The following is a 56,591-nucleotide window of genomic DNA, read 5'->3' as shown; positions in this document are numbered from 1 at the left end:
TTACCTCGGCAGCGGGCAGACCGCCAGCCACCAGAGCCTTGGCCAGAGGCACGGCCTTGTCCGCATCCTCAATGGCAATCACCGGCACAATGCCGATGTCATAAATCTTTTGCAGTACTTCGTTCATGGGGATTACATCCTTTCTTGCTTGATTCTCTTGAAAAAGGCAGCCGCCAGAGCCGCCTGGGGCAACAGTCATCAACGGTCCATCTCGCTTACCGGGCCACTGGCCTGGTGCTCGTAAATTACCCGCTCAATTTCCGCAAAGTCCGAGGAAGGCAGGTCTCCAGGTACAGTGCTCTTTACGCTGGAGTTTGCATTGCCCACCCGCATGGCTACGCCGGGGTCGTTGTATTTCAGCAGACCAAACAGCACACCGGCCACATAGGCATCGCCGGAACCAATCCGGTCGATTACATCGATGTTCTGATAGGGCGGTTCGGTGTAGAACTGGTCGGTCTCGGCACTGTACAGCAGGCTGGTAAAGTTGTGCTGCCGGGGGCTTAGCACGGTGCGCTGGGTGGCAGCTACAATTTTGACTCCATATTCCTGGGTGTAGCTTTTGAGGATGTCCCTCAGTTCCCCAGTTTTTTGGAACATACGGCGGCTGGTTTCCTCCGAGACAAAGAGCACATCCACCATGGGCAGAATCTGTTCAATGGTGGCACGGGCCTCTTCCTCGGTCCACAGGTTGGCCCGGTAGTTTACATCAAAGGAAATCATGACCCCTGCCTCTTTAAAACGGCGAATCAGCTCAATGGCCACATTGCGCATATTTTCGCACAAAGCCAGGCTGATGCCGCTCACATGGAACATCCGGGCCGCAGTATACACGCTGCCGGGAATCTCATCCATCTTGATGCGGGTAATGCTGGCCTTTTTACGGTCGTACACAATGGTGGGCTTGCGGGGTGCAGCGCCCATCTCATAGTAGTACAAACCCAGGCGGGCATCCGGGCTGTCGTCGTAAATTAAAAAGTCGTCGGATACGCCGGTGTAACGGATACGGTTTTTAATGTAGGTGCCCAACTTGTTGCGGGGCAACCGGGAGATGATGCCGGTGCGAAGGCCTAACAGGGCCACACCGCCAGCCACATTCAGCTCTGCACCGCCGGCCTGTTTTTGGAATACATCACTGTCGGTGATGCGCTCGTGACGGGGCGGTGAAAGCCGAAGCATAATTTCGCCAAAGGTAATCAGGTCAAAGGGTTTGTTTTGTTGTTCCATCTGCATACCAATTCCCTCCCTTGTGAGTGTGTGGGCTTGCTAGGGGACCATTGCGCCCATTGCCGCTTACATATTGTCCCTTATCTTATTATACCGTACCCTGCACAGCTTTTCAGCCTTTTTTGCCACTTTTCAGGGTTTGTTCACATTGTATCTGCTCCCCTTGATGCTCCATAATCTCATCCCGCACCATGCAGGCCTCGGCTGGGCCGTATCCATACAGCAACAGGGCATCCAGGGCGTAGGGGCAGAAGTTCAGCCCTGTCAGCTCCTTGGCAAAGGCCATGGCTGCTATTTCAGGCAGGCAGCGGATGGGGAAATCGTTGTGCAAGGGGCTCAGCTGCCACAGAATGCCTTAGGCAAACGGACGGCGCTGTTTTGCATGGGTTTTGTCTCCTTTGTTGGCAAACCTGACTGGCAGCAAAAGGCACCGGCGGAAACAGAAGCTTCCCGCCGGTGCCTTTGCTGCGCAAGCTGCGCAGGATTTACTTTGCTTAGTTGGTGCCAAACTCGCTGAGCTGCAAGCCCTCGTTGTGCTGCAAGGCCCAGTTGATGGACCAGGGGTTAGTGAACAGCAGCAGCTTGTTGCCCTTCAAATCCTCAATACGCTTGGTATCGCTGGTGAGGTCCAGAGTTTTGGGGTCCAGACCTTCGTTTTCAATCCAGCGGATGTGCTCAAAGGGCAGCTTCTGCATCCGGATGTCCACATTGTACTCGTTCTTGAGACGATACTCCAGAACCTCGAACTGAAGCACACCCACAACGCCTACAATCACTTCCTCCATGCCGCCGTTCAGCTCGCGGAAAATCTGGATGGCACCCTCCTGGGCCACCTGCTCCATGCCCTTTACAAACTGTTTGCGCTTCATGGTGTCCACCTGGGTGATGCGGGCAAAATGCTCTGGTGCAAAGGTGGGGATGCCTGCGTACTGTATTTTATTCTTGCCGGTGCACAGGGTATCGCCAATGGAAAAAATGCCAGGATCAAACAGACCAATGATGTCGCCTGCATAGGCTTCGTCCACCGTGGCACGGTCCTGGGCCATCAGCTGGGTGGACTGGGCCAGCTTGATTTTTTTGCCGCCCTGTACATGGGTTACTTCCATGCCACGCTCAAACTTGCCCGAGCAGATGCGCATAAAGGCAATACGGTCCCGGTGGGCCTTGTTCATGTTGGCCTGAATTTTAAAGATAAAGCCGGAGAAGTTCTCCTGTGCAGGCTCCACCAGTTCCTCGCCGCTGCGGCGGGGCAGCGGACTGGGAGACAGGCGCAAAAACTCCCGCAGGAAGGGCTCCACGCCAAAGTTGGTGAGGGCGGAGCCAAAAAATACAGGGCTGAGCCGGCCGGTCTGCACCGCTTCCATATCGAAGTCATAGCTGGCGCCGTCCAGCAGTTCAATGTCCTCGGTGAGTTTTTCGTGCAGGGGGGCGGTAATCAGCTCGTCCAGCTGGGGATCACCCAGTTCTGCCTCGATTTTATCCAGAATTTTCACGCCGTTGGCCTTGCCGTCACTCTGGAAGGCCAGAATGTGGCGGCTGTCCCGGTCGAACACACCCTTGAACTCCTTGCCGCAGCCAATGGGCCAGTTCATGGGATAGGTCTGGATGCCCAGAATCTCCTCGATTTCCTCCATCAGGTCAAAGGGGTCCCGTGCTTCACGGTCCATCTTGTTCACAAAGGTAAAGATGGGGATATGCCGCAGGGTACATACCTTAAACAGTTTAATGGTCTGGGCCTCGACGCCCTTGGCGGCGTCGATGACCATGACGGCGGCGTCGGCAGCCATCAGGGTACGGTAGGTATCCTCAGAAAAGTCCTGGTGGCCGGGGGTGTCCAGAATGTTCACACACTTGCCATCGTATTCAAATTGCAGCACCGAGCTAGTTACCGAAATACCACGCTGCTTTTCGATTTCCATCCAGTCACTCACTGCATGGCGGGCACTCTGCTTGCCCTTTACGCTGCCTGCCTGCTGAATGGCGCCGCCGTACAGCAGCAGCTTTTCGGTGAGGGTGGTTTTACCAGCGTCCGGGTGGCTGATGATGGCAAAGGTGCGCCGGCGCTGAATCTCTTGCCGTAAATCGGCCATAGATGCTTTTCCTCCTTAAATCGTATCAAAAGGCCCCACCTTGCGGGGCAGCCCTGCCCAAAAAGCCGGGCATAAAAGGCCTTAACTTTAATATATTATCGGTTATAAAGGCATTTTGCAAGGGGCATTGGCCACAAAGCCCCGTTTCAGCTGCCCTTTTTCAGCACAAAGCAGGGCAGCGGAGCGGTTTGGGCCCAGTTTGCAAAGCCGCATTCCAGCACCGTGTACTGCTGGATGGGCAGGCTGCGCAGCCACTGGAGCACCGCCTGTTTTTCTTCAAAGCCATTGGGCCCGCCGCTGTACAGGCAGGCGGCCAGCACTCCGCCGGGGCGCAGCACCTGCAAGGCCCCCTCCAGAGCGGGCAGGCTGGTATCCGGAGTGGTAAACAGGCTGTGATCCGCCCCCGGCAGGTAGCCAAAGTTAAACACCACGCAGTCTGCACTGGCGGGCTCTACCATCTGGGCCAGCTGGCTGTGGTCCGCTTTTACCGCCTGGCCAATCGCCCCAAGGCCTTTGCGGGCCAGCCGGGCATTGGTGTTGTCCACCGCCTGCTGCTGCACATCCAGTGCCAGCACCCGGCCCTTGGGCCCTGCCAGGCGGCAGAGCAGCTCGGTATCGCCCCCGTTGCCGCAGGTGGCATCAATAAAAAAGCCCCCCTCTGCCAGCCGGGCCTTTAAAAAAGTGTGAGTTAATTCCACCGGGGTGAACTCCGGGCAGCGGCGGCGCTGCCACTCATTGGCACCAGCCGCAAAGCCGAACTTTTTCAGCAGGGCACGGCCTGCGTCGGTCTGGGGCGGCGTGGCTGTGTGCAGGCTGGCAGCTTCAAAGCCGCCGGTGGCTGCCAGTATTTTGCGCAGAAAAAAACTGCCGTACCCCTTGCCTTGCCAGGCCGGTTCCAGCTCCAGCTGTTCCAGATGCCAGCCCTGGGGCTGGCGGCGGCACACACAGCGGCCAATGACGGTATTCTCCTTGCGCAGAAAAAAGCCCTGTTCGGTTTGCAGCAGTTCCATCTGCCCTTGTCCTCCCTATGAAACTATGGTACACTTAAACTTGTTATCCCACTGGGATATCCCGGGTTATTATACCTGGTTTTCACACTTTTTTCACCCCTGCATAAAATCTTTTTCACCCTGGGGGGGTACACTGATAGCAGAACAGATGATACAGCAGCTTTTTAAGAGCGGCCCAACCCCCGGCCCCGGCTGCTTACCCGATTGTTGAAAGGATGAATTTTTATGGAAAACAAGTGGGAATACGATTACACCGGCATGAATGGCGGTGAGCCCAATCCGGCTCCCGCTGCCTATACCCCCATCCCTGCCCAGAACGCCCAAAACGCCCAGCAGGGCCAGGGTGAACCCAATATGGGGGCAAACGCCACCTCTGGCTGGAACGCCGCTTCCGGCTATCATGCCCCCGCAGGCGGCGCACAGCCCCCTGTAAACAAACCCCGCCACAGCACCGGCAAGCGGATTGCAGCCGGCGCTCTTGCCCTGGTACTGGTGGCCGGCGCTGGCTTTGGCGGCGGCTATGCAGGCTTTTACATGGCCGATAAAACCAGCAGCGCCCGTGTGATTTACCAGGCAGCCGGCAACAGCGTTGCCTCCGGCAGCGGCGAAGCCACCACCGTTTCCAATCTGTCCGGCGTAATTGGCGCCATTACCCCCAGCGTGGTGTCCATTACCACCGAGCAGATGGTAACCACCAGCTTCTGGGGCGGCCAGCAGATTGTGAGCGGCGCTGGCAGCGGCGTGATTATGACCGCTGACGGCTATATCATTACCAACAACCATGTGGTGGAAGGTGCCCAGCAGATTACCGTGGAGGTAAACGACGGCACCACCTACACCGCCCAGCTCATTGGCACCGACAGCCAGAGCGACATTGCCGTGCTGAAGATTGACGCCACCGGCCTGACCCCTGCGGTAATGGCCGACTCGGATCAGGTGCAGGTGGGCGAAACCGCCATTGCGGTTGGCAACCCCAGCAGCCTGGGCATCACCTCCACTGACGGCATTGTAAGCGCCCTGAACCGCACCATTACGGTGGAGGGCAACACCATGAGCCTGATGCAGACCAGCGCTGCCATTAGCCCGGGCAACTCCGGCGGCGGCCTGTTTAATGCAAACGGCGAGCTGATTGGTATTGTAAACGCCAAGAACACCTCGGAATACGCCGAGGGTCTGGGTTTTGCTATTCCCATTAACACCGCCTTGGAGGTGGCCAAGGACCTGATGGAAAACGGTTATGTAACCGGTCGGCCGGCCCTGGGCATCTCGGTGGTAACGGTATCGGACGCACAAACCGCCCTGCAGTACGGCGTCTCTGCTTTGGGTGCCTATGTGGCGGATGTAACCGCTGGCGGTGGTGCTGCCAATGCAGGCATCCAGCGGGGTGACCGCATTGTGAGCGTGGGCACCAAGACCATCCAGACTTCGGATGATGTGCTGAATGCACTGAAGGACTACGCCGCTGGCGACACCGTGCAGGTACAGGTGGACCGCAAAGGCGAGCTGATTACCCTAAATGTAACCCTCACCGAGCGGGGCCAGGGTTAAGGGTTTGGTTTTAACAACCGTTCTTCGTTTCCTTTCTCCCTCAAAGCAGGCAGGGCAGCCATGGCTGCCCTGCCTGCTTTTTTGCATTTGGGTTGACGGCGGCAGGTTCTGGTACTATGATGGAAGCAATGCAACTTGTTTTTAATCGAATCTCAGAAAGGGACTCTTGTTTATGAATCAATGCAAGCAACAGGCCCTGCTGCACACCGTGCAGGGCCTGACCGAAAACTATCACAGCCATGAGCTGCTTACCCTCAAGCAGGGCATGGCTCTGCCCAGCCGAACCGCTGTTGTGGACTTTTTGCGGGACCTGAAGGAGGTACTGTTCCCCGGCTATTACGGCCCTTCCAGCCGGGTAGGCGATTTTTCCGAACATTATGCAGGCTACCGGCTGGACCGGCTGTACGATGCCCTGCGGGAGCAGATTGCCATTGCCCTGCTGTACCAGTGCGGCTGTGAAGGCTGCCAAAAACGCACCGAGCCCCAGGCAGACCAGATTTGTGCCCGGTTTTTTGAATTTCTGCCCACCATGCAGCAGCTGCTGCTGAAGGATGTACAGGCAGGCTTTGACGGCGACCCTGCCGCCAAAAGCAAGGAGGAAATCATTTTTTGCTACCCGGGATTTTATGCCATTTACATCTACCGGGTGGCCCACCAGCTGTACCAGCTGGAGGTTCCCTTTATTCCCCGCATTATGTCCGAGTATGCCCATGGCAGCACCGGCATTGACATCAACCCCGGCGCGACCATTGGGGAGTATTTCTTTATTGACCACGGCACCGGCGTAGTAATTGGCGAGACTGCCCACATTGGCAACCATGTAAAGCTGTACCAGGGCGTCACCCTGGGAGCACTGTCCACCCGCGGCGGCCAGCAGCTCACCGGTGTAAAGCGGCATCCCACCATCTGCGACCATGTAACCATCTACTCCGGTGCATCGGTGCTGGGCGGCGATACGGTCATTGGCGAAAACTGCACCATCGGCGGCGGTACCTTTATTACCGAGTCGGTACCGGCCAACAGCCGGGTGCTGGCCAAGCGCCCGGAACAGATGATTAAGTCCCCCACCGACCGGCAGGACTAACCGCTATCCCTCACAGACAAAACACACCCCTTCCGGCAAGCGGAAGGGGTGTGTTTTATTGTATGACAATCCTGTTTCATAGGACCTTTGGGCAGTGGCTTGCGGGGCAATTTTCGGCACACCTGGCACCGTGTTTTAGCACTCCCCAGCCCTCCGCAACCCTTCTGAGCAGGGTTGCACCAGAGGGCTAGCTGCCGGGCAGATTTTAGAACACCTGGAACCGTGTTGATGTGCTCCCCAGCCCTTTGTAAACCGTCTATGCAGTCTTGCGTCAGGGAGCCAGGGCCGCCTGTACCTGGGCCAGCTGTCGTGCAGTTTTTTAGAATGCCTGGCGCCGTGTTAATATCTCCTAAGTCTCTGTAAACCGTCCATGCCGGCTTGCTTCAGGGGGTAAGGCCCGCCTGTACCTGGGCCAGCTGCTGGGCAAATTCATTGCGCACACTGGCGGGCGAGTGAATCTGCACCTGCCCGGCAAATCCAAACACCCAGCCATAAAAAGCACGGCTGGGGGTAACCTCTACCTGTACGGTAAACCAGCCATCCGGCTGGGGCATCACCAGCACCTGGGTGCCAAACCGGTCCAGAATGGGGTCAATCATGGCGTTTTGGCACCGCAGTGTCACCTTTTGGGCCGGGCCGCCAAACATATGAAACAGAGGCCGGGCATAACTGCGCAGGGTTTCCTCGTTGATGATTTCCTCCCCTTGACGCTCCTGTTCCAGCAGATGGATGGAGGCCATCTTATCCACCCGGTAGTGGCGCAGCCCCTTTTCCGGCTGGTAAGCCACCAGGTAGTAGTTTTCGTCCTCCCACAGCAGGGCCCAGGGGCTTACCCGATACTCGCTGCCATTGCCTCGGCTGGTTTTCTTTTTATCCAGCGTCCAGTGCTGGTACTTGAAGCCCACCTGCCGGTTTTGGGCAATGGCCCGGTGGAGGGCATCTACGGTATAGTAGATGCTTTCGTTCATGCTTTTAACCTGGCCGGAGCTGTACACCTGCCGCTTCAGGTCCTGGGCCTGCCACTGGCTGGCAAACAGCCCGGTGAGGGTGGCAATGAGCTGGTCGCTCTTTTTGCGGGTGATGAACCGGGACGCCTGCACCGAATCCACCAGCAGCTTGAGTTCGGATAACTGAAGTGCACGCTCCCCCAAAAAGTAGCCGCCGCACCGCCCCCTGCTCTGGTGGATGTCATATCCCATTTTTTTCAGGCTTTCAATGTCATCGTAGACGCTTTTTCGTTCTGCTTTGATGCCCTGCTGGGCTAATTTTTCCAGAATTTGCGGTACATTCATCCGGTGCTCTTCGTCGGTGTACTGCTCCAGAATGCGCAGCAGGTGCAGCACTTTTGCCTTTTGGCCTTCCAGCCGGGACATGGCTCATCGCTCCTTTTCTTTTTGGTCAAAGGCTCTGCGTGCCTGGGTGGACTGGCGGAACATGGCTTCCAGTGCCGGGCGGTCCTGCTGTTCCAGGTACTGGCGCATCTGGTCCATCCGGGCGCAAAAAGCCTGCATCTCCTCCATCAGGTTTTCCCGGTTCCACAAAAACAGCTCCGCCCACATGGTTTCGTTGATGGCGGCAATCCGGGTAAGATCCCGGAAGGAATCGCCGGTATAGCTGGCGAATTCCTCCGCTCCCGGCGCACACATCAAACTCACCGCAATGGCATGGGTCAGCTGGCTTACATAGCCAATCATCTTATCGTGCTCCTGGCAGCTCAGCTGCCGAATGTGGGCAAACCCCAGCACCTGAGCCAGCTGCCGGGCAAAGTCAATCCCCTGCTGGGTGTTGCGGTTGGTGGGTGTAATCAGAAAGTTTGCGGGAGAAAAATCCACCAGATGGGCATTCTGAATGCCCCGTACCTCCCGGCCGGCCATGGGGTGGCTGGCAATAAACTCCACCCGCTGGCCCAACAGCTCCTGCACCCGGTCCACCAGCCCGGTTTTAACGCCGGACACATCGGTGCAGATGCAGCCTTCGGGCAAGCAGCCGCCATATTGGGAGACCCACTGCTCCAGTGCGGTGGGGTACAGGGCAAAAATCACCCGCTGGGCACGGCCCGCAAAGGCTTCCACCTGATGGGTGGTGCCTGCGGTGATGTAGCCCTGTTCCAGGGCAAACTCTACCGCCTGTGGGTCGGTATCAATGGCTTCCACCTGGGTAAAGCCTGCCTTGCGCAGCCCTCTTGCGTAGCTGCCCCCCAAAAGACCCAGCCCCACAATCAAAATCGGCGTGGTGTGATTCACGGCTTCACCTCCAGCTGGGCGCCGGTGGCTCCCAGCACATCAAAGAAGGTGGGCCAGCTTTTTTCCACCGCCTGGGCACCCTCAATTTCCACAGGGATTCCTGCGCAGAGTGCCGCCACCGAAAGGGCCATCACCACCCGGTGGTCATTGTGGCTTTGCAGGGGCTGGCTGGGTGCATGGAGCAAGCCGCCCTGGATGGTAACAGTATCATGAGTGCTGTGAATGACTGCCCCCAGCTTGCTCAGCTCCTGCTCCATGGCAGCAATGCGGTCGCTCTCCTTCATGCGCAGCCGCTGGGCATTGATGATGCGGGTGGTACCCTGGCAAAACACCGCCAGCACCATCAGGATGGGGCCAAGGTCCGGGCAGTCTGCCAAATCAATGGTGGTGGCGGTGAGCGGCGCAGGCTGGAACACCAGTTCCCCCTCCTGCCATTGCCAGCAGGCACCGCAATTCCGCAGAATGGGCAGAATGGCCTTGTCGCCCTGAAGGGAGTCCGGCGCAAGGCCGGCAAGGGAGATGCCTCCCTTCACCGCTGCCAGCACCGCAAAAAAGGCCGCCTGGCTGTAATCGCCCTCCACCTGGTAATCCTGGGGCACAAACGGCTGGCCGCCGGGAATCCGCAGCTGGGTGCGCTGGTCATCCAGCCAGCTGGTTTGCACCCCAAACCGTGCCATTGCGCTGCGGGTAAGCTCCACATAGCTGCGGCTTTCAAAGGGCGGCTGGATGGTAATGGTGCTGTCCTCTTTCAGCAGGGCCAGCGTATACATCAGGCCGGTGATAAACTGGCTGGACACATCCCCCCGCAGGGTGTAGTCCCCCGGTTTAAGGGCGCCCTCCACGGTCAGGCTATGGTCCGTCTGCTCAAAGCGCAGGCCCTGGCTTTCAAAGATGGTGCGGTACACCTCCATGGGGCGCTGAAACAGCCGTCCCCGGCCGGTAAATTCCACCGAGCCGCCGCCCAGGCTGAGCAGCGGCACCAAAAAACGCAGGGTGCTGCCGCTTTCGCAGCAATCCACCGGACCGCAAACCCGGCCAACGGTACCCTGGCCGGTAATGACAGCACCCTGGGGCTGGGGCTCCACCTTGGCCCCCATCTGGGCTGCCGCACCCAGGGTTGCCTGGATGTCCTGGCTGAATTCCAGATGATGCAGCCGGGAGGTTCCTTTGGCCAGGGCGGCGCACAGCACCGCCCGGTGGGCCATGCTTTTGGAAGGCGGGGCCTGTACCCGGCCTGTAAGCTGCTGGGTGGGTTTGATATGGGCAATCATGAGGGGGCTCCTTTCCTGTTGTGAGTGGTGAGTAAAAATGCCGCCTGGGTTTCAAGCACGAAGGCGGCATTGTTTTGGGTGCGGCTCCTGGGTTTTTTGGCCCCGGAGCCGCCTTCAATCTGTAAACTGTGCGGCAAAATGCCTTTCAGCAGGGGCTGTCCCCCTTGGCCGCTATTCTGCTTACTGGGCTGCCTTGCAGTAATCCAGCAAAAACTCCAGAGCATCCACATAGCCCTGAAGGCCCCGGCCAATGAAATGGCCGGCACAGGCCATGCCAGCATAGCTGATGCGGCGGAATTCCTCCCGCTGGGTTACATCGGTGATATGCACCTCTGCCGCAGGCAGGCCCACCGCTTTGAGGGCATCCAGAATGGCAATGCTGGTATGGGTATAGGCCGCCGGGTTGATGATAATGCCGTCGCAGCTGATGCGGGCCTGCTGGATGGCGTCCACCAAATCCCCCTCGTGGTTGGACTGGTAAAATTCCACCTCCACCCCCTGCCGGGCAGCTGCCTGGCTTACCAAATCCACCAGCGCCTGGTAGTCCATACGCCCATAGAGAGCCGGTTCCCGCAGGCCCAAAAGATTCAGGTTAGGCCCGTTTATAACCAAAAACTTCATAAATGGCCTCCTTGGCTGCCTGGGTAGCGTTGTCAAATACATCCGTATCGTTGTGAATGTGCAGGTCAGCAGCGGCCTCGTACAGGGGGCGGCGTTCCTGCTCCATGACCTTCAGCTGCTCCATGCTGCCGGACAGGGGCCGGTGGCCGCCGGTGTGCAGCAGCTCCACCGGGCGGTCAATGAATACCACCAGGCCGTTTTGGCGCAGACTGCGGATGTTTTGGGCACGCTTGACGATGCCCCCACCACAGCTGATAACCTGGGTATTTTCCTTGCCAAAGCGGGCGCAAATCTTCTGCTCCAGCTCCCGGAATGCTTCCTCGCCTTGGGTGGCGAAAATCTCCGGAATGGTACAGCCTGCCTCCTTTTCGATTTCTGCATCCAGATCCACAAAGGTGCGGTTCAGCATCTTGGCCAGTTGGCGGCCAATAGTGGTTTTTCCGCTGCTGGGCATACCAATCAGGCAGATGTTAGCCCGCATGGCAAAAATCTGGTGGCAGATGGGGTCGATATGGATTTCGGAAAAGTTGTACCGGGTAAAGTGCCGGGCAGTGTACACCGCCTGGGACACCAGCATTTGAAGGCCACCCCGGGAAATAACGCCTGCTTCCTCGCCACGGAGCACCAGTTCGGTTTTAAAGGGGTTGTACACTACATCCAGCACCGCTTCCAGATTGGGGAAGTTTTTTGGCTGTACCAGGCATTCCCCCACATTTGGGTACATACCTGCCGGGCTGGTGTTCACAATGATGTTCACCCGGCTGTCACCGTCCACCTGGTCGTAGGTCATGGCGCCGTTGCGGCCGGTGCGGCTGGCAAACAGCACCTGGGCTGCGCCCTCGTCCATGGCCACTGCGTGCACGGTGCGGCTGGTGCCGCCGGTGCCCAGAATCAGAACCGTGCGGCCCTTAAAGTCCACCCCGCTTTTTTTTGCCAGATACAAAAAGCCGTCGTAATCGGTGTTGTAGCCATGGAGCACACCATTGCGGTTCACAATGGTGTTTACTGTGTGGATGGCTGCCGCCTTTGGCTCCAGAATTTCACAGTAAGGAATCACCAGTTCCTTATAGGGGATGGTCACATTAATGGCCTTAAAGTTTTTTTCTTCCATAAAAGCCCGTGCCTCTGCCTCGGTGGGCAGGGGCTTGAGCTGGTAGTCGTAGTCGCTGAGGGCCTCGTGCACTTCTTTAGAGTAGCTATGGCCCAGCCGCTCGCCAATCAATCCGTATTCCATGGTTGTTCCTTCTCCTTTGCGCAATGCCACAGCGTACCGTAACGCTGGGTCAGTAAATCCAGCAGACCAAAGGCGGTAACCGCCGTCTGCACCACTGCGGCCCGGTGGGCAATGCAGGGGTCGTGGCGGCCCTGGATGGCCAGCGTAGCCGGCTCCAGTGTGCCAAGCTGGATGGTTTGTTGTGGTTTGTAAATGCTGGGCGTGGGCTTGATTGCGGTGCGCAGCACCAGGGGCATACCGTTGGTAATGCCTCCATTGATGCCCCCGTTGTTGTTGCTGGTGGTGTATACCTGGCCCTGATCCGCTGCAAAGGGGTCGTTGGCCTGGCTGCCCCGCATCTGGGCCATGGCAAACCCTGCCCCAAACTCCACCCCTTTAATGCCGGGAATGCTGAACAGCAGGTGGGCCAGCTGACTTTCCACGCTATCAAAAAATGGCTCGCCCACACCGGCTGGCATACCTAGTACAGCGGTTTCCAGAATGCCGCCCACGCTGTCCCCCTCTTGGGCCGCTTGCCGGATGGCCGTTTCCATCAGGGGTGCCGCCTGTGGGTTGAGCACCGGCAGGCCCTGGCACCGGCTCAGCCGCTCCAGCTGGTCTGCCAGCTGGTCCGGCTGCTGGGCAAAGGCCTCATCCGGCACACCGGCCAGCTGGGCTGCATGGGTGGCCAGACGGATGCCCTTCTGCTCCAGAATGCTTTGGCACAGGGCACCGGCAGCACAGACCGCTGCGGTAATCCGACCGGAAAAATGCCCGCCGCCCCGGTAGTCCTCAAAGCCCTGGTACTTTACATGGGCGGTGTAATCCGCATGGCCGGGACGGCAGCGGCCCTGCTGTGCCCCGTAGTCCTGGGAGCGGGTGTTGTTGTTGCGGATGAGCAAGGTGATGGGAGTGCCGGTGGTGCGGCCCTGCCACACCCCGCTTAAAAACTCCACCTGGTCTGCCTCCACCCGGCTGGTGGAAAGGCCGTCTCCCCGTGCTCTGCGTTTTTCCATCTGGGCCTGTATAAAGCCCTCGTCCGCCGGCACACCGGCAGCAATGCCATCCAGCACTGCCCCAATGGCGGGGCCGTGGCTCTCGCCAAAAATCGTCAGGCTTACAGCGGTTCCAAAGGTATTTTTCATGGCTGCTCCTTTCCAAACAAAAGGGCTTGCAGCTGGCAAAGCTCCAGTCGGTCCAGCCGCCAGCAGCCCAGGGCAGGTACCTTAACCACGGTAATGTGGTTTTGGCCCATCTTTTTATCGTGCAGGATGTAGCCCCAGACTTTTTCTTTGTTGCAGGCACTGCGGGCAGGCAGGCCCAGCTTGCGGTAAACTGCCCGCACCCGCTTGGCCAGCTTGGCGTCCTCAATCATGGGCAGCATACCCAGGGCCACGCATTCGCCGTGGTAGAGGCCCTGCTTGCGGCGGCCATGGATGCCCTTTACCGCCTCGATGCCGTGGCCCAGGGTGTGGCCCAGGTTCAGAATGGCCCGCAGGCCCTGTTCGGTTTCGTCCTTTTCCACCACCTGCTTTTTAATCAGCAGGCTGCGGTGAATGATGGTTTCGATGATTTCTTCCGGATTTTGCTGTTCAAACAGCTCAAACAGGCCTGCGTCGCTGGTAAGGCTCATCTTGATGCTTTCGGCCAGGCCGTTTACAAAGTGCCGCCGGGGCAGTGTTTGCAGGGTATCCGGGTCAATGAGCACCAACCGGGGCTGCCAGAAGGCCCCCACAATGTTTTTGGCTGCGCCCAAATCCACCGCTACCTTGCCGCCAATGGAGGAATCAATCTGGGACAGGGTGGTGGTGGGGCAGTTGATAAAATCCACCCCTCGCATATAAGTAGCGGCCACAAAGCCAGCCAAATCTCCCACAACGCCGCCGCCTACGGCAATGACCAAATCGCTGCGGGTAAAGCCATTTTGCAGCATTACTTCCAGCAGTTGCTGGTATACCGCCAAGCATTTGCTGGCCTCGCCCTGGGGCACGGTGTGCACAATGCCCTGACCGCACTGGGCCTGTACGGTTTGCGCGTACTGGGCCGGTACGCCGCTATCGGTTACAATCAGCACCTTCCGGTCCAGATTGGCCAGCTGGTTCAGGTGGCCCAACGCCCCACGCTTGAGAATGATATCATAGCTGCGCGGCCCAAGCCGCATGGTGAGTTTCATATCTTTGTTGCTCCTTACCTGCAAATCCTTCATATTGTGTATACCCCCAACAACCGTATGGTGCTGCAAATCTCCCGCAGCCGGGCCAGCAGTTCCCCGGTTTGGGGCTGCTGGGCCTGACCCTCCAGCTCCACATAAAAATAATAGGCAAAGGGCTGCCCCGGGCGGGGCCGACTTTTGATGCACTCCATATTAAAGCCAGCCTCGCCAATGGTCTGCAACGCCTGGGCCAGGCTGCCCGCCTGGTGCCGGGCCGTGAACAGCAGGCTGAACCGGTTGCCCTGGCTGGGCCGCTGCTTGCTGATGACAATAAACCGGGTGGTGTTGGTGGAGTCGGTGTTAATGCCCCGGGCCAGCACCGAAAGCCCGTAGAGTGCCGCTGTTTCGGCACTGGCAATGGCGGCCAGGGTAACATCACCGCTCTGGCCCACCTGCCGGGCAGCAAGGGCGGTGTTGGCACACTCCACCGTTTCCAGCCCCAAGCTGTTCAGGAAGGGGCGGCTTTGGGCAAGGGCCTGAGGATGGCTCATAACCCGCCGAATGTCCGAAAGGCGGGCACCGGGCAGGGCCAGAAGATTTTGCTGTACCTGCAAATCATACCGGCGGCAAACCGATACCTCCGGGTGTGCAAAGCACAAATCCAGCACCGCATCCACATCCCCGGCAAAGCTGTTTTCAAAGGGCAGTACCCCATAGGCCGCCCTGCCCTGCTCCACCGCCTGGAATACCTCCTCAAAGGTTGGGCAGCTTAGGGGCTGAGCGTCCGGAAACAGGCGTGTGAGGGCAATGTGAGAAAAGGCGCCCTCCACCCCCTGGTAAGCCACTGTACTGCGGCCCCGCACCCGTTCTTCGTACTGGCAATCCAGCTGCCGCTGAAGGGCCAGCCAGCGTGCAAAATAGGGGCGCAGCTCCTGCTGGGGCAGTAAGGCCGTGCTCTGGGCAAGGGCCTGGTTGGGGGAAAGTTCTTCCCACACTTCCAGCCCATGGGCCTGTTTGTACAAAGCCATCTGTTCCACCAGCTGCATTCGCTGGGCAAACAGCTGGGCGGACTGCTGGTTCAGCTGGCTGATTTGGGCCAATATATTGTGCAGTTCCTTCATGGCAACGCCGCTCCTTTCGTGCCGCTTTCTTTCGTTTTGCTCTAATGTATTAAAGTAAAGTATACCACACCTTGCAAAAGGGGACAACCCGCTCCCCCTAATTTTGCGCTGTCGGCGTGCAAAAAAACACACCGCCCCACCGGGCCCTTCGGCCCTTGCCGGGGCGGTGTGCCGCCAATGGTTTTAAGGGCAGCCAGGCCATTATCCGGCCTGGCCGGTAAGCTGGTCAAACAGGGCAATGCCTGCCTGATGCTGGGGTGTGAGCTGCTTGAAATCCTCCCGGCAGGCCAGGGTATACCGGCTCATGACCTGCTGGCCGGACAGGCTCTGCCCCGCCTGGGCATCGTACTGGGAAAAATCCATCGCTGCCAGAGCCGGGCAGTCGCTCCAGGCCTGTTGGCGGGTTTGTCCTTCCCCTGCCAGGGAGCCGCAGGTTTCGGCAAAGGACTGGGGGTCCTCCAGCAAAAACAGGGTGCTGATGCCCTCCTGCATATCCGCTGTCAGGCCCACGGTGGCTGCCATCTGGGAGGCCATCTCCAGCTGGCTTTGCATTGGATCAAATTCTGCATTCTGAGAATTGGAGGAAGGCGCAGCCGTGGGCTGCTGGTCTTGGCCCTGTTCCATCTGCTGGGCCAGGTCAATTTGATAAAACGCCACATCCACCAAAACCTTTCCATCCCCATTTACATCGGTGCCCATCGCCTCCAGCTGCTGGGTCAGCTGGGTTCGCAGTTCCTCCTGCAGGTAGCTTTTGCCCACCACGGCAAGGGTATAGTCCGGCACGGGGCGGCTCACTACATCCTTAATCATAAAGCCTGCCACCGTCACCACTGCTGCCCCTGCCAGCAGATACTGCCAGTGATAGTGCCACCAGTTGGCGGCTTTTTGGGCAAGGGTACGGTCCTGGGGCTGCTCTGCGGGGGGCTTGCGGCGCTGAAACATGGCAAAAACCTCCTTTTGGCTCAGTGGCCCAGCTTGCTGCCAATGAGCTGGGCCGTCTGCTCCGGCAGCTCTTTAAGCTGCTGGCGGTCCAGCTCTGCGGTTTCGATGGGGGGCAAAATCCGGATGGTCACATGGGCAGGCTTCATCCAGCCGCCGTTGTTCTCCATAATATCCCGGCTGCCGGTAATGGCCACCGGCACCAAAGGTGCCTTGGTTTTGGTTGCAATGCGGAAGGCACCTCCCTTAAACTCCAGCAAACTACCTTCCGGCCCCTTGTTGCGGGTGCCCTCCGGGAAAATCACCACCGAGTAGCCCTTGTTCACATGGCCGATGGCCTCGTTCAGGGCCTCCATGGCCTTGCGGGAGTCCTCCCGGTCCAGAAATACACAGTGCAGCAGCCGCATCCAGCCCCGCACCAGAGGGATTTTGCCCACCTCTTTTTTTGCCACCAGGGCATGGGGGGCATCCAGCTGGGTGAGCATGAGGGGAATGTCGTAGTAGCTGCGGTGGTTTGCCACAAAGACGCAGGGCCGCCCCTGGGGAATGTTCTCCTGGCCTTCCACCGTAACGGTAACCCCTGCAAGGCGCAAAAGCTTGCCTGCCCAGTCCGGCACCCAGCGAGCTGCCAGGGCATCCCCCGTGGCCCAGTCGCCCTGTTCCAGGGCTTTCAGGCCCTTGTGCAGCAAAGGCCACTTAAACAGCAGATAGCTCCAAAAATAGATAAACCAAACAATGGTGCGCATGGTCATTCTCCTTTGTTATGCCAGGCAGCAGGGCTGCCCTGTAATAGCGGCAAGCCCGCCGCAGGGTCCTGTGCTTTTTATTGTACCATATCCTGTGCAAAAGAAAAACCGTACAGCCCTTGCAATGCAAAAAAGCTTCCTGTTGCTTTGGCCCCAAGGCCCCTGGCATCTTCGCCGGGCGTTTGGGGCGAGAGCGCACAAAAGGCGCAGCCAAAAACGGCTGCGCCTGCATTGCGGGTATTTGTGAGCCAGCGCAGGGATTACCCTTGCCCTGATTTTGTGGTGGGCTGCGTTAATGCCCTGCCGGGCTGCGGCCATACAGCCGGGTCAGCTGCCCAATGCGCTGGGCCAGGGCTTCATCCGCCTTGCCGGGCAGCATACGCCACTGCCAGTTGCCCTGGGCACGGCTGGGCACATTCATACGGGCCTGGCTGCCCAGGCCCAGCCAGTCCTGCATGGGCACAATGGCTGTGTTGCTTACGCTGGCAAAGGCGGTGCGGATGAAGGCATCCACCAAAGGCTCCTGGGGCCAGCAGTGGGTGTACTCCCGTGCTTGCCGAACATCCTCCGGGCTTGCCTCCTGCTCCCAGGCGGCGGTGGTGGTGTTGTCGTGGGTGCCGGTATACACCACCGAATGGGCCTGGTAGTTGTGGGGCAGGTAGTCCCCTGCTTCCCGCTGGTCAAAGGCAAATTGCAGCACCTTCATGCCTGGATAGCCGCTGTCTTGCAGCAGCTGGATTACCTGGGGTGTGAGGTAGCCCAAATCCTCCGCAATAATGCGCGCTTGCGGCAGTTCCTTGTGCAGCACCCCCATCAAATCCATACCGGGGCCGGGCTGCCAGCTGCCGTTCTGGGCCGTGGTTTGGCCGGCGGGGATGGAATAGTAGCTTTCAAATCCCCTAAAGTGGTCGATGCGCACCACATCGTACACCGCCAGGGCACTGCGCAGCCGCTGTACCCACCAGGCATAGCCGGTGGCTTTGTGGTATTCCCACTTATAAAGGGGATTGCCCCACAGCTGCCCGTCTGCCGCAAAGGCATCTGGCGGGCAGCCTGCCACATGGGTCAGATTGCCTTCGCCGTCGGTCTGGAACAGTTCGGGATGGGCCCACAGGTCGGAGGAATCCGGCGATACATAAATGGGAATATCTCCAATGATGGAAATTCCCTGTGTGGCGGCATAAGCATGGAGCTTTTGCCACTGGCAGGCAAACAGATACTGCACACATTGCCAGTAGTGCACCCGGTGAGCCAGCCGCTGGCGGGCCTGCTCCAGTGCTTGGGGCTGGCGCATCCGCACAGGCTGGGGCCAGGTTTGCCAGCTTTGCTGGCCGTTTTCCTCTTTAAGAGCCATAAAAAGGGCGTAGTCCTCCAGCCAGTGGGCGTTTGCCTGCACATAGGCGGCCAGCTCCTGATTTTGGGGAGAAATGCGCTGGACAGCCTGTTCCAGCATTGCATGGCGGTGCTGATAAAGCGCCCCATAATCTACCCGCTGAGGGTCATCGCCCCAGGGACGCTGAGTCTCCTGCACCGTGAGCAGACCCTGCTCCACCAGCTGGGCTGGGTCGATGAAATAGGGGTTTGCCGCAAAGGCAGAAAAACTTTGGTAGGGGCTATCCCCATAGCCGGTGGGGCCAATGGGCAGAATCTGCCAGTAGGTCTGGCCGGCCCGGCTTAAAAAATCCACAAATTCGTAGGCCTGCTGGCCCAGCGTACCAATGCCCCAGGGGCCGGGCAGGCTGGAAATAGGCATCAGGATACCGCTTGCACGCTTCAAAGCGCTCGCTCCTTTCTGAGGGCCGACAGCATCAGCCCTTTACAGCACCAGCTGCCACACCCTTGATGATGTGCTTTTGGCAGCTCAGATAAAACAGAATAATGGGCACAATGGCCAGCACCAGCATTGCCATCATGGCGCCCCAGTCCACCGAGCCATAACCGCCCTTCAGGTACTGTACCGCAATGGGAATGGTTTTGTACTTGCGCAGATCCAGCACCAGGCTGGGCAGCAGGTAGTCGTTCCAAACCCACATGGTTTCCAGAATGCCAACGCTCACCAGAGTGGGCTTGAGCATATGCAGCACCACCCGGAAGAAGGTCTGCACCGGGGTGCAGCCGTCAATCATAGCAGCTTCTTCCACCTCAATGGGCACACCTCGCATAAAGCCGGTAAACATGAACACGGCCAGCCCGGCACCAAAGCCCAGGTAAACCAGCACAATGCCCACCGGGTTGCTCAGGTGCATTACATCGGTAATTTTGGACAGGGGGAACATGACCATTTGGAAGGGAACCACCATGGATACCAGACACAGGGTGTAAATGGCCTTGGTGTACCAGGCGTGTACCCGGCTGATGTACCAGGCACACATGGAGGTGCACAGCAGAATAACCGCCACGCTTGCGATGGTAATAAACAGGCTGTACCCAAAAGCGCTGATAAAGTCGGTTTTGCGCAGGCCCTCCACATAGTTTTCCAGGCCCACAAAGGACTGCTGGGTGGGCAGCTCAAAGGGAGAGCGGTTTATGTAGGCTTTTTTCTTAAAGCTGTTCATTACCACAATCAGGATGGGTGCAATATAAACCAGGCTCAACAGGCTGAACAGCAGGGTGTAGAGCCAGCCGTGCTTTACTTTTGTGTTCATTACTGCTGCACCTCCTTGGATTGGGTCAGACGGTTTTGGGCAATGGCAAGCAGAGCCACCAGAATGGTAAAGATGACGGCCTTTGCCTGGCCCACACCTTCCCAGCCCACACGGCCGTAGAAGGTGTTGGAGATGTTGAGCGCCAGCATTTCGGTCATATCGGAGGGCTGGCCGTTGGTAAGTGCCAGGTTTTGGTCGTAAAGTTTAAAGCCGTTGGTAAGGGTAAGGAAGGTGCAGATGGTGATGGAGGGCATACACATGGGGATGGTAATGCGCCACAGGCACTGCCAGCGTGTGGTGCCGTCGATGCTGGCGGCCTCGTACAAATCGCCGGGAATGCTTTGCAGGCCCGCAATGTAGATAATCATCATGTAGCCTACCTGCTGCCAGCACATCAGGATTACCAGGCCCCAAAAGCCATAGGTGGCACTGAAGGTAAGGCTGCGGTCAATCAGAGCCAGGGCACCGTTGAAAATCAGCTGCCAGGTGTAGCCCAGCACAATGCCGCCAATGAGGTTGGGCATAAAAAACACACCCCGGAACAGGTTTGTGCCCTTGATGTTTTTTGTGAGCATGAGCGCCACGGCAAAGGCCAGCACATTGATGAGAATTACCGTTACCACGGTAAAGGCAGCGGTAAACCACAGGGAGTGCAGGAAGGTGGCATCCGTAAAAACACGGGCGTAGTTTTTTAAACCGACAAATTTCGCATCGGAAATGGTAGTAAACTCACACAGCGAAAGATACAAGCCCTGCAAAAAGGGGGCAACAAACCCAATGCAGAATGCCAGCAGGGTGGGCAGCGCAAAAATCGGGAAATATTTTTTGAGCGTGCGTTCCATGAAGAATGATCCCTCCTTAAAAATCCGTACCGCAAAACACGGGGGACATTAAAACCGGGCGGGCAGCCTTGTGCCCGCCCGGTTTTGTACCTCTTGCAATGATATTGCACCCAATGGGTGCCGATTCATCAGCCGTTTGCAGCCTGGTACTCGGTAGCCCAGCCATCCACAAAGGCGGTCTGCACAGCGCTCCAGTCCTGGGTGCCCTGGGCATACTCCAGCAGGGCAGCGCCCACGCCATTTTTCCATTCCTCAGAGGGCATGGTGGTGAAGCACCAGTCTACGGTGTCGTGGCCGGCAGCCACATCTTCGTTGGCGGCCAGAACCAGGGGGTTCTCAGGCAGGTACTCCTGGGTATAGGTATCGAAGGGGCAAACAAAGCCCATCTCCTTCAGGGCCTCTCGGCCGGTATCGCTGGTAACGCACCAGTTTACAAAGTCCAGAGTGGCCTGAATGTCCTCGGCGCTTGCCTTGGAGTTTACACACCAGTAGTTTTCGGAACCGGTGCACAGGCCCTGGTTTTCCTCGCCTTCTGCACCAATATAGATGGGCATCATGCCCATATCCTCGTCGGCCACTTCGTAGTCCTTAATGTCGTTGTAAGCCCAGGTGCCGTTCTGGTAGAACACAGCCTCACCCATTGCAAACTCAGAGGCTGCCTCGTCGCCGGTTTTGGAGCCCAGCATGGTGGGCTGGCAGGTGGCGTTGTTGATGTACAAATCCCAGATGTTCTTGTAGTTCTCCAGGTAGGTGCCCTTAATGGCAGCGGTGGAGGTAATGCCGTCGGCCTTGTACTCATAGTACACAGGCAGGTTGGCCAGATGGGTCTTGAAACGCCAGTCGGAGGAGGAGTCCATGCCTGCGCTGGTGAAAGCAGCAAAGCCCAGGTCATCCTTATGGGCGGTAATGTCCTCTGCCACAGCCTTCAGGGTTTCGAAGTTGTTCAGCTCATCCACGCTCTTGATGACGGCGTAGTCCTTAGCCATGTACTCGTTCAGCAGGGCTTTGTTGTAAATCAGGCCGTAGGTTTCGATTACATAGGCAATGCCATATACATTATCCCCTTCCTTCAGTGCAAAGGAATCGCTGCTCAGGTGGCTGTACAGCTCGCTGTCCGCCAGGTTGTAGCAGTAGTCCTTCCAGGAGGCCAGGCCCACCGGGCCGTTTACCTGGAACAGGGTGGGAGCATTGCTCTTGGCCATCTCTGCCTTCAGGGTGGATTCGTAGGTATTGGAAGCAGCAGTTACCACATCCACCGGCACGCCGGTCTGCTTGGTGTACTCGGCAGCCAGCTCTACCCAATCGTCGGCCTGTTCGGGCTTGAAGTTCAGGTAGTAAACCTTGCCTTCCCCAGCGGTGGAGGTACCGGCAGTGCTGGTGCTGGTACCGGTGCTGGTGTTGGTACTGGTGGTGTTTCCGCCGCAAGCTGCCATTCCAAAGGCCATGGCTGCTGCAAGCACGATTGCAAGTGCTTTTTTCATAATAACGACATCTCCTTTTGTTTCATGTGGTTTGTATCCTATTCAAATGTGAAGGACCTCCTTCACGGGCAACAAGGGGCAATTTGCCTGCTTCAGCAGGGGGCACGCATGGCCACCGACTCGCCTTCCAGCAGGGTTGCTTCCAGCACCACCGACTGGGCTGGTGCCTGGTTCTGGATGCAGTCCAGCACCAGGCGGATGCTTTCCTGGGCAATGCGCTGGGCGGGCTGGCACATGGTGCACAGCCGTGGGGTGCAGAACTGGGAAAGCTCCAGTCCGTCAAACCCTACCACCGAAACATCCTGCGGCACCCGCAGGCCGTGGTCTGCCAGCGCACGCATTGCCCCAATGGCAGTGGTATCGCTCATGGCAAAAATAGCGTCCGGACGGTGGCCTTGCTGCAACCACTGGTGCAGGGTATTGTAGGCTCCGGCAAAACTAAAACTCGTTGTAAGGCAGGCTTCATCCTTCCATTGGATGCCCCGGTTGGCAAAGGCCATTTTGCAGCCCCTCAGCCGCTGGCTGCTGGGGTAGCTGACCTTTGGGTCGCCGCCTAAAATCACCAGGTTGCGGTGCCCTGCATCCAGCAGATGTTCCACTGCTTTGCAGGCCGCCTTGCAGTCGTTGACCCCCACCATGGAAAGCTGCTCAAACCGCAGGGATGCATCCACCATAGTGGCCAGTACACATGGTACCGTAACCCGGCCAAAATTTTGGGCGAAATGTTCCGAATTGCCGCCCAAAAACACAATTCCCTTGGGGCGCAGCGCCTTGCACAGCTGCACAGCCAGCAGCACCTCGTCGTCATCTTCTTCCAGGTACTGGGTCACGCCTTCGTAACCTGCTGCGCTGGCAAGGCTTTGCAGCTCCACCAGCATGGCATCAAAAAACATATTGCCGGTGCTCTTGACCAAAAACAGGATGCTTTTTGTTTCGGTCTGTTTGAGCTTGCGGGCGTTGGCATTGGGCACAAAACCGGTTTGCTCTACCACCCGCCAGATTTCCTCTTTGGCTTGCTTGCTTACATCCGGGTGGTGGTTCAGCGCACGGGATACCGTGCTCACTGCATAGCCGCTTTTTTCTGCAATATCTTTGATGGTCATGGCCCTGTGCCTTCCTTCTGCCAAGTCTCGGTAACGCTCCCGGAAACGATTCCAGCGTGTACCTGTATTATAGCTTTTTGCATAAAAGTTTGCAATATTAAAAATATTTTTCATCCATTTATCCCTAATCACTGCCCTGCTTTTGTGGAAGATTACCCGTTTCCTGTGTTTTTGCAGGATGTTTGTGCCTTCTGCTGCAAAACAACTGTCCGCAACCTGACCAGTTCTGCCTGTGCCGAGGGTGCCCATGCTGCTGTTAGATTTTGCACCAAAAATTTTGATGATTTTGTTCATTGAAATCCCGTTCGCAAAAAACTACAATACCATTAGTGTATGCTGCACACAGCCCCGGCTGAACCGGCTATCTGCTTGCAGAAAGCCGGGCAGGCGGCCTTTGCCCCACCCTAGCCTTGTGGTTGTTTGTGCACCTGTGCATACAAAAACACCCCCATCCGGCTGGGTTCGGAAGGGGCGGACAGAAAGGATTCAGCTCATGGGACTTTTTCATCCAGATTACAACAAGCCCGGCCCTGGGGTACGCAAGGACGAAGCGCGAAAAACCGGCATTGCACGGGTATGGGAACTTTGGAGCCGGGACGGCTGGGATTTTATCCGCGCCAATGCTCTGTGCGTTTTGGGGGGCATTCCGCTGGCAGCTGGCTTGCTGCTTGGCCTGTTGGGCCATTCTCTGCTGGTGATGATTGCAGCGGGTGCTTTGGGCGGCGCTCTGTTTGGTCTCGGCTACGCCGCCCTGCACGACACCATTCTGAGAGCCCTGCGGGATGAGCCGGGCTACTGGTGGTTTACTTACAAAAAAGCCTTTGCACGCAACTGGAAATCCAGCCTGCTGCCCGGTGCAGTTTGGGGCCTGGTTGTAGCCAGCCAGCTGTACACCGCCTGGATGCTGCTGGCCAGCCCGGTAGAAAACGCTCTGGTGCTGGTGATGATGCTGTGCATAAGCATGATTCTTAGCTGCACGATGTTTCCCTTTGTGTTCAGCCAGCTGGTTTTAATGGAACTGCCTGTGATGGAACTGCTGCGCAACAGCATTATTCTGGGGCTTTCCACCGGCCCCAAAATGCTGCTGGCTTCCATTGCTCAGGCAGCTTACTGGGGCGTTACCTTTATGCTCCTGCCCCTTTCTCTTTTGTGGATGCCGGTGGTGGGATTTGCCATCCTTCTGGTACCGGTGGAGATGGTGGTGTTTGGTATGCTGGACAAAACCTTTGATCTGGAACGGCGCATTCTGGAGGCACAGGCAGAGCAGCGCCAGGAACAGGCCGATTGACCTGTTGTTCCGCAGCTTTGGGCTGCTTGCAGTGCAAGTGCCGCCAAAGGCTCCGGCCCTGATGCAAACAAAAAGAACCGGGGAGCCAGTTGGCTCCCCGGTTCTTTTTGTGTTGATTGGGTTGTATGGTCTGCCGGGCTGCCGAATCAGAAGCCGCCGGCGGTGCGGGGGAAGGGCAGGACATCCCGGATGTTGGGAATTCCGGTCAAGTACATGATCAGCCGCTCAAAGCCCAGGCCGTAACCGGCGTGCTTGGCACTGCCAAAACGGCGCAGGTCCAGGTACCACTGGTAGTCGGCGGTTTCCATACCCAGCTCCTCCATGCGTGCCACGATTACATCGTACCGCTCCTCACGCTGGCTGCCGCCAATCAGCTCGCCCACGCCGGGCACCAGCATATCGGCAGCGGCAACGGTTTTGCCGTCCTCGTTCTGGCGCATATAAAAGCTCTTGATTTCCTTGGGGTAATCGGTAACGAACACCGGCTTTTTGAAAATCTGCTCGGTGAGGAACCGCTCGTGCTCGGTTTGCAGGTCGGTGCCCCATTCCACTTTATATTGGAAGCTGTCGTTGTGGGGCTTGAGCATCTCCACAGCGTCGGTGTAGCTTACCCGTGCAAAGTCGGCATCCACCAGAGCGTGCAGCCGCTCCAGCAGGCCCTTGTCGAAGAACTGGTTAAAGAAGGCCATCTCGTCCGGGCACTGCTCCAGCACATAGCGGATGACATACTTCACCATCTCCTCCGCGTTGTCCATGTAGTCGTTCAGGTCTGCAAAAGCCAGTTCCGGCTCAATCATCCAGAACTCTGCGGCATGGCGGGGAGTGTTGGAGTTTTCGGCACGGAAGGTGGGGCCGAAGGTGTAGATTTTGCCAAAGGCCAGGGCCATTGCCTCGCCCTCCAGCTGGCCGGATACGGTCAGGTTGGTGCTGCGGCCAAAGAAATCCTGGCTGAAGTCCACCTTGCCGTCCTCGGTGCGGGGCAGCTGGTCCAAATCCAGGGTGGTGACCCGGAACATCTCACCGGCACCCTCACAGTCGGAGCCGGTAATCAGGGGGCTGTGTACATAGACAAAGCCGTTTTCCTGGAAGAACTTATGAATGGCATAGGCAGCAACACTGCGTACCCGGAAGGCAGCGGCAAAGGTGTTGGTACGGGGGCGCAGATGGGGCATGGTGCGCAAAAACTCCACCGTGTGGCGCTTTTTTTGCAGGGGGTAGTCGCTGGGGCAGATGTTCAGCAGCTCCACGCTGTCGGCGTTGATTTCCAAGGGCTGCTTGGCACCGGGGGTGAGTACCACCCGGCCGGTGATTTCCATGCTGGTGCCCACGCCGGCTTTGGCTACCTCTTTGTAGTTTTCCAGCTTGGCGGCCTCGAACACCACCTGCAGGTTTTTAAAGCAGGTGCCGTCGCTCAGCTCAATAAAGCCAATGTTTTTGGAGTCGCGCACGGTTTTGGCCCAGCCGCACACGGTTACCTGGGTACCTTCTGCCACCGAAGTGGTGAGCAGCTCCCGGATGGGGGTCTGTTTCATGATTGGTTCTCTCCTTTATAGCAAAAAATCCGGCAGCAATCCCGTCCTGTTTAGGACGAGCCGCTGCCGGACCCGTGGTGCCACCTAACTTGCCGCCCGTGGGCGGCCACTTTTACACATTCACTGCGCTCTGCGCTTAAAATGCTGCGGCTTAACGCGCCGCCCACGGCACACCCTACTGACCATTGGCCCACCCATGCAGGGGGCCGGTGTTGGGGCTGCAGCTCCAAAGGGTTCGTTCGGCAGGTCTTTGCGTGCGGCTTTCACCCTCCCGCACTCGCTGCGCCAAAGGCTCCTGCGTACTTTTCTTTTTCACAGCCATTTGCTTTGTATTGTACCCTTCCACTGGGGCTTTGTCAACTACCTGCATCCTGCAAAAACAGCTGAACCAACGCCTTGCCCACCAGCTGGCCGGAATACACCGCCTGTTCCAGGGTGTTGCCGTGGCTGCCCACCTCAATCAGCAGGCTGCCGGTGCTTAAATCCTGGTTATAATAACGGTAATCCAGCAGCACCGGCCGGGTAAGGCCGTGATAGAGGGATTCCATGGCATTCTGCCAGGCTGCGGCAAAGCCCAGATTCTGCCGGAAGTTGGGCAGGTTTCCGTTTTTGTCTGCCCCGCAGATAATCATTACCTGGGCCGCAGTGCGATCCTCCACCTGGGCAATGGCACTGACCCGCTGGCCGCTGGCCGGCTCGATGGCATCCCGGTGAACATCCAGCACCACCTTAATGCTGGGGTACTGGGCCAGGTAGCTTTGCACCGTGGCGTTGCTGCGCTCGTAGCTGCCGTTGTAGCTGGGGTAATCGTGCAGGGTTGTGTCGTGCAGGGTCACAATGCCCGCCTGGTTCAGCTCCTGGGCCATGGCCTCGCCCACCGCCGCCATGTTAAGGGAAAGGTCGGTGGTGCGGGCTGTGGAGGAAAGGTCGTACCAGCTTTTCCGCTCCAGCTCAAAGGTTTCGGTGGTGTGGGTGTGCATAATCAGCACCTGGGGCTCGCTGCTGCCCGGTTCGATTGTAAAAGGCAGCCCCTGCTGGGCAGCTTCCAGTACCTCCTGGGCCGAAAGCGTGGTGTTGTTCTTAATAACACCGGCGCCCACCTGCACAAACAGCGTGCCGGTGCCCGGCTCGTAGTGCTGCTCCACAATCTGACCCGCACCTTCCGGGGGCTGCTGATCCGTTGGGGTTGGCTCCGGGTCGGCTTGTCCCTCCGGTTGAGGGGTGGGTTCCGGCTGGGGGGTGGGCTGCGGGGTGGGCTCGGCGCTGGGGGTGACGGGCGCTGCCACCGGCTGCCCGGAAGGCTGCGGCTGTGTGGGCAGCTGGGCAACCATCTGCTCCACGCTCTGCACCAGATGCACCGGATCCGCCAAAAAGCCTGCGGCCAGCACCAAAGACCCGCCCATGGAGGGCAAGCCCACTCCATACACAGCGGTAGCCACCCCGGCCCCCATAGCCAGAGTAACCACCGCCGTACCCAGCCGATGCCGCCAGCGATTTTGCACCATCGTTCCGCCTCCTTCTTGTGTTGGTGTTACTCCAACACTGTATGCCCCCCGGGCGGCGGATATGCCTGGAGGGCATCAGCTGCACAGCCAGCGCAGCTCCTGGGCAGAAAGCCGAGGCTGTAAGGCCTGGTTCAGCGCAGCGGCCAGCAGGGCAGACCCCTTGCGCACGATTTGATCCAGCTGGCGGGGCACCAAAATCAATCCCCCTTCCCCTTGCCCCTGCTGGGGCGGCTCCACAAGGGTAGGCACCCCCAAAGCCAGAACCGGCACCCCCAGCATCGCCCGGGTAACACAGCGGCTGCTGCCCGGCTGGGCAGGCCGCAAACCGGTATCGCTCAGCTGTACCGTGCGGCCCAGCCGGTGGGGGTCTGCGGTGCAAAGGCTGTCCACACATACCACCGCCGAGGGCCGGATGGTGCGCACCAGCCCGGCCAGCAGCTCTGCCAGCTGCACCCCAGTTGACCCCGAAGCCCCCGGACTGACCACCGCCACCGGGCGCAGCCCCAGGGTTTGGGTGGCTGCCTGGGGTGCCACATTGCGGGTGACCAGCACACCGCCAGCGGTGCGGGGGCCAAGGGCATCTGCCGTAATGCGCCGGTTGCCCACCCCCACCACCAGCACCAGCCCCTCTGGGGGCAGCAGCTGGCTAATCTCCTGTGCCACCGCCTGGATGTACTGCTGGTCCTGGGGGTCCACCGCCGCCAGCGTGGGCAGCTCCAGGGTGGTGTACCGGCCCACCGGCCGCTCCAGGCCCGGCCGGGCAATCTGCACCCGGGTAAGCGTAACCGGGCCGGTGCGGGCGGTATGCACCGTAACGCCGGATGGTACCTTGCCCTTGGGGCGGTAAATTTCGTCCGCCATATCCGTGTAAAGTGCCATATCATTTCCTCCTTTGGCCAAATCAGGTTGATTTTGCCCTGATTTTCTCCCCATTAGGGGCGATAAACCCAGTTTTGACTGGTAAACCGCAAAAAATTCTCCATAAAAAGTGCAAAAAGGGCTTGTCAAGCGTGTTTGAATATGGTATCATAAGTTGCACTGTTATGGGTGACAAGGAGGTGGTACGAATGCCTAACATTAAATCGCAGAAGGATCGTGTCGTTCAGTCCAAGAAGGAAGCCCTTCACAACAAAGCGATTAAGTCCAACCTGAAAACAGTCGTCAAGAAGGCAGACGCTGCCATCGCTGCTAACGCAGCTGATAAGGATGCCGTCGTTGTTGCTGCTATCTCCGCTATTGATAAGGCTAAGAGCAAGGGTGTACTGCATAAGAACACCGCTTCCCGCAAAATCAGCCGTATGGCGAAGCGCGCTAACAAGGCGAATGCTTGATTTTCGACGAAACTAGAGGTCTGCCCCCTGTGGGCGGGCCTTTTGTTTTGCTCTTTTTTAAACATTTCAGGATGCCGCCCCTGGCTGGAGCCTTGGGCTGTGCCGTAAAGGCCGCTGCCCCAAGCTATTCCATCCATCAATTCGTCAACCAAAAAGGGCTGCCGCAAAAGCGGCAGCCCTTTTTACTGTGCAATAATAATGGGTTGTGCAGGGTTATGCATCCATTTCCAGGGTCTGGTTGGTTGCGCTCAATTCCTCTGCAATGTTCAGCATATGGTCGCCCACACGCTCAAAGTCGGTGAGGATTTCCGAGTACAAAATGCAGGCTTCTTCGCTGCACTGGCCAGCCTTCATGCGCTGAATATGGGCCTTGCGGTACTGGTGGGTCAAATCGTCGATGTGATCCTCCAGCTGCTGGGCCTGGGGCAGGCTGATTTCTCCATGCAGGGCGCTAAGAGCACGCTCGCAAATCTCCTTCATCTGCATCAGTTCCCGCATAGCAGGCTCGGACAGATGAATGTTTTCCTGCTCCATCCGCTTGCCGTAGCCCAGAATGTTCATGGCATGGTCGCTGATGCGCTCGATGTTGCCCGCAATGCGGAAGCCCGCTGCCACTGCGGCGGAATCCTCGGCGTTGGTCTCCCGTACCATGGCCTTGGATACATAGCTGCTGATTTCCTTGTTGAGCAAATCCACCAGCTCCTCGGTTTCTTCGGCCTTGGCGGTTGCCTCATCCGGGCCGCTGAGCACGGTTTGGAATGCAGCGGAAACATTGCCCCGGGTCAGGTCCAGCATACGGCCCAGCTCCTTTTGCAGGTTGCCCAGCCACACAGCAGAGGAACCCAGGGTGGTCTTGTCCAGGTAGGCAAGGCCCTTGCTTTCCATCTGGCCTTCCTGTTCCGGTTCCGGCTCATCCCGCAGGATGCGCTCGGCCAGGTCTGCCATCTTGTTGCCGAAGGGAATCAGCAGGATGGTTGTTACCACATTGAACAGGGTGTGCATATTGGCAATCTGAGACTGAATTGCGCCGGGTGTGAGGGCTGCTACCCAGTTTGCCACCGGCAAGAGGATGCACAGGGTGGTAAACACCACAGTACCAATGATGTTAAACATCAGGTGGATGATGGTGGTGCGCTTTGCGTTGCGGCTGGTGCCGATGCTGGCCAGCACCGAGGTAATGCAGGTGCCGATGTTCTGGCCAAAGAGCACATACACCGCGCCGGAAAAGGGAATGGCCCCGCTGCCTGCCAGCGCCTGCAGGATGCCAATGCTGGCACTGGAGGACTGAATCAGAGCCGTAAACACGGCGCCTGCCGCAATGCCCAGCAGGGGATTTTCAAACCGGGTCATGAGAGACACAAAGGCCGGCTCGTTGGCCAAAGGTTTCATGGCGCCGCTCATCATGTCCATACCGATGAACAGAACACCCAAACCGGCTACGATGCTGCCGTAATTGTGGAGCTTGGGATTTTTAAAAAACACCACCAGGGCCACGCCCAAAAAGGCAAACAGGGGTGCAATGGCCCCCACATCCAGGGCAATGAGCTGGCCGGTGATGGTGGTGCCGATGTTGGCACCCATGATAATCCACACCGCCTGGCGCAGGCTCATGAGGCCACTGTTTACAAACCCCACTGCCATAACCGTGGTGGCGCTGGACGACTGAATCACAGCCGTAATCACCGCACCCACAGCCACACCCAAAAACCGGTTGGCGGTGAGTTTTTCCAAAATGCTTTTCATTCGGTTGCCAGCTGCCGCTTCCAGGCCGCCGCTCATCATATGCATGCCATACAAAAAGAGCGCCAGGCCACCCAGCAGAGTCAACACATTGGTAAGCTGCATGGATAATTCCTCCTAAGTGCTAAATGGTAAATATTCCTTTTTCCGTTACCAGATTTTAACAATTGCTTAACAAAAAGTTAACCAACATTTCAACGATACCCCAAAAGAAAAGCCCCGGTCAACTAACCGGGGCAAGATTTTACATATTCTTTTCATTTACGATATTTTTTTAACAGATTTCTGTTAGTTCTGGTCCTTGGAACAGCCGCATACTGCGGCCACCACCCCGCACAGAAGGCTTGCGGTAATGCCTGCACTGGCGGCGGTACATCCGCCCACCAGAGCACCCAGCAGGCCCATCTTTTCCACAGCGTCCATCACGCCCTGGGCCAGCAGATGCCCAAACCCAATGAGCGGCACCGTGGCCCCGGCCCCGGCCAGTTCGGCCAGAGGGTCGTACAGACCAATGGCCGAAAGCACCACTCCTGCCACCACATACACCACCAGTACCCGTGCAGGGGTAATGGAGGTAAGGTCAATCAAAATCTGGCCCGCTACGCACAGCAGACCGCCCACCACAAATGCCCATATATAGGTCATGGCTGTACTCCTCCTTGTGAACTTAAATCCAGTAGATGTGCAATGCCGGGTATGCTTTCCCCCTGCAAAAACACAATCTGGCTCATGAGGGCACCGGTGGAGAGGAACAGCACCCGGTTCAGCTTACCGCTGCGCAGCTGGGGCAGCACATGGCCACAAAGCACACTGGCGGAACAGCCCGCCCCGCTGGCTCCCGCCTGCACCTGCTGAACGCTGCGGTCGTACAGCAGCAGGCCGCAGTCCTGGTGATTCTTTAGCTCAATGCCTTCCTTTTTTAAAAGCTCCACCAGCAGTCGGCTGCCCACCAGGCCCAAGTCACCGGTGTAAACTGCGTCAAACTGGTTCAGGCTGCGGCCGGTATCGGCACAATAATGCAGCAGGGTGCTGGCGGCAGCGGGGGCCATGGCAGCACCCATATTGTTAATATCCGTAATCTGGTAGTCCACCACCCGGCCAAAGGTTACTGCCTGGACATAGGGTGCCGGGCCTTGGGACTGCACCAGGCAGCACCCCGCAGCGGTGGCGGTCCACTGGGCCGTGGGGGTTCGCTTGCCCCCGTAATTCAACGGGGTGCGGAACTGCCGCTCCGCTGCACAGAAGTGACTGCTGGTGAGAGCCGCCACCCGGTCGGCGGCTCCTCCTGCTGCCAGGCAGGCGGCCAGGGCCACCGCCTGGGCCATGGTGCTGCAAGCACCATACAGGCCTGCAAAGGGCACCTGAACCTGCCTCATGGTGTAGGCAGTGGCGGTGCACTGGTTCTGCAGGTCACCTCCTAAGATAAGATGGAGCTGGTCCTGGTCCAGGCCGGCTTTTTTCATCATTAGGTCCAGGCAGTGCCGCTGCAAGCTGCGCTCGGCTGCTTCCCAGCTTTCCTCTCCCATGGTGTTCTCGCTGAACAACAAATCAAACTGTGCTGCCAGGGGGCCTTCGCTCTCTTTTTTGCCGCCCACTGCGGCAAACTCCGCCAGACTGGGCGGGCAGGTAAAGCACAAGGTATCGCCCATGCGCTGAATGGATTTCATGCAAACAACTCCTTTTCGCTTATACCAGGCCGAAGGGGCGCAGAATCCAGTACAGCACACCCCAGGTGGCACTGGCTGCCAGCCCGTACACCAGTACCGGCCCTGCAATCAAAAACATTTTGCCGCCTACTCCAGGCACAAAGCCCTCGCATTTAAACTCAATGGCGGGACTGACCACCGCATTGGCAAAGCCGGTGATGGGCACCAGCGTGCCTGCCCCACCCCTTGCCGCCAGCCTTTGGTACCAGCCCAGTGAGGTGGTTATGGCCGAGAGGGCCACCAGCGTAACACTGGCCAGGGTGGCGGCATCGGTGAGGGTACGGCCCTGGGCCAGGTAAATCTGGCGCAGCACCTCGCCCAGCAGGCAGATGCTGCCCCCTACCCCAAAGGCCCACAGGCAGTTTTGCCCCAGCCGGGACCGGGGACTGGCCTTTTTGCTCATCGCCTGGTATTCCTGGGGTGTGGTATTCATCATTGAGCATCCTCCTTCAAGGGGCCAGCGCCCCTGGTTGTTTTTAACAGTATGGCCGCCGGCCCCTTTCTTTATGTACGCCACAATTTTTTGTAACTTTTGGTTGCATTTCAGCGGGTGCTTATAGTAAAATAAAAAAAATTCTGCGAAGGAGGCTCTTGTGCTCCATGAAGAAACACATCATCAGTCCGTTGGACCTTACCACCCAGGAAATCGACGAGATTCTGGCTTTATCCGGCCGTATTCTGGAACAGCCCCAGGCCTTTACCCACAAGTGTGACGGCAAGATTCTGGCTACCCTGTTTTTTGAACCCAGCACCCGAACCCGTTTGAGTTTTGAGTCTGCCATGCTCAGCTTAGGGGGCCAGGTGTTGGGTTTTTCTTCGGCAAATTCCAGCAGTGCTGCTAAAGGCGAAAGCGTGGCCGATACTGCACGCACCGTGGAGTGCTATGCCGACATTATTGCCATGCGCCACCCCAAGGAGGGCGCCGCAGCGGTTGCTGCCAGCAAAATCGACTGCCCCCTTATCAACGCAGGGGACGGCGGCCACCAGCACCCCACCCAGACCCTCACCGACCTGCTGACCATCCAGCAGCTGATGGGCCGTCTGGACGGTTTGACCATCGGCCTGTGCGGCGATTTGAAGTTTGGCCGCACGGTGCACAGCCTGATTCGGGCCATGATGCGGTACAGCAATGTGAAGTTTGTGCTCATCAGTCCCCAGGAGCTGCGTCTGCCGGATTACATCCGCAGTGACCTGGAGCAGGGCGGCTTTGATTTTGTGGAGACCCAGCGGCTGGAGGATGCCATGCCCCAGCTGGATATCCTGTACATGACCCGTGTGCAGCGGGAACGCTTTTTCAACGAGGACGATTACATCCGCCTGCGGGATAGCTACATTCTGGATGCCCGCAAGATGCAGCTGGCAAAGCAGGACATGATTGTGCTGCATCCGCTGCCCCGTGTGAACGAAATCAGCGTGGAGGTGGACGACGACCCCCGTGCCGCCTACTTCCGCCAGGCCCGGTTTGGCCGGTTTGTGCGCATGGCTCTGATTATGAAACTGCTGGAGGTAGAGTAATATGCTGAACATTGACAGCCTGCAAAAGGGCGTTGTAATTGACCATATCCAGGTGGGCAAGGCCATGGAAATCTACCAGGCGCTGGAGCTGGACAAGCTGGATTGCAGCGTGGCCATTATCAAAAATGCCCGCAGCAAAAAATCCGGCCGCAAGGATATCATCAAAATTGAAGACCGCATTGACATCGACCTGGATATTCTGGGCTTTATCGACCCCAACATCACGGTGAACATTGTGGACCATGACACCATTGTGGAAAAAAAGCACCTGAGCCTGCCCCAGCGGGTGGTGAATGTGGTGCGCTGCAAGAACCCCCGCTGCATCACCAGCGTAGAGCAGGAGCTGGACCATGTGTTTGTGCTGAGCGATGCTGCCCGGGGCATCTACCGCTGCGCCTGGTGTGAGCACCGCTACCAGGGAGCGGAATAACTGCTTTTCTGCAAGCCGCAGCCCAGCCGGGCTGCGGCTTTTTTGCCGTGTGCGGCTTGGCTAAAGGCTGTATCTTTTGGCGGCTTTGCGTGTTATAATAAACAGCAGCAGCCCCACCCCCTGTGCCGGGTGCGGGGCCTTACTTTAAAAACGAGGTATTTTTTATGCAGTGGACCGATCTTTGCATCACCGTACCCAAGGCCCATGCCGAAACGGCAGAGGCCATTGCCACCGGTATTTCCGGCGGCGGCATTTACATTGAAGATTACTCCGACCTGGAAGCCCAGGTTCAGCAGATTGCCCACATCGATTTGATTGAGCAGGAGCTGCTGGACAAGGACCGGGACAAGGTGCTGGTGCACCTGTACCTGGCTCCGGACGAAAACCCCGCCGAGGTTATCGAACTGCTTCAGAGCCGCCTGGCTGCCAGCGAGGTGCCTTATACCCTGTCCACCAACGGGGTGGAGCAGGAGGACTGGGAAACCGGCTGGAAAGCCTACTACCATGCCCTGACCCTGGGCAACCGGCTGGCCATTGTGCCCAGCTGGGAGGAGTTTGAAACCGACCGCACCGTCATTCGGCTGGACCCGGGCATGGCCTTTGGTACCGGCACCCACGAAACCACCGCCCTCTGCCTGGAAACCCTGGATCAGCTGGTGCAGGGCGGCGAACGGGTGCTGGACATTGGCACCGGCAGCGGCATTCTGGCCATTGCCGCCCTCAAGCTGGGTGCTGCCAGCGCTGACGGTGTGGACATTGATCCCATGTGTGTGCGCACCGCTGGCGAAAACGCCCAGCTCAACGGGGTGGACAAGGAGTTCCGGGTGCTGATTGGCAACCTTTCGGACCAGGCCCAGGGCCAGTACAACCTGATTACCGCCAACATTGTGGCCAATGCCATTTTGAGCCTTGCCCCCCATGTGCCGCCTTTGATGGCTCCCGGTGCCTGGTTCATTGCCAGCGGCATCATTGACACCCGCCGGGACGAGGTGGTAGAGGGTCTGGCTGCGGCCGGCCTGAAGGTGGTGGAAGTAAAGGAGCAGAACGGCTGGGTGGCCATTCTGTGCCAAAACGGAGGGCAAGCCTGATGCCCCACCGGTATTTCACCACCCTGATTGAGGGAGACGCCGCCCGGCTGGAAGGGCCGGACGCCCATCACCTGGGCCGGGTGATGCGGGCCAAGGTGGGCCAGCAGGTGATTTTGTGCGATGGCGCCGGCACCGACTACACCGCTGCCATCACCGCCATTGAGCCCCAGGCCGTGGAGTTTTCCATTTTGGAGCGGCAGCCCTGCGCCGCCGAGCCTTCGGTGGAAGTAACCGTGTTTGTGGGCTACCCCAAGCAGGACAAGCTGGAGCTGATTTTGCAGAAAGCTGTGGAGCTGGGTGCGGTGCGGATTGTGCCCTTTTTCAGCCGCTACTGTGTGGCTGCCCCCAAAAAAGAGGAGCAGAAGAACGAGCGTTACCAGCGCATTGCGGCAGAGGCTGCCAAGCAGTGCGGCCGGGGAATTCTGCCCCAGGTGGAGCTTCCGCTGGATGTGGCCGGGGTTTGTGCCCGGCTGAGCCAGTTTGACCAGTCATTCTTGTTTTACGAAAAAGGGGGCCAGGCGCTGCGCAGCTGCCTGGGTAGCGGTGGACGCATTGCCCTCATCACCGGGTCGGAAGGTGGATTTTCCGAGCAGGAGGCCCAGGCCCTTGTGGAGGCCGGAGCCACTGTTATCGGGCTGGGCCAGCGGATTTTGCGGTGCGAAACCGCCCCTCTGGCCGCCTTGAGCGCCGTCATGACCCTAACAGGCAATCTGGAATAACTGCATAGGGCAGGGATATCCTAACGGTACAGCAGCCTTCGGGCCGCTGGGTCTACACCGAAAGGAGTTCCCTGCCCTATGCTATTTGTTCGCTGTTTGTGCGCCCTGGTGGCTGCCAGCTGCCTTTGCCTTACCGGGTGCAGCCTGCGCACCGAATCCCAGCCACAGCCCTCGGCCACGCCTTTGCCCACCGCCAGCTCCAGTGCTGCTGCGGCAAATGCCCCGTCCGTTGGAGAAGATTGGGCCCTGCGGCTGGTGAACAGCCAAAACCCTCTGCCAGAGGATTTCGCCCCCAAAACCACCGCCATTCCCGGCTACGATGAGCGGCTGTTTGACGCCCGTGCGGCGGACAGCCTGTGCCAGCTGCTAGAGGCTGCCCAGCAGGACGGATGCCCCCTGTATCTTGTAAGCGGCTACCGGAGCATTGAGCGGCAAACCGCCCTGTTTGCCCGCAAAACCCGGTTTTATCTGGATCAGGGGCTGACCCAAGCCCAGGCGGAGGAAAAGGCTTCCCAGCTGGTGGCCCGGCCTGGCACCAGTGAGCACAACCTGGGCCTTGCTGCGGATTTGGTAAGTGCCGACTGGTACAGCAGCCATTCGGATTTAACCGCCGATTTTGACACCACCCCCGCCTTTGCCTGGCTCAGCCAGCACGCAGCGGACTATGGCTTTATCCTCCGTTACCCCAAGGATAAGCAAGCCATTACCGGGGTGGATTACGAGCCTTGGCACTACCGCTATGTGGGGCGGGAGGCCGCTTTGGCCATCACCAGTGCCGGGCTCACCTTGGAAGAATACCACGCACAGCATCCCTGATGCTTGCTGTGCCCCCTGCTTGATACAATCCTTTTGCAAAAAGCCTCCTGCCGGAGGCTTTTTGTTTGCCGGGGCAGCGGTACGGCCATTGGGCCCAGCCTCAAAAAACTTGCGGAACACTTGGTTGCAGGGCCGGTGGGTTTGGAGTATAATGGGCTAAACCCATGATTTACAAAAATTGGATGCTGCACTGTTTGTTCTGTTTTTGGGGCAGCAGAGCAGCAGCGGGCCTTCACTTTGCCGGCTGCTGGCAAAGAGCCCCCCAAGCAAAGGAGGGAGAACCTGTTTGAAACCAACACGCAAGCAATGGGCAAGCGGGCTGTTTTTGCTGGCCGTTACCCTGGCAGGTGCCGCTGCAATCTGGCACTGGCGGGCAGACCTTTGGGCCGTCATCACCAGCCAGCAGGCACGGGATGCATTCATTCAATGGGTGCGCTCCAAGGGGCTTTGGGGCATTGTGGTATTTTTGGGCTTACAGGTGGTGCAGGTGGTGGTGGCCGTTCTGCCTGGCGAGCCGGTGGAGCTGATGGCCGGGGCTTTGTTTGGCCCCGTGGGCGGTCTGGCCATCTGCCTTTTGGGCATTTTGCTGGGCAGCGGCTTTATCTACGCCGCCATGAAGCTGCTGGGGGCACAGGCAGCCCCTGCCCAGGCCCTTCAGAAATACCGCTTTCTGCAAACGCCAGAGCGGTGCAGGCAGGCGCTGTACCTGCTGTTTTTTCTGCCCGGTACGCCCAAGGATATGCTCACCTATGCAGGGCCTTTTTTACCGGTGCCTGCAAGGGAGTTCTTTTTTATCAGCACACTGGCCCGCATTCCCAGTGTGCTAACCAGCACGGTGGCCGGGGCCAGCCTGGCGGAGGGGCACATCTGGCTGCCTGCTGTAATTTTTGTGATGACCGGCGCCGCCGGGCTGCTGTGCATTCATTATGAGGACCGCATCCACCGCTGGCTGCACCAAAAAGCCCAGCGGCTGCACCAGCACAAAAATCCCTGAGCAGCCCTGTGCCTGCCCCCATCTTTTATACAGCAAAAGCCCTCTGCCACGGGCCAGAGGGCTTTTGCTGTAATGGTAAGCCTACATCAGGAATTGTAGTCTATCTCATACAGGCAGGCCACAGTCAGCTCCACTGCCTTTCCGTCCGCAAAGGTCAGCGCAAAGGTGTAGTTCTCTGTGGTGCGCTCCACCCTGTTTTCCTGCTGGTTATACTGGCTCCCCTCCACTGCTTCCAGAGCCTTTTCCACCGTAAGGTCCGCCAGACAAATGCCTTCCACCATCAGATTGGAAGCATCCAGATCTTCGTCCACGGTGGAGTGAACCTGCGCCACCAGGCCGTCCTCCAATTCCACCGCTTCGGTTCCGGTTACAAGGTCAATCAAACCGTAGCCCTGCTCTGCCTTGTGCAGACTGAGCATATCGTAGTAGGAGTCCGGCTCCAGCAGAATAGCATGGTCCAGATCATCCACCGTGCCGGCAGCCCGCAGTTCAAAGCCTGCATCGTACAGCTTGCCAACGGGAGTTTCGCCCACCGTAATCTCTACCCCGCCTACGCTGAAAGCCACCGGCTCATCCGGAACATTTGAGCCGGACGGAATGCTGCATCCAGCCAGGCCAACGCCTACAATCACAGTGGCCAGGGCCGCAAAAATACGCTTTGTGCTCATAGATTGCTGCTCCTTACTTTTTATAAGTTCCTGTATTGCTGTGCAAACACCGCTTACAGCCATTATATCCTTCCGCTTGCTTGTTTGTTGTCAATTTTAAGCCGCCCTCCTTTTTGGGTGGGTGTTTTGCGGAATTTGTGGTATCACAACGCCTGTTTATGCTATACTAACAAATGTATAAGCAATCATTCTTTAGGGCAAATAATACCGGCCGCAAGCCACTACACCGATACTAGATGAGAGGATTTGACCCATTATGAAGGACTATGTTCTGTTTACCGATTCCGCCACCGACCTTTCGGTGGAGCTGATTCAGCAGATGCAGGTGGAAGTTGTTCCCCTGAGCGTTACTGTTGCAGGAAAGGAATACAAAAACTACCCGGACAACCGGGATATCTCCCCCAAGGAATTTTACGACCTGCTGCGCAGCGGCCAGATGGCCACCACCAGCCAGGTGAACCAGGCCGACTGGGCCGAAGCCTTTGAATCCGCTTTGAAAGAGGGCAAGGATGTGCTGTGCCTTGCCTTTTCCAGCGGGCTTTCCGGCACCTGCCAGGCGGCTGTTTTGGCAGCCGAGGAGCTGCGGGAAAAATACCCCCAAAACACCATTGAAGTGGTGGATACTCTGCAAGCCAGTATGGGCGAGGGCCTGGTGGTGTACCACGCAGCCCGCCTGAAACAGCAGGGCTACACCCTGCCCCAGTTGGCCCGCTGGCTGGAGGAAAACAAGCAGAGCATCTGCGCCTGGTTCACCGTAGATGACCTGATGTTCTTAAAGCGGGGCGGCCGTGTAAGCGGGGCCGCCGCCTTGGCTGGTACCCTGCTGGGCATTAAGCCGGTGCTGCATGTGGATGCTGTGGGCCATCTGGTACCCATGGAAAAGGTACGGGGCCGCCGGGCCAGCCTGGATGCTCTTGTAAAACGGTTTGCCCAAAGCCAGGTGGACAAAAGCCAGCAGGTAGTGTTCCTGAGCCATTCCGACTGCCGGGAGGACTGCGACTATGTGGCCAACAAAATCCGTGCCATGGGTGTGGAGAACATCCACATTTCCAACATTGGCCCGGTGATTGGTGCCCACACCGGCCCCGGTGCGGTGGCGTTGTTCTTTAGCGGTGATGTGCGCTAAAAGCCTATTGGATACATAAAAAGCCAGCTCCCTTTAAAGGGAGCTGGCTTTTTTGCACGGTTCTATTACAGGGTACGCAGAGCGTCCTGCAGGGCGGTTTTCTGGGTGGTCTGCTCGTCCTTATACTTGATGATGCGGGCAGGAACACCTGCCACCACAGCACCTGCGGGCACATCCTCAATGACGATGCTGCCGGCAGCAACCACAGCACCCTTGCCCACACGCACACCCTCGATGACCACTGCATTGGCACCGATGAGCACATCATCCTCGATGATTACAGGGGTGGCACTGGCAGGCTCGATGACGCCAGCCAGCACTGCGCCGGCACCCACATGGCACCGGTCACCCACGGTGGCACGGCCGCCCAGCACAGCACCCATATCAATCATGGTGCCCTTGCCGATTACCGCACCAATGTTGATGATGGCACCCATCATGATGACGGCTGCATCGCCAATTTCCACCTGCTCACGGATAATGGCACCCGGCTCGATGCGGGCGTTGATGTTTTTCAGGTCCAGCAGGGGAATGGCGGAGTTGCGGCACTGGTTTTCCACCACCATATCCTCAATTTTATCCGCATTGGCTTCCAGAATGGGGCCCAGCTCCTTCCAATCGCCAAACACGGTTTTGGCACCGGCGCCAAACACCTTGGCGGTGCCGTAGTCGATGGGTTCCTTTTCCTGAATGGTCACCTTAACGGGGGTCTTTTTTTCTGCGTTTGCAATGTATTGAATAATCTGTTCTGCGTTCATGGCAAAATTCTCCTTATCGTTGTGAGTGTATGCTTTCTATTATGGCATATTGCAGCGGCAACTTCAAACCTTTCCTTCCAGCAGGCCTGCCTGGCGCAGTGCCTGGGTGAGGGTTTGGCGGGCGGACTCGCCCATGGGAGCCAGGGGCTGGCGGTAGCCGCCGGCAGGCAGGCCCATCTGGTTCATGGCCTCCTTCACGGGGATGGGGTTTACCTCCAGGAACAGGCCGTTGATTACATCCAGCAGCTCCAGCTGGGCCTTGAGGGCCTGCTGGGGACGGCCTTCCAGATAATCCATCACCATCTGGTGGGTCTGGCGGGGCAGGATGTTAGCCAGAACCGAAATGACACCGCTGGCACCCAGGGAGAGCAGGGGCACAATCATGTCGTCATTGCCGCTGTACAGGGCAAAGTCCGGCCCCACATACCGGGCAATCTTGGCCACATAGCTCAGGTTGCCGGAGGCCTCCTTAATGCCCATAATGTTGGGATGTACCGCCAGCCGGCGCACCACATCCTCCGAGATGGAGCAGCCGGTGCGGCCGGGCACATTGTACAGGATGCAGGGAATATCCACTGCATCGGCCACGGTTTTAAAGTGCTGGTACATTCCTTCTTCGTTGGTTTTGTTGTAGTAAGGGGTAATCAGCAAAAGACCATCCGCTCCCAGCTTTTGAAAGCTCAGGCTCTTTTCCAGCATGGTTTGGGTGCTGTTGGAGCCGCTGCCTGCAATCACAGGTACCCGGCCTGCCACACGCTCCACCGTAAACCGGCAGACCTCGTCATCTTCCTCATGGCTCATGGCGGCGGATTCGCCGGTGGTGCCCAAAATCAGCAGGGCATCGGTCTGGTTTTCCAGATGAAAGTCAATCAGCTGGCCCAGGGCCTTGTAATCCACCGTTCCGTCCGGTGCAAAGGGGGTAATCAGGGCCACGATGGATCCCTTTAATTGCTGGATGTTCGCCATAAAAGTGTTTCTCCTTTCCGTTTGCGCAAAACAAGGGAGCCGGCAGGGGCGCACCAATGCCCCCGCCGGCTCCCGCAAACAGTCCGAATGCTTTTGCCTGGCTGTGCCAGCAATGGATAGCGCACCTGTGGGCCTTGCCCTCAGACAGTGCCACAGGTATTTCCCATGGCCCCACCCAATGTTTGTGCCCAAACATCGAATTCGGCGGATTGGCCTCGCCCTGTGCTCACTGCCTGCCGGCTCCCACAGCGCTCATCCGTTCCGCACCTCTATCATCTTGTTATCTGAATCATACCATGCTACTATGGTAACAGTCAACAGCTTTTTGCTGTTTTTGTAAAGGAGTATGCTTGTATGAACCAGCAGCTTGTTGGATACCGGCGCGACCTGCACCGGATTCCCGAAACGGATTTTGACCTGCCCGAAACCCTGGCTTATCTGCGCCAGGTACTGGAACAGTACGATTGCCAGCTGATTACCCCCTGCAAAAGCACCCTGTGCGCCTTTTTTGATGCAGGCAAGCCCAAAACCACCGCCTTCCGGGCGGATATGGATGCTCTGCCTATCACCGAGCGCAGCGAGGCGGAGTATGCCTCCTGCCATGCCGGCCGGATGCACGCCTGCGGCCATGATGGCCACATGGCCATGGTGCTGGCCCTGGCCGGTGTGGTAAGCCAAAACCTGCACCGGCTGCCCCGCAATGTGCTGCTGGTGTTCCAGCCTGCGGAGGAAACCACAGGCGGTGCCCGGCTGGTGTGCGAAAGCGGCGTGTTTGAGCGGTTCCATTGCGACCGCATCATTGGCTGGCACCTGTGGCCGGACCTGCCCGCCGGTGTAATCGCCAGCCGTCCCGGCCCGCTGCTGGCCCGCTCCAGCGAGGTGACCGTTACCGTAACCGGCCGCAGCAGCCACATTGCCAAGGCCCAGGACGGTGCGGACGCTCTGTATGCCGCCGCTGCCTTTGTTTGCCGGGCCTATGAGGGCATTGCCAAGCTGGGCAGCCCTGAGGAGCTGCGGCTGCTGAAGTTTGGCAAACTGGAAAGCGGCCAGGCCCGCAACGCCATCAGCCCGGGCAGCCAGCTGCTGGGCAGCCTGCGGGTGTACTCCCAGCAGATGTTTGACGAGGCCACCGCCATGATGGAACAGATTGCCCGCCAGCTGGAACAGGAAACCGGCTGTACCTTTGCGCTGCATTTTTCCCAGGGGTATCCCCCTGTATGCAACGACGAGGCACTTTTTGCCCTGGCCCGGCAGGCTCTGCCCCAGATGGAGCAGCTGCCCCAGCCCCTGCTGATTGCAGAGGATTTTTCCTTTTACCAGCAGCATCTGCCCGGCCTGTTTTTACTGCTGGGCACCGGCAGCGGCATTCCCCTCCATGCGGATACCTTCGATTTTGATGAAACCGTACTGGAAGTGGGCCTTGCAGCGGACGAAGCGCTCCTTTGGCTGGAATAACCGGCCTTTTGCCGCTTTGGATTTGCAGCGCCGCTTTCGCCGGCAGAGCCCTCCGGCAAAGCTGATTTTATGACTGCTGGGAGCAAGCCCAGCTTTTTAAGCAAAACAGCCGCCCGCACCTTGGTGCAGACGGCTGTTTTTTTGCGCAGATTCATCCCCTTGGCCGGAGAGCCGGGGCCTGCTTTTGCACGATAGGATTTTGAGGGTGAGGCTGCGGCCTTTGAGGGCCATCGCTTTAGCCTTGGTTCAGCTTGGATACAAAGGCTTGCAGCCGGTTGAGGCCCTCCTCCAACTGTTCCTGCCCACAGCAGTAGGAAAGGCGCACATGGCCGGGGGTTCCAAAGCAGGTACCCGGCACCAGAGCCACGCCCCCTTCCTGGATGAGCCGGGTGCAGAAGGTCTCCGCATCCAGCCCCAGGTGGGCCACACTGGGGAAGGTATAGAAGGCACCCTCCGGCCGGAAGGCGGGCAGGTTCATTTCCTCCAGCCGGGTGCAGACATAGTCCCGCCGGGCTTTATAAATCTGCACCATCTGGCTCACATCGGTGGCCAGTGCCTGAACGCAGGCATCCTGAATAAAGCTGTTGACCGAAACGGCGCTGTACTGGTGTACCTTCTGGATTTGTTCCTTGAGGGGACGGTGGGCCATGAGCCAGCCTGCCCGCCAGCCGGTCATGGCGTAGGGCTTGGAAAAGCTGTTGACCACCACCACCTGGCTGCGCAGGTCCGGATAGGCCACCGCAAACCGCTGCATCTGGCTGGTATACACCAGCTGGGTGTATACATCGTCACAAATCACATACAGGCCGGTACGGCGGGCCAGCTGGGCCACTGCCTCCAGGCTTTGGGCGTTGTAAACACAGCCGGTGGGATTGCCTGGCGAGGTAAGGATGATGGCCTTGGTGCGGGGGCTGACAGCCTGTTCCAGCTGCTGGCTGGTGAGCTGAAAGCCATTGCCGCTGGTATCCACGGGACGGTAGACGCCCCGGCACAGCCCAATGATGGACTCGTACAGGCCAAAGGCAGGGGTGGGCACCAGCACCTCATCCCCTGGTTCCAGAATGGCTGCCAGCGTGCTGAACAGCGCACCGGTGGCTCCCACCGTGACCACAATCTCCTCCGGGTCGTAGCAAAGGCCCTCGGTTTTGGCAAACTGGGACAGGGCATTTAGCAGCTGGGGCTTGCCGTTGTTGGGGGGGTAGTGGGTATCCCCCTGTTGCAGGGACTGGATGGCCGCCTGCCGGATGGTTTGAGGGGTGTCGAACTCCGGCTCACCCAAGGTAAGCAGGATGCAGCCGGGCGTTTGCTTGGCCAGGGCGGTAAACCGGCGGATGCCGGACAAGGGCAGTGCCTCCAAGGCACTGTTCAGGGGCAGGGACATGGCAGAACTCCTCCGTTTTGCAGCATTTTGCTACCAGTATAGCACACCTGCCCCGGCCTGCACAAACAAAAACACAGCGCCGAAAAAATTCGGCGCTGTGTGGCCCACAGGGTTTTTATTGCTTGCTCATGGAGGAAAGATAGCCCTGAATGCCCTTTACGCTGGAAAGGGCCATGGCTTCCGCCGCCACCTCCCTTGCCTCGGTACGGCTCCACAGGCTGATGGTGCGGCGAGTGGCCAGCACGGCGCTGGCACTTACGCTGAATTCATCCAGCCCCCAGGCCAGCAGAAGCGGAATGAGGGCCGGGTTTGCCGCCGCTTCGCCGCACATTCCCACCGGAATGCCTGCCTGCCGGGCAGCGAGAATAGCCTGGCGGATGCTGCGCAGCACTGCGGGGTGGAAAGGGGTGCACATGGCCGCCACCTGGGGATTGCCCCGGTCTGCCGCCAGTGTGTACTGGGTTAAATCGTTTGTGCCGATGCTGAAAAAATCCGCTTCCTGGGCCAGCAAATCCGCAATCTGGCTGGCTGCGGGGGTTTCAATCATCACCCCCACCTGCATATCTCCATCAAAGGAAAGGCCCTGGGCTGCCAGCTCCTTTTTGGCCCGTTCCAGCAGGGTTTTGGCGGCCCGAACCTCCTCGACCCCTGTTACCAGCGGCAGCAGGAGCTTGATGTTTTTGTGCTGGGCCCCCGCCCGCAGCAAAGCACGCAGCTGCACAAGGTATGTATCCGGCTCATCCAGACAGTACCGGATGGCCCGGTGCCCCAAAAAGGGGTTTTGCTCCGGGGCCATGTGCAGGCATTCAACGGCCTTATCTCCCCCCACATCCATGGTACGGATGATAACTTCTCGCCCTGCAAACAGGCTGGACACCTGACGGTAGGCAGCCAGCTGCTCCTCCTCGGAGGGTGGGGAAGCCCGGTCCATAAACAGAAATTCCGTGCGGAACAGGCCAATGCCCTCCGCCCCTTTTTCCAAAGCAGTCCGAGCCTCCTGGGGGGTAGCAATGTTGGCGTACAGGGCAATCCGGTTGCCCTCTGCATCCTGGGTGGGCAGCTGCCGGTACTGGCGCAGCAGCTGGCGCTGCTCCTCAAACAGCTGGCGGCGGCGCTGGTAGTCCTTTTGGGTGCGCTCATCCGGGTTTACATAAACATGGCCCAGCTCTCCGTCCATTGCAATGAGCGCCCCTTCCGGAATGCGCTCTGTTACCTGGGCAATGCCCAGCACCGCAGGAATTTCCAGCGCACGGGCCAGAATTGCAGAATGGCTGGTGGCTCCCCCTGCCTCGGTAAGAATGCCCACGATATGCTCCCGGTCCATGCCCACCGTCATGCTGGGGGTAAGTTCCTGTGCCACCAGCACGCTTGCCTGGGGCAGATGGGTTAAGTCCACTGTGGGTATGCCCAGAAGCTGGTTGAGCATACGGATGCGCAGGTCCTGCACATCCGCCGCTCGCTGACGCATCAGCTCATCCTCCATGGACTGAAACAGTGCAATGTAATTTCGGCACACCCCATCCACCGCTTCTTCCGCCGAGTGGCGGCGGTCAATCTGCTCCTCAATCTGGCTGCGCAGAAAGGGGTCTGCCAGCATCATCATCTGACCGGCCAGAATCTCTGCCGTTTGAACGCCCACCTTGCCGGTTATCTGCCGGGTCATCTGTTCCAGTTGGCAGTTCACCTGCTGGATAGCCCAGCTCAAACGCTCCTTCTCCTGCTGGGCACCTGCAAATACCACGCCGGAAAGATCCGGCTGCTGGCTGTGCAGCACCACCGCTCTGCCAATGCCCACGCCAGCCGAAACTCCTGTGCCTTTCAGCACTGCTTTCCACTCCTTTCGCTGTATGCCATGCCTGGTGCAAAGCAGGGCGGCCCATTGCATGGGGCCGCCCGTACCGGATTGAATTATTCGCCTAATCCGCCTTCAATCAGTTCAATGGCTTTATCCAATGCTGCCTGCTCGTCTTCACCATTGCAGCGCACTTCCAGCTCGCTGCCGCACTTAATGCAGGCCGCCATCAGGTTCATGATGCTTTTTGCATTGATTTCTCTGTCCTGAATAATCAGCGATACATCACAGCTGAACTTCATCATTTCCCGGGCAAACATTCCTGCGGGCCGCATATGCAGGCCCATGGGATTGATAATTTTTGTGCGTTTGCTTACCATAGCTCATTTCTCCTTTGATTTATGTGGACCGGCAGCCCCTTTAGCAGGCTGGGTCTTTATTCTTTTTAAGCAGGGCCAGCAATGCCATGCCGGCCACACTGCCGGCTGCAAGGCTGATGCAATATCCCACCACATTGCTTGCCACCGGAAACACAAAAATACCGCCGTGTGGTGCCATAATGCCGCAGCCAAAGGCCATGGAAAGCGCCCCTGCAACTGCCGACCCCACCACGCAGCTGGGAATGACCCGCAAGGGATCTGTCGCAGCAAAGGGAATAGCCCCTTCTGTAATAAAGCACAGCCCCATTATATAGTTGATTAAACCAGATTTTCGCTCCTGCTGGGTAAACTTAGAGGGAAAGAAGCTTGCACACAGGGCAGTGGCAAGGGGAGGCACCATGCCGCCCACCATCACCGCCGCCATCATCTGGTACTCAATGGCTCCATCGGCCAGGGTGAGCCCTGCCGCCGCAGCGGTGGCAATGGCCCCTGTGCCGGTAACATAGGCGGCCTTGTTAAAGGGCCCGCCCATATCAATGCCCATCATACCGCCCAGAATGGCACCCAGCAAAATTTTACGGCTGCCGTCCAGCCCCATCAGAAATTCCACAAGGCTGCCATTCAGCGCACCAATCAGGGGATTTACGGCACACATGAACACACCCATAAACAGAATGCCTAAAACCGGATACAGCAAAATAGGCTTGATGCCGTCCATACTTTCGGGCAGCCTTGCGCACAATTTGCGCAGCCCCATCATTGCATAGCCGCCCACAAAACCAGCCAGCAGCGCCCCCAAAAAGCCGGGAGAAACCTGCACCGCAGCCGGGTCAACCAGCGCATCAAAGCTGGTGCCCGAAGCAGCCAGACTGCCCCCCAGGATGCCCACCACAAGACCGGGACGGTCTGCAATGCTCATGGCAATGTATCCGCTCAGAATGGGCAGCATAAACCGGAACACGGCACTGCCAATGGTTTTAAAAAAAGCCGCCAGAGGTGTGTTTGCACCAAAAGTGGATGGATTGATGGTGTAGTCGTCCAGCAAAAAGGCCATGGCAATGAGAATGCCGCCGCCAATCACAAAGGGCAGCATATAGGATACGCCGTCCATCAGGTGCTTGTAGAGCTGCCGCCCAAACCCTTCTCGTTCCACTTGCTTTGGCTGCTCTGCCTCGCCTTGGTAATGATACACCGGCACGCTGTTCTCCTCTATCTGGCGAATCAGCATTTCCGGGTGGTGCACCGCTTGGCGCACCGGCACAAACAAAACCGGTTTGCCGTCAAAGCGGGCGGTTTCCACATGCTTGTCTGCCGCAACAATAATGCCGTCCGCCTGCTGAATCTCCTGAGCTGTCAGGATGTTCTTTGCACCGCCGGAACCATTGGTTTCGGCCTTTAGGGGAATGCCCATTGCCTGTGCGGTTTTTTCCAGGGCTTCCGCAGCCATGTAAGTATGCGCAATGCCTGTGGGGCAGGCTGTTACTGCCAGCACCCGGTAGTTTTGCGGGGGAGCGGGCTTGGCTGCGGGATTCCCCCGTGCTGTTTCCGCTTCATCCACCAGCTGTATAAACTCCGTGGGGGTGCGGGCACACCGCAACCGGTTGGCAAACTCCCCATCCATAAGGAGCACCATAAGATGGCTGAGGATTTCCAGATGCAGGTCTCCATCTTCCGGTGCTGCAATCATAAAAAACAGGTCGCTGGGTTTGCCGTCCAAAGCGCCAAAGTCCACGCCTTTTTTGAGCACAGCCACCGCCAGGCCCGCCTTTTTTACTGCGCTGCTTTTTGCATGGGGTACTGCCAGCCCCGCTTCGATGGCAGTGCTGGTTTGCGCTTCACGCGCCAGAATATCCCGCTTGTAGGCAGCCATATCTGCCAGATTGCCTGCCTGCTGGTGCAGGTCAACGAGCAGGTCCAGCACCGCCGAAGGGGTGGATACCTCTGCCTGCAAAGAGATGCTTTGCGAACTGAGCAACTCTGTAATACGCATGGTGCTTTGTTCCTTTCTTGTATTTTGTAAGTTGGAACTGAGGCGGATTCAGCTTCCGCCTGGTATACCGCCGGGCCAGCTCTCTGTAACCGTGCTGTGGCTGCGCCGGTGTTCTGTTTGCCAGATATCCGGCATTGCCAGCCGGCCTTGTTGTACCAGCTGGCAATGCCCCTTTACACAATGACTATACCACACCACAAAAAGCCATGACCAATAAAATATCTCTGTAAGCCATTGCTCCTGGGTTTAAGGAGAGGACTCGCTTTTGGGCCAGGTGCATCCACCGCTGCTGTACAGCTGGGTTTAGGCCCGCTGCCAACCCACGGGGGGCCAGGAGATGGCGCTGCATTACATGGGCCGAATGGGATTAGCCACGCACACATCCGAATCCAGCAGCCGTGCCTTTACCGGCAGCAGACTGCGGGTTTCCACCGAGAGGCCGGTAATGCCCTTGCGCAGATACCGTTCTGCACACTGGGGGTCGCTGGCTTTCATGCCGCAGACATACACCGGCAAATCACACCGCCGGGCAGCGTCCAGCACCAAATCCACCAGGCGGTCCACCGCCGGAGCAAAGCCGGTGAAGTAGTGCCCCATGCGCACATCCTGCCGGTCGGCCGCATAGGTGTACTGGGTCAGATCGTTGGTTCCAATGATTGCAAAGCTGCACCGGTCCTCCAGAATTTCCTGGGCCATCAGAGCGGCGCTGGGCACCTCAATGAGCGCACCCAGTGGTACATCCGGCTGAAACTGGGCCCCTTCAGCCCAAAGCTGCTGGCGGGCCTGCTGAACAAGGGCCTGCACCTGCCGCCACTCCTCCGGGCTTGCCAGCAGGGGGAAGGTAATGCGCAGCTGGCCGTATACCGCTGCCCGCAGCAGAGCCCGCACCTGCATCAAAAACAACTCCGGGTTTGCCAGCTGATGGCGAATGCCCCGCAGGGCCAGCGGTTCGGCAGCCTGCTGGGTGGCCGCTGCGCCGCTGTGCGCACTGCCCAAATCAAAGGTGCCAATGGTAACGGGTTTGCCCTGGGCTGCTTGCAGGCAGCTTTTGTAGTAATAAAACTGTTCTTCTTCCAGCGGGCACCGGTTGGGAGATGCCAAAAATTCGCTGCGCAAAAAACCAATGCCCTGCGCCCCTTCTTCCAGTGCAGTATGTATTTCTTCCGGGCTGCAGCAGTTGGCCAGCAGGGTAAAGGGCAGGCCGCCCCGGGTTACACTGGGCATCTGGCGCACTGCATACATCCGCCGTTTGACCATCCCCTCCGACACAATCCGCCGCTGGGCCATGCGCACAGCCTGCTGTTCCGGCTGTACCAGCAATTCTCCATTATAGGCATCCAAAATGGCGGCCTGGTGGTGGCCGTGCCCCAGCAAATCTGCTCCCAGCTGCACCACAGCCGGTACCCCCATGCTGCGGGCCAGAATCGCCGCATGGCTCTGCACACTGCCGGCGGCGGTGGCAATGCCCATGAGCTTGGAGTGATCCATGCTAATTAAATCGCTGGGATAAACCCGCTCTGCCACCAGAATACAGGGCACCTCCAGATGGGGCGGGGTGCGGGGCTGCCCATCCAGGATTTTTACCACCCGTCCAAAGGCATCCAGCACATCCACCCACCGCTGGGACAGGTAATCATCTGGAAGATTTTCAATCACGGAAGCATAGCTGCGGGCGGCCTGCTCCACTGCACGGGCAGCACCTACCCCCTGGGCAATGCTTTCGGTGATTTGTTCCTGGATGGATGCATCATCCAGCAGCATCCGCTGAAATTCCATTAAATCCTTTTGCTGGCCTGCCGAGTTCTGCGCCAGCTGGGTTAGTTCCTCCTTGGCCAGCAGCAGGGCTGCCTGAAACAGGGCCTGTTCCCGCACAGGAACCTGCACCACACGCACCAGGCTTTCCCCACTGGAAGGCAGCTGATATAAAGGGCCCATTACAAGCCCTGCCGATGCACTTACACCACAAAACCGTTTCATGTTTACACATCCCCCTTTGCAAGGCGCACGCTCTGTGCCACCAACGACTGCAAAAACACCCCCGGCGCTGCTGCCGCCTGGGCGCATTCCTTTACACACAGCCCCGATTGAGGCTGCCACAATGCCTTGAATCGATCTTCTTCCGGCAGGGGCTGAAGTGCCAGAAAGGCATCCAACAGGCTTTCGGCGGTGTACACCGGCTCCGGCTCCACCAAAGCCAGCTGGCAGGCCCGCTCCAGCGGCAGCAAAGCTTGCTGCCACTGGGTTTTGGCCGCCCAGGCCAGCGGGGCGAGAGCCGCTTTTTCTGCCAAAGCCAGGGATGGATTATTTTGCAGCACCCGGCGCAGCAGCTGGCTGTAAGGGCGCACAAACCTCTCGTTAAGCTGCTGCTCCGCCCCGGCCTGAATGGCATAGGCTACCCCCTGTACCTTGCCAAAGGTGCGGCAGCAATCGTTGTATCCCAGGGCCATGTTCTGCCGGGCCTTTTGGGGGTCGAAGGTGAGAATCGCCCCCAGGTTCCAGCAGCTTTGCACATGGTGCAGCGGCACATGGGAAGGGACTTTGCGCACGATGCCCAATCCGTCCACATCCACCGCCACAATCTCCTCTGCACCCATGGAAAGGGCCAATTGAACAGGCATATTATCGCTATAAGCGCCGTCTATATACTTCTGTCCGTCAATGGTGCGGGGCCGAAAGGCCGGAAAACAGGCTGCCGAAGCAAGCAGATAGTGCTTGAGCTTGCCCTGGGGAATCTGCTCCAGCGTAAGCTGCATGGGGGTAAGGGTGCTGTAATTTACGGTAACCAGGCCAAAGCGCACCGGGCTGGAACGAATGGTCTGCTCGTCCAGCAGCTGATCAATGAGTTCCTCCAGCGGGGTTACATCCATGGCACCCTGACTGACCAGCTCCTGGAGGATATTCCACAATTCGCTGTTGTGGCGTGCTCTGGGCGGCTTTTGAATTACATTGCGGGTGTCGATATGCAGCCACATATCCCGCACCGTTTCCAGCGAATCGGTCACGAACATGGCCCCATTCAGGCAGCCCACAGAGGTGCCGGTGATGATGTCCGGTTTCCAGTTTTGCTCCAGCAGAGCCTGGTACACCCCCACCTGATAGCTGCCCCGGGCACCGCCTCCCGCCAGCACCAATGCCTTTTTCATGGCCGCACCTCCCCGCCGCCAGCCAGTTTGTGTGCCGCCATGGGCAGCCCTGCGCTCAACCGGCAAGCTTTTTTCCAGATTTTAGAATGTACCTTTATTATAGCGAAGGAAGGCGGCCTTGCAAACCATATTTGGACGGTGTTTTCAATTTATTCACTTTATGGACGAAATCCTGCCATAAACAGCAAAAAATCCATCCGTGCTGCTTGCGGTGCACTGGATGGATTTTTTGCTGTTTTGGAATGATGCGAGGAGAAAAACTGCCAGCCGCTGGCCCTTGGGCTGCGTCGGCAAGGAAGGTGGTTTGTTTAGTCCACAAACAAACTGGTGGACAGGTACCGGTCGCCGGTATCGGGCAGCAGTACCACAATGGTTTTGCCCTGGTTTTCGGGCTTGCGGGCCTGCTCGATGGCTGCCCACAGGGCTGCGCCGGAGGAGATGCCCGCCAGAATGCCTTCACGACGGGCCAGCAAACGCCCGGTAGAGAAGGCGTCCTCGGTGCTTACCGTGGTGATTTCGTCGTAAATGGCGGTGTCCAGAATAGCGGGCACAAAACCTGCGCCAATGCCCTGGAGTTTGTGGGGGCCAGGCTTGCCGCCGCTCAGTACAGCGGAGTCCGCCGGTTCCACAGCTACTACCTTTAACTGGGGATTCTTTTCTTTCAGGTAACGGCCGGTGCCGGTAATGGTACCGCCGGTGCCTACGCCTGCCACAAACACATCCACCTGACCTTCGGTATCCTCCCAAATTTCGGGGCCGGTGGTCTGGTAATGGGCTTGGGGGTTGGCGGAGTTTTCAAACTGGCTGGGAATAAAGCTGCCGGGTGTGCGGGCAGCCAGCTCCCGTGCCTTTTCGATGGCGCCGTTCATGCCCTTGGATCCTTCGGTGAGAACCAGCTGGGCACCGTAAGCCTGCATCAGCTGACGGCGTTCCATGGACATGGTTTCGGGCATAACAATCATCATACTGTAGCCACGGGCAGCGGCCACAGCAGCCAAACCAATGCCGGTGTTGCCGCTGGTGGGCTCGATGATGATGGAGCCAGGCTGCAGCAGGCCCTGGGCCTCGGCAGCATCCAGCATGGCAAGGGCCACACGGTCCTTAACAGAACCGGCGGGGTTAAAGGATTCCAGCTTGGCCAGCAGGCGAGCCTGAAGGCCAAAGGCCTGCTCCAGATGGGTAAGCTCCACCAGAGGGGTGCGGCCAATCAGCTGATCGGCAGAGGTAAAAATACGGGACATAAAACTTCTTCCTTTCTGATAAACCGGCGGCAGCGCCGAACCATGAAGTAGGTACAGGCTGCCAGAGCAATGCGCCGTGTCGTGTGGTCCCTTATGCAAGATGCGCCGGGAGCTTTACCATGAAAATTTTGCACGGCTGCCCTTCATGCCTAGAAGAAAACAAAGGTACACAAAACAACCCACTTATTCGGTATGTTTATAGGATTTTCTTTATCATACCGAATTTACCCTAGTTTGTCAATAGGATATTTTAAATTCAATCTCCAATGCGCTCAAAACGCCACTCCTGTGCAGCATCGGGGTATTTTTCTTTTTCCACCGGGCTGGCGAACATTTCGTAGGGCCGTACCCACAGCCCTCCCTCTCCATAAAGGGCCCGATATACCACCAAAAGCTCCTGCGTCTCGCTGTGGCGGGCAAGGCCCAGTACCTGGTATTCCTTCCCCTTGAAATGCCGGTAGCGGCCCGGCTGGATAGTTCTTTGTTCCATTGCTTGATTCCTCCTAAGGGGCAGGCTGCACCGCCTGCACGATGTCTGCCCAGCCCAGGCCCTGCTGGGCCAATGCGGCAATGGTGCGCCGCTGGGCTTGGGTAAGCTGCACCGGCTGGGCCTGGGGCAGCTGGGCGGAGCCGGGGCATAGGTCCAGCAACCAGTAGCTGATGCCCTGCCAGCCATTCTTTAAACCCGTGCGCCGCTGCCGGCCCTCACACACAAAGCCCTGTGCCTTGTGAAAGGCCTCGCTGGCCGGATTGGGGTCTGCCAATACTGCATAGGCATTCCAGTAGCCTTGAACTTTTAGCCCTGCCAGCAGCGCCTGATACAGGCGGCTGCCTACCCCGGTGCGCCGGGCCTGGGGTGCCAGGTAGATGGTGGTTTCCGCATCCCAGGCATAGGCACCGGTACCATACCGCCAGGGATGGGCGCAGGCATAGCCCAAAAGCTCTCCCCCTGCTGTTTGGGCCACAAAAAAGGGCAGCGTCCGGCACAGGCGGCCCATTTCCGCCTGGTACTGGGCCAGGCTGGGGGGCTGATACAAAAAGGAGGCGGTGGAGTTTTGAATGTAGTAGCTCATGATTTCCAGCACAGCGGGAGCATCCTGCCGGGTGGCCGGGCGTATGAGCACCAGCTGGGTGGGGTCAAAGCTTGCAGCCAGGGCCTCCTTCTCCTTCTTGGAAAGACGCTTGAGCTGGGCTTCCCGCTGCATGGCCTGCTGCTTGCTTTCCAGCTGCTGGGCATAGGCCAGCGTTTGGGCTTTAAAGGCACGGGTGTACCTTGCCCCGGTGCCCTGCTGGTGGGCCTTGAGCCGGCGGGCCAGGTCGTTGGTCCAGCCTGTGTAGAGGGTGCCGTTTTCACAGCGCACCATATAAACATAAGCCTGCATGGGCATTTCCTCAGTTTTGGGGTTTACGGCCCAGGGCCAGGTAGCAGGCTGCAATGGCATCTTCCTTGGTTTCGGTGGTTACCAAAAAGCGGCTTACATGGCAAAACCGCAGGGTTTTAAGGCCGGAGGCCTTTTGCAGGTGCTCCTGGGGCTGGCCTGCCCACCCCATGGGGAAAGGCTTTTTGGGGCGCTTGGTGAGCCGGTCGTTTACGCACTGGGCACCCCAGCCGCCCCGCTGACTGGGATACACCACAAACAGTGCATCCGAACGGTAGAGGGCGTTTTTCCAGGGAGCATAGCAGGGCAGCACCACAATGCCGTCCTTGCTGTTTTCGTAGGCAGTCTGCACCAGCTCATCGGCCCGGTTCACTGCCAGCGCATTGTCGATGATATTTTGCAGCACCACCTGGGCAAATTCCACCGCCTTGGCAAAACAGGCATCCGGGTCCTGGTCCATATCCCACTGGGGGTTAAAGCTGCCGATGGCGTCCGCCAGAAGGCAGTTTTCGCCGGTGTTGTCGTTCAGGTCCAGCGGCTGCACAAAGTTTTCGTCCACCAGGCGGGCCTGATTTTCACCCACTAGCTGGGCGCCAAACTGCCGCCACAGCAAACCAAAGGCCGCATAGGGAATGCCGTTGGGCCGCTCCTCCCGGTCCGCTGCGTGATGGTCGAAGGGGCCATTGCCGATGTCGTATACAATGCCCTCAAAGCCCTGGGGCACCTCAAAGCCGCGGGTTACGGTAAAATCCGGCCGCAAAATCCGCAGCAGGGCGGTGCTGAACACATCGTCTGCATGAAATTTGCCCCCATGGGTAAAGCCGGCGGCAGGTACTTGCATGGTCATGGTTGGTTCCTCTTTCTACTCAAACAGCCCGCCAGCAGCTAACCCGGCAAGCTGTTTATTAAAATAATGATTGGATTACAATTATAGCACGAACCCAAGCCCAAGGATAGTGGCCTGCGTTTTGGCCCATGCCTGGCCAACAAAAAACCGCCGCCCAGGCCAGGGCAGCGGTTTTTTATTGCTATGATGGGGCAATCAGCCTTCGGTGGAAGTGCTCTCAGCAGCAGAGGTGCTGTCGGCAGCAGAGGTGCTGTCAGCCGAAGTGGCCTCGCCCAGGTAGGCGTACTGCAGGTAGAAGTAGCCGTAAGGGCTGAACCAGGTGCCCTGCAGGTCCTGGCTCTGGAGCCAGCGGGTATCGCCAAAGCACAGGGGGATGGCTGCGTAGTCGTTCAGCATCCGCTCCTCGGCCTCGTGCAGCTTTGCGTAGTGCTCGGCACGGTCGGCAGTGCGGGAGGCATCCAAAGCAGCGTCAAACTCGGCGTTGTTGTACTTGCCGTCGTTGTTGCCGTTGCTGGAGTAGAACAGCTCCAGCACATTGGAGGGATCATCGTAGTCCAGAACCCAGCCGTTGCGGGCCATCTGGTAGCTGCCGCCGCGGCGGCTTGCGCTGAAGGCATTCCATTCCTGGATTTCGATCTGCATATCAATGCCCAGCACATCACGGTAGCACTGCTGCAGGTATTCGGCGATGGTCTTGTTGTAGCCAGCGTCGTTGGTGGTGTAGGTGAAGGTGGGGAAGCCCTCGCCGTTGGGGTAGCCAGCATCGGCCAGAGCCTGCTGGGCCTCAGCCTTAGCCTGCTCGTAATCGGTGGGGATGGGGCTCTTGGTGTTGTCCCGGAACAGGCTGCCATCTGCATCGGTCACGCCGGGGCAGGTGATGGTGTAAGCGGGAGAGTACAGGCCCTTGAGGATTTCCTCGCACAGGTACTCACGGTCGATGGCCAGGCTCAGAGCCTTGCGAACATTCACATCCTGGAACAGTTCGTCGGTCAGGTTCAGGCTCTGGTAGGTGCTGCTTGCGTAGGGAGCGCTGTGGAACTCAGGCAGGTTGCGCAGGCTGTCGATTTCCTCGGTGGGATAGTCCTTTACCAGCTGGGCCTGGCCAGTCTGGAAAGCGGTGTAGGCAGCGGTGGAGTCTTCCATCAGCATAAAGGTAATGGAATCGGCCTGAATCTTGCTGCTGTCCCAGCCGCCCACATAGTTGGGGTTCTTGGTGAACACGACCTTCTGGCCCACAACCCAATCGGTCATGTAGAAGGGACCGTTGGAAACATAGGTGCTGGCCTCGGTAGCCCAACCGTCGCCGTTGGCCTCCACGGTAGCCTGCTGCACAGGCATCATGGTAGCAAAGGCAACAATCTTATCAAAGTAGCTGCAGGGGTAGGACAGAACGATGGTCAGGGTCTTGCCGTCCTCGCTTGCTTTTACATTCAGTGCGTCGGGATTGGGGTCCTGGGTGGCATTG

52 protein-coding genes, 1 pseudogene and 1 riboswitch are annotated in these 56,591 nt (G+C 58.3%); of the genes and pseudogenes, 12 read left to right on the top strand and 41 right to left on the bottom strand.

Going from position 1 to position 56,591, the window contains the following annotated elements; all coding sequences use genetic code 11:
• The 5 genes and pseudogenes from ACH2EM_RS06355 to ACH2EM_RS06335 form a co-directional block, all read right to left on the bottom strand.
• Positions 1-127: pseudogene (locus tag ACH2EM_RS06355) on the bottom strand (keto-hydroxyglutarate-aldolase/keto-deoxy-phosphogluconate aldolase); the annotation flags it as partial.
• Between the two features lie 71 nt (positions 128-198).
• On the bottom strand, positions 199-1,227 hold the full coding sequence (locus ACH2EM_RS06350; RefSeq protein ID WP_395151296.1) for a sugar kinase: 1,029 nt from the start codon (positions 1,225-1,227) through the stop codon (positions 199-201).
• Between the two features lie 112 nt (positions 1,228-1,339).
• Positions 1,340-1,558 (bottom strand): hypothetical protein, encoded by a 219-nt coding sequence (locus ACH2EM_RS06345; protein ID WP_395151293.1) that lies wholly within the window; start codon positions 1,556-1,558, stop codon positions 1,340-1,342.
• A gap of 163 nt (positions 1,559-1,721) precedes the next feature.
• Positions 1,722-3,317 (bottom strand): peptide chain release factor 3, encoded by a 1,596-nt coding sequence (locus tag ACH2EM_RS06340; protein WP_395151292.1) that lies wholly within the window; start codon positions 3,315-3,317, stop codon positions 1,722-1,724.
• 146 nt (positions 3,318-3,463) lie between these two features.
• Positions 3,464-4,327, bottom strand: a complete 864-nt coding sequence (locus ACH2EM_RS06335) for a GNAT family N-acetyltransferase (protein ID WP_395151291.1) — start codon at positions 4,325-4,327, stop codon at positions 3,464-3,466.
• Positions 4,328-4,552: 225 nt separating this feature from the next.
• Here ACH2EM_RS06335 and ACH2EM_RS06330 point away from each other — a divergent pair, with 225 nt between their 5' ends.
• Positions 4,553-5,875: a S1C family serine protease gene (locus ACH2EM_RS06330; RefSeq protein WP_395151290.1), complete on the top strand. Its 1,323-nt coding sequence runs from the start codon at positions 4,553-4,555 to the stop codon at positions 5,873-5,875.
• A 172-nt stretch (positions 5,876-6,047) separates the two neighbouring features.
• Entirely contained in the window at positions 6,048-6,959 is a 912-nt protein-coding gene (gene epsC, locus ACH2EM_RS06325) for a serine O-acetyltransferase EpsC (RefSeq protein WP_395151289.1), read from the top strand.
• 383 nt (positions 6,960-7,342) lie between these two features.
• Here the strand turns inward: epsC and ACH2EM_RS06320 are convergent, their stop codons facing one another.
• The 15 genes from ACH2EM_RS06320 to ACH2EM_RS06250 all read right to left on the bottom strand — a co-directional run bounded on the left by ACH2EM_RS06320 (position 7,343) and on the right by ACH2EM_RS06250 (position 23,336).
• Positions 7,343-8,332: a helix-turn-helix transcriptional regulator gene (locus ACH2EM_RS06320; RefSeq protein ID WP_395151288.1), complete on the bottom strand. Its 990-nt coding sequence runs from the start codon at positions 8,330-8,332 to the stop codon at positions 7,343-7,345.
• 3 nt (positions 8,333-8,335) lie between these two features.
• Complete coding sequence (locus tag ACH2EM_RS06315) at positions 8,336-9,202, bottom strand: prephenate dehydrogenase (protein ID WP_395151287.1); 867 nt, start codon at positions 9,200-9,202, stop codon at positions 8,336-8,338.
• A complete protein-coding gene (gene aroA / locus ACH2EM_RS06310; RefSeq protein WP_395151286.1) occupies positions 9,199-10,473 on the bottom strand; it encodes a 3-phosphoshikimate 1-carboxyvinyltransferase in 1,275 nt (424 codons plus the stop codon). The genes ACH2EM_RS06315 and aroA overlap by 4 nt, the downstream gene beginning before the upstream one ends.
• 180 nt (positions 10,474-10,653) lie before the next feature.
• Positions 10,654-11,094, bottom strand: coding sequence for a type II 3-dehydroquinate dehydratase (gene aroQ / locus ACH2EM_RS06305; RefSeq protein ID WP_395151285.1), 441 nt, complete (start codon positions 11,092-11,094; stop codon positions 10,654-10,656).
• Positions 11,066-12,328 (bottom strand): shikimate kinase, encoded by a 1,263-nt coding sequence (locus ACH2EM_RS06300; protein WP_395151284.1) that lies wholly within the window; start codon positions 12,326-12,328, stop codon positions 11,066-11,068. Before ACH2EM_RS06300 ends, aroQ begins: the two co-directional genes overlap by 29 nt.
• Positions 12,313-13,452, bottom strand: coding sequence for a chorismate synthase (gene aroC, locus ACH2EM_RS06295; protein WP_395151283.1), 1,140 nt, complete (start codon positions 13,450-13,452; stop codon positions 12,313-12,315). The genes ACH2EM_RS06300 and aroC overlap by 16 nt, the downstream gene beginning before the upstream one ends.
• Complete coding sequence (aroB, locus tag ACH2EM_RS06290; RefSeq protein ID WP_395151282.1) at positions 13,449-14,480, bottom strand: 3-dehydroquinate synthase; 1,032 nt, start codon at positions 14,478-14,480, stop codon at positions 13,449-13,451. The genes aroC and aroB overlap by 4 nt, the downstream gene beginning before the upstream one ends.
• A 29-nt stretch (positions 14,481-14,509) precedes the next feature.
• Positions 14,510-15,580 (bottom strand): bifunctional chorismate mutase/prephenate dehydratase, encoded by a 1,071-nt coding sequence (locus tag ACH2EM_RS06285; protein WP_395151281.1) that lies wholly within the window; start codon positions 15,578-15,580, stop codon positions 14,510-14,512.
• A gap of 201 nt (positions 15,581-15,781) precedes the next feature.
• On the bottom strand, positions 15,782-16,522 hold the full coding sequence (locus tag ACH2EM_RS06280) for a hypothetical protein (RefSeq protein WP_395151280.1): 741 nt from the start codon (positions 16,520-16,522) through the stop codon (positions 15,782-15,784).
• Positions 16,523-16,542: 20 nt separating this feature from the next.
• Positions 16,543-17,265: a lysophospholipid acyltransferase family protein gene (locus tag ACH2EM_RS06275; protein WP_395151279.1), complete on the bottom strand. Its 723-nt coding sequence runs from the start codon at positions 17,263-17,265 to the stop codon at positions 16,543-16,545.
• A gap of 292 nt (positions 17,266-17,557) precedes the next feature.
• Complete coding sequence (gene malQ, locus ACH2EM_RS06270) at positions 17,558-19,042, bottom strand: 4-alpha-glucanotransferase (protein WP_395151278.1); 1,485 nt, start codon at positions 19,040-19,042, stop codon at positions 17,558-17,560.
• A 31-nt stretch (positions 19,043-19,073) separates the two neighbouring features.
• Positions 19,074-19,910, bottom strand: coding sequence for a carbohydrate ABC transporter permease (locus ACH2EM_RS06265; protein WP_395151277.1), 837 nt, complete (start codon positions 19,908-19,910; stop codon positions 19,074-19,076).
• Positions 19,910-20,752 carry a carbohydrate ABC transporter permease gene (locus ACH2EM_RS06260; RefSeq protein ID WP_395151276.1) on the bottom strand — a complete coding sequence of 281 codons (843 nt, stop codon included), beginning with the start codon at positions 20,750-20,752 and terminating at the stop codon, positions 19,910-19,912. The genes ACH2EM_RS06265 and ACH2EM_RS06260 overlap by 1 nt, the downstream gene beginning before the upstream one ends.
• A gap of 128 nt (positions 20,753-20,880) precedes the next feature.
• Positions 20,881-22,233: an ABC transporter substrate-binding protein gene (locus ACH2EM_RS06255; RefSeq protein WP_395151275.1), complete on the bottom strand. Its 1,353-nt coding sequence runs from the start codon at positions 22,231-22,233 to the stop codon at positions 20,881-20,883.
• Positions 22,234-22,325: 92 nt separating this feature from the next.
• Positions 22,326-23,336: a LacI family DNA-binding transcriptional regulator gene (locus tag ACH2EM_RS06250; RefSeq protein ID WP_395151274.1), complete on the bottom strand. Its 1,011-nt coding sequence runs from the start codon at positions 23,334-23,336 to the stop codon at positions 22,326-22,328.
• A gap of 493 nt (positions 23,337-23,829) precedes the next feature.
• Between ACH2EM_RS06250 and ACH2EM_RS06245 the strand changes: the two genes are divergently transcribed.
• Positions 23,830-24,624 carry a hypothetical protein gene (locus tag ACH2EM_RS06245; RefSeq protein ID WP_395151273.1) on the top strand — a complete coding sequence of 265 codons (795 nt, stop codon included), beginning with the start codon at positions 23,830-23,832 and terminating at the stop codon, positions 24,622-24,624.
• A 146-nt stretch (positions 24,625-24,770) separates the two neighbouring features.
• Here the strand turns inward: ACH2EM_RS06245 and asnS are convergent, their stop codons facing one another.
• From asnS to gpr, 3 genes are all read right to left on the bottom strand, one after another.
• Positions 24,771-26,156 (bottom strand): asparagine--tRNA ligase, encoded by a 1,386-nt coding sequence (gene asnS, locus ACH2EM_RS06240; protein WP_395151272.1) that lies wholly within the window; start codon positions 26,154-26,156, stop codon positions 24,771-24,773.
• A 356-nt stretch (positions 26,157-26,512) separates the two neighbouring features.
• Positions 26,513-27,661, bottom strand: a complete 1,149-nt coding sequence (spoIIP, locus tag ACH2EM_RS06235) for a stage II sporulation protein P (RefSeq protein ID WP_395151271.1) — start codon at positions 27,659-27,661, stop codon at positions 26,513-26,515.
• Positions 27,662-27,736: 75 nt separating this feature from the next.
• The gene (gpr, locus tag ACH2EM_RS06230) at positions 27,737-28,540 is read right to left on the bottom strand and encodes a GPR endopeptidase (protein WP_395151270.1); all 804 of its coding nucleotides are present in this window, start codon (positions 28,538-28,540) and stop codon (positions 27,737-27,739) included.
• 188 nt (positions 28,541-28,728) lie between these two features.
• Here gpr and rpsT point away from each other — a divergent pair, with 188 nt between their 5' ends.
• Positions 28,729-28,992, top strand: a complete 264-nt coding sequence (rpsT, locus tag ACH2EM_RS06225; RefSeq protein WP_395151269.1) for a 30S ribosomal protein S20 — start codon at positions 28,729-28,731, stop codon at positions 28,990-28,992.
• Between the two features lie 213 nt (positions 28,993-29,205).
• On the opposite strand, the gene ACH2EM_RS06220 is transcribed toward rpsT, so the two are convergent.
• From ACH2EM_RS06220 to ACH2EM_RS06205, 4 genes are all read right to left on the bottom strand, one after another.
• The gene (locus tag ACH2EM_RS06220; protein WP_395151268.1) at positions 29,206-30,837 is read right to left on the bottom strand and encodes a Na/Pi cotransporter family protein; all 1,632 of its coding nucleotides are present in this window, start codon (positions 30,835-30,837) and stop codon (positions 29,206-29,208) included.
• 183 nt (positions 30,838-31,020) lie between these two features.
• Positions 31,021-31,377 carry a stage V sporulation protein AE gene (gene spoVAE, locus ACH2EM_RS06215; RefSeq protein ID WP_395151267.1) on the bottom strand — a complete coding sequence of 119 codons (357 nt, stop codon included), beginning with the start codon at positions 31,375-31,377 and terminating at the stop codon, positions 31,021-31,023.
• Positions 31,374-32,399, bottom strand: coding sequence for a stage V sporulation protein AD (locus ACH2EM_RS06210; protein ID WP_395151266.1), 1,026 nt, complete (start codon positions 32,397-32,399; stop codon positions 31,374-31,376). The genes spoVAE and ACH2EM_RS06210 overlap by 4 nt, the downstream gene beginning before the upstream one ends.
• Positions 32,400-32,418: 19 nt before the next feature.
• Complete coding sequence (locus ACH2EM_RS06205) at positions 32,419-32,871, bottom strand: SpoVA/SpoVAEb family sporulation membrane protein (RefSeq protein WP_395151295.1); 453 nt, start codon at positions 32,869-32,871, stop codon at positions 32,419-32,421.
• A gap of 167 nt (positions 32,872-33,038) precedes the next feature.
• On the opposite strand from ACH2EM_RS06205, the gene pyrB reads away from it, so the two are divergent.
• The 6 genes from pyrB to ACH2EM_RS06175 all read left to right on the top strand — a co-directional run bounded on the left by pyrB (position 33,039) and on the right by ACH2EM_RS06175 (position 38,000).
• On the top strand, positions 33,039-33,953 hold the full coding sequence (pyrB, locus tag ACH2EM_RS06200) for an aspartate carbamoyltransferase (protein ID WP_395151265.1): 915 nt from the start codon (positions 33,039-33,041) through the stop codon (positions 33,951-33,953).
• Position 33,954: 1 nt separating this feature from the next.
• Positions 33,955-34,383, top strand: a complete 429-nt coding sequence (locus ACH2EM_RS06195; protein WP_395151264.1) for an aspartate carbamoyltransferase regulatory subunit — start codon at positions 33,955-33,957, stop codon at positions 34,381-34,383.
• Positions 34,384-34,547: 164 nt separating this feature from the next.
• Positions 34,548-35,471, top strand: coding sequence for a 50S ribosomal protein L11 methyltransferase (gene prmA, locus ACH2EM_RS06190; protein ID WP_395151263.1), 924 nt, complete (start codon positions 34,548-34,550; stop codon positions 35,469-35,471).
• Entirely contained in the window at positions 35,471-36,190 is a 720-nt protein-coding gene (locus tag ACH2EM_RS06185) for an RsmE family RNA methyltransferase (RefSeq protein ID WP_395151262.1), read from the top strand. Before prmA ends, ACH2EM_RS06185 begins: the two co-directional genes overlap by 1 nt.
• Before the next feature lie 78 nt (positions 36,191-36,268).
• Positions 36,269-37,006: a D-alanyl-D-alanine carboxypeptidase family protein gene (locus tag ACH2EM_RS06180; protein WP_395151261.1), complete on the top strand. Its 738-nt coding sequence runs from the start codon at positions 36,269-36,271 to the stop codon at positions 37,004-37,006.
• Between the two features lie 286 nt (positions 37,007-37,292).
• Positions 37,293-38,000, top strand: coding sequence for a TVP38/TMEM64 family protein (locus ACH2EM_RS06175; RefSeq protein WP_395151260.1), 708 nt, complete (start codon positions 37,293-37,295; stop codon positions 37,998-38,000).
• Positions 38,001-38,086: 86 nt separating this feature from the next.
• Here ACH2EM_RS06175 and ACH2EM_RS06170 read toward each other — a convergent pair whose 3' ends face one another.
• Positions 38,087-38,668, bottom strand: coding sequence for a hypothetical protein (locus tag ACH2EM_RS06170; RefSeq protein WP_395151259.1), 582 nt, complete (start codon positions 38,666-38,668; stop codon positions 38,087-38,089).
• A gap of 256 nt (positions 38,669-38,924) precedes the next feature.
• Between ACH2EM_RS06170 and ACH2EM_RS06165 the strand changes: the two genes are divergently transcribed.
• Positions 38,925-39,794 (top strand): DegV family protein, encoded by an 870-nt coding sequence (locus tag ACH2EM_RS06165; protein ID WP_395151258.1) that lies wholly within the window; start codon positions 38,925-38,927, stop codon positions 39,792-39,794.
• Positions 39,795-39,859: 65 nt separating this feature from the next.
• On the opposite strand, the gene dapD is transcribed toward ACH2EM_RS06165, so the two are convergent.
• Positions 39,860-40,552, bottom strand: a complete 693-nt coding sequence (gene dapD, locus ACH2EM_RS06160; protein WP_395151257.1) for a 2,3,4,5-tetrahydropyridine-2,6-dicarboxylate N-acetyltransferase — start codon at positions 40,550-40,552, stop codon at positions 39,860-39,862.
• Positions 40,553-40,615: 63 nt separating this feature from the next.
• Entirely contained in the window at positions 40,616-41,518 is a 903-nt protein-coding gene (dapA, locus tag ACH2EM_RS06155; RefSeq protein WP_395151256.1) for a 4-hydroxy-tetrahydrodipicolinate synthase, read from the bottom strand.
• Between the two features lie 109 nt (positions 41,519-41,627).
• Positions 41,628-41,798: riboswitch (Lysine riboswitch) on the bottom strand.
• Positions 41,799-41,872: 74 nt separating this feature from the next.
• Between dapA and ACH2EM_RS06150 the strand changes: the two genes are divergently transcribed.
• The gene (locus ACH2EM_RS06150; protein WP_395151255.1) at positions 41,873-42,973 is read left to right on the top strand and encodes an amidohydrolase; all 1,101 of its coding nucleotides are present in this window, start codon (positions 41,873-41,875) and stop codon (positions 42,971-42,973) included.
• Positions 42,974-43,208: 235 nt separating this feature from the next.
• Here the strand turns inward: ACH2EM_RS06150 and ACH2EM_RS06145 are convergent, their stop codons facing one another.
• The 11 genes from ACH2EM_RS06145 to ACH2EM_RS06095 form a co-directional block, all read right to left on the bottom strand.
• Positions 43,209-44,354: a pyridoxal phosphate-dependent aminotransferase gene (locus ACH2EM_RS06145; protein WP_395151254.1), complete on the bottom strand. Its 1,146-nt coding sequence runs from the start codon at positions 44,352-44,354 to the stop codon at positions 43,209-43,211.
• Between the two features lie 115 nt (positions 44,355-44,469).
• Entirely contained in the window at positions 44,470-46,179 is a 1,710-nt protein-coding gene (gene ptsP, locus ACH2EM_RS06140) for a phosphoenolpyruvate--protein phosphotransferase (RefSeq protein ID WP_395151253.1), read from the bottom strand.
• An 83-nt stretch (positions 46,180-46,262) separates the two neighbouring features.
• Positions 46,263-46,526 (bottom strand): HPr family phosphocarrier protein, encoded by a 264-nt coding sequence (locus ACH2EM_RS06135; RefSeq protein ID WP_395151252.1) that lies wholly within the window; start codon positions 46,524-46,526, stop codon positions 46,263-46,265.
• Positions 46,527-46,566: 40 nt separating this feature from the next.
• Positions 46,567-48,516: a fructose-specific PTS transporter subunit EIIC gene (locus tag ACH2EM_RS06130; protein WP_395151251.1), complete on the bottom strand. Its 1,950-nt coding sequence runs from the start codon at positions 48,514-48,516 to the stop codon at positions 46,567-46,569.
• A 348-nt stretch (positions 48,517-48,864) separates the two neighbouring features.
• Positions 48,865-50,493, bottom strand: a complete 1,629-nt coding sequence (locus tag ACH2EM_RS06125) for a putative PEP-binding protein (RefSeq protein ID WP_395151250.1) — start codon at positions 50,491-50,493, stop codon at positions 48,865-48,867.
• Positions 50,494-50,495: 2 nt separating this feature from the next.
• A complete protein-coding gene (locus ACH2EM_RS06120) occupies positions 50,496-51,659 on the bottom strand; it encodes a patatin-like phospholipase family protein (protein WP_395151249.1) in 1,164 nt (387 codons plus the stop codon).
• A gap of 308 nt (positions 51,660-51,967) precedes the next feature.
• Positions 51,968-52,900: a cysteine synthase A gene (cysK, locus tag ACH2EM_RS06115; protein WP_395151248.1), complete on the bottom strand. Its 933-nt coding sequence runs from the start codon at positions 52,898-52,900 to the stop codon at positions 51,968-51,970.
• A 256-nt stretch (positions 52,901-53,156) separates the two neighbouring features.
• Positions 53,157-53,390 carry a DUF1653 domain-containing protein gene (locus tag ACH2EM_RS06110; RefSeq protein WP_395151247.1) on the bottom strand — a complete coding sequence of 78 codons (234 nt, stop codon included), beginning with the start codon at positions 53,388-53,390 and terminating at the stop codon, positions 53,157-53,159.
• A 13-nt stretch (positions 53,391-53,403) separates the two neighbouring features.
• Complete coding sequence (locus tag ACH2EM_RS06105) at positions 53,404-54,282, bottom strand: GNAT family N-acetyltransferase (RefSeq protein ID WP_395151246.1); 879 nt, start codon at positions 54,280-54,282, stop codon at positions 53,404-53,406.
• A gap of 10 nt (positions 54,283-54,292) precedes the next feature.
• On the bottom strand, positions 54,293-55,120 hold the full coding sequence (locus ACH2EM_RS06100; RefSeq protein ID WP_395151294.1) for an MYG1 family protein: 828 nt from the start codon (positions 55,118-55,120) through the stop codon (positions 54,293-54,295).
• 201 nt (positions 55,121-55,321) lie between these two features.
• On the bottom strand, positions 55,322-56,591 hold a 1,270-nt coding region (locus ACH2EM_RS06095), incomplete at its 5' end, for a peptide ABC transporter substrate-binding protein (protein WP_395151245.1).

It is taken from the genome of uncultured Allofournierella sp., assembly GCA_944382705.1.
Lineage (GTDB): Bacteria > Bacillota > Clostridia > Oscillospirales > Ruminococcaceae > Allofournierella.
This window is presented reverse-complemented; position numbering and strand designations above follow the sequence as displayed.

Excerpts from the sequence above, each read along its gene's own strand:
- ACH2EM_RS06165 (WP_395151258.1), top strand. The coding sequence starts at position 38,925 with ATGAAGGACTATGTTCTGTTTACCGATTCCGCCACCGACCTTTCGGTG.
- ACH2EM_RS06300 (WP_395151284.1), bottom strand. The coding sequence starts at position 12,328 with ATGGAATACGGATTGATTGGCGAGCGGCTGGGCCATAGCTACTCTAAA.
- ACH2EM_RS06340 (WP_395151292.1), bottom strand. The coding sequence starts at position 3,317 with ATGGCCGATTTACGGCAAGAGATTCAGCGCCGGCGCACCTTTGCCATC.
- spoVAE (WP_395151267.1), bottom strand. The coding sequence starts at position 31,377 with ATGACCTATATATGGGCATTTGTGGTGGGCGGTCTGCTGTGCGTAGCG.
- dapD (WP_395151257.1), bottom strand. The coding sequence starts at position 40,552 with ATGAACGCAGAACAGATTATTCAATACATTGCAAACGCAGAAAAAAAG.
- ACH2EM_RS06205 (WP_395151295.1), bottom strand. The coding sequence starts at position 32,871 with ATGAATACCACACCCCAGGAATACCAGGCGATGAGCAAAAAGGCCAGT.
- cysK (WP_395151248.1), bottom strand. The coding sequence starts at position 52,900 with ATGTCCCGTATTTTTACCTCTGCCGATCAGCTGATTGGCCGCACCCCT.
- ACH2EM_RS06210 (WP_395151266.1), bottom strand. The coding sequence starts at position 32,399 with ATGAAATCCATTCAGCGCATGGGCGATACCTTGTGCTTTACCTGCCCG.
- ACH2EM_RS06180 (WP_395151261.1), top strand. The coding sequence starts at position 36,269 with ATGCTATTTGTTCGCTGTTTGTGCGCCCTGGTGGCTGCCAGCTGCCTT.
- prmA (WP_395151263.1), top strand. The coding sequence starts at position 34,548 with ATGCAGTGGACCGATCTTTGCATCACCGTACCCAAGGCCCATGCCGAA.
- ACH2EM_RS06285 (WP_395151281.1), bottom strand. The coding sequence starts at position 15,580 with ATGAAGGAACTGCACAATATATTGGCCCAAATCAGCCAGCTGAACCAG.
- ACH2EM_RS06335 (WP_395151291.1), bottom strand. The coding sequence starts at position 4,327 with ATGGAACTGCTGCAAACCGAACAGGGCTTTTTTCTGCGCAAGGAGAAT.
- aroB (WP_395151282.1), bottom strand. The coding sequence starts at position 14,480 with ATGAAACTCACCATGCGGCTTGGGCCGCGCAGCTATGATATCATTCTC.
- ACH2EM_RS06105 (WP_395151246.1), bottom strand. The coding sequence starts at position 54,282 with ATGCAGGCTTATGTTTATATGGTGCGCTGTGAAAACGGCACCCTCTAC.
- ACH2EM_RS06145 (WP_395151254.1), bottom strand. The coding sequence starts at position 44,354 with ATGTCCCTGCCCCTGAACAGTGCCTTGGAGGCACTGCCCTTGTCCGGC.
- ACH2EM_RS06130 (WP_395151251.1), bottom strand. The coding sequence starts at position 48,516 with ATGCGTATTACAGAGTTGCTCAGTTCGCAAAGCATCTCTTTGCAGGCA.
- epsC (WP_395151289.1), top strand. The coding sequence starts at position 6,048 with ATGAATCAATGCAAGCAACAGGCCCTGCTGCACACCGTGCAGGGCCTG.
- asnS (WP_395151272.1), bottom strand. The coding sequence starts at position 26,156 with ATGAAACAGACCCCCATCCGGGAGCTGCTCACCACTTCGGTGGCAGAA.
- aroQ (WP_395151285.1), bottom strand. The coding sequence starts at position 11,094 with ATGAAGTTTTTGGTTATAAACGGGCCTAACCTGAATCTTTTGGGCCTG.
- ACH2EM_RS06110 (WP_395151247.1), bottom strand. The coding sequence starts at position 53,390 with ATGGAACAAAGAACTATCCAGCCGGGCCGCTACCGGCATTTCAAGGGG.
- ACH2EM_RS06350 (WP_395151296.1), bottom strand. The coding sequence starts at position 1,227 with ATGGAACAACAAAACAAACCCTTTGACCTGATTACCTTTGGCGAAATT.
- ACH2EM_RS06100 (WP_395151294.1), bottom strand. The coding sequence starts at position 55,120 with ATGCAAGTACCTGCCGCCGGCTTTACCCATGGGGGCAAATTTCATGCA.
- ACH2EM_RS06150 (WP_395151255.1), top strand. The coding sequence starts at position 41,873 with ATGAACCAGCAGCTTGTTGGATACCGGCGCGACCTGCACCGGATTCCC.
- ACH2EM_RS06275 (WP_395151279.1), bottom strand. The coding sequence starts at position 17,265 with ATGCGCACCATTGTTTGGTTTATCTATTTTTGGAGCTATCTGCTGTTT.
- ACH2EM_RS06320 (WP_395151288.1), bottom strand. The coding sequence starts at position 8,332 with ATGTCCCGGCTGGAAGGCCAAAAGGCAAAAGTGCTGCACCTGCTGCGC.
- ACH2EM_RS06195 (WP_395151264.1), top strand. The coding sequence starts at position 33,955 with ATGCTGAACATTGACAGCCTGCAAAAGGGCGTTGTAATTGACCATATC.
- aroC (WP_395151283.1), bottom strand. The coding sequence starts at position 13,452 with ATGAAAAATACCTTTGGAACCGCTGTAAGCCTGACGATTTTTGGCGAG.
- spoIIP (WP_395151271.1), bottom strand. The coding sequence starts at position 27,661 with ATGGTGCAAAATCGCTGGCGGCATCGGCTGGGTACGGCGGTGGTTACT.
- ACH2EM_RS06245 (WP_395151273.1), top strand. The coding sequence starts at position 23,830 with ATGGGACTTTTTCATCCAGATTACAACAAGCCCGGCCCTGGGGTACGC.
- ACH2EM_RS06170 (WP_395151259.1), bottom strand. The coding sequence starts at position 38,668 with ATGAGCACAAAGCGTATTTTTGCGGCCCTGGCCACTGTGATTGTAGGC.
- ACH2EM_RS06260 (WP_395151276.1), bottom strand. The coding sequence starts at position 20,752 with ATGGAACGCACGCTCAAAAAATATTTCCCGATTTTTGCGCTGCCCACC.
- rpsT (WP_395151269.1), top strand. The coding sequence starts at position 28,729 with ATGCCTAACATTAAATCGCAGAAGGATCGTGTCGTTCAGTCCAAGAAG.
- ACH2EM_RS06120 (WP_395151249.1), bottom strand. The coding sequence starts at position 51,659 with ATGAAAAAGGCATTGGTGCTGGCGGGAGGCGGTGCCCGGGGCAGCTAT.
- pyrB (WP_395151265.1), top strand. The coding sequence starts at position 33,039 with ATGAAGAAACACATCATCAGTCCGTTGGACCTTACCACCCAGGAAATC.
- dapA (WP_395151256.1), bottom strand. The coding sequence starts at position 41,518 with ATGGCGAACATCCAGCAATTAAAGGGATCCATCGTGGCCCTGATTACC.
- ACH2EM_RS06265 (WP_395151277.1), bottom strand. The coding sequence starts at position 19,910 with ATGAACACAAAAGTAAAGCACGGCTGGCTCTACACCCTGCTGTTCAGC.
- ACH2EM_RS06250 (WP_395151274.1), bottom strand. The coding sequence starts at position 23,336 with ATGACCATCAAAGATATTGCAGAAAAAAGCGGCTATGCAGTGAGCACG.
- ACH2EM_RS06220 (WP_395151268.1), bottom strand. The coding sequence starts at position 30,837 with ATGCAGCTTACCAATGTGTTGACTCTGCTGGGTGGCCTGGCGCTCTTT.
- ACH2EM_RS06255 (WP_395151275.1), bottom strand. The coding sequence starts at position 22,233 with ATGAAAAAAGCACTTGCAATCGTGCTTGCAGCAGCCATGGCCTTTGGA.
- ACH2EM_RS06330 (WP_395151290.1), top strand. The coding sequence starts at position 4,553 with ATGGAAAACAAGTGGGAATACGATTACACCGGCATGAATGGCGGTGAG.
- ACH2EM_RS06280 (WP_395151280.1), bottom strand. The coding sequence starts at position 16,522 with ATGTTTCAGCGCCGCAAGCCCCCCGCAGAGCAGCCCCAGGACCGTACC.
- aroA (WP_395151286.1), bottom strand. The coding sequence starts at position 10,473 with ATGATTGCCCATATCAAACCCACCCAGCAGCTTACAGGCCGGGTACAG.
- ACH2EM_RS06185 (WP_395151262.1), top strand. The coding sequence starts at position 35,471 with ATGCCCCACCGGTATTTCACCACCCTGATTGAGGGAGACGCCGCCCGG.
- gpr (WP_395151270.1), bottom strand. The coding sequence starts at position 28,540 with ATGGCACTTTACACGGATATGGCGGACGAAATTTACCGCCCCAAGGGC.
- ACH2EM_RS06125 (WP_395151250.1), bottom strand. The coding sequence starts at position 50,493 with ATGAAACGGTTTTGTGGTGTAAGTGCATCGGCAGGGCTTGTAATGGGC.
- ACH2EM_RS06135 (WP_395151252.1), bottom strand. The coding sequence starts at position 46,526 with ATGGTAAGCAAACGCACAAAAATTATCAATCCCATGGGCCTGCATATG.